General features: G+C 71.8%; 50 protein-coding genes (1 of these 50 only partly in view). 24 read left to right on the top strand and 26 right to left on the bottom strand.

What is annotated here, in order from left to right; all coding sequences use genetic code 11:
• From KBX46_RS30420 to KBX46_RS30405, 4 genes are all read left to right on the top strand, one after another.
• Window positions 1-510, top strand: partial view of a BMP family protein gene (locus KBX46_RS30420; protein ID WP_088951443.1) — the 3' end only. It extends 558 nt beyond the left edge of the window; only the last 510 of its 1,068 coding nucleotides appear in the window; its start codon lies off the left edge, out of view; its stop codon occupies window positions 508-510.
• Window positions 511-699: 189 nt separating this feature from the next.
• Window positions 700-2,307 (top strand): ABC transporter ATP-binding protein, encoded by a 1,608-nt coding sequence (locus KBX46_RS30415; RefSeq protein WP_247668450.1) that lies wholly within the window; start codon window positions 700-702, stop codon window positions 2,305-2,307.
• Window positions 2,304-3,674 (top strand): ABC transporter permease, encoded by a 1,371-nt coding sequence (locus KBX46_RS30410; RefSeq protein ID WP_088951444.1) that lies wholly within the window; start codon window positions 2,304-2,306, stop codon window positions 3,672-3,674. Before KBX46_RS30415 ends, KBX46_RS30410 begins: the two co-directional genes overlap by 4 nt.
• A gap of 3 nt (window positions 3,675-3,677) precedes the next feature.
• Entirely contained in the window at window positions 3,678-4,958 is a 1,281-nt protein-coding gene (locus KBX46_RS30405) for an ABC transporter permease (RefSeq protein WP_099850414.1), read from the top strand.
• 54 nt (window positions 4,959-5,012) lie between these two features.
• On the opposite strand, the gene KBX46_RS30400 is transcribed toward KBX46_RS30405, so the two are convergent.
• On the bottom strand, window positions 5,013-5,507 hold the full coding sequence (locus KBX46_RS30400) for a nitroreductase/quinone reductase family protein (protein WP_231927209.1): 495 nt from the start codon (window positions 5,505-5,507) through the stop codon (window positions 5,013-5,015).
• Between the two features lie 247 nt (window positions 5,508-5,754).
• On the opposite strand from KBX46_RS30400, the gene KBX46_RS30395 reads away from it, so the two are divergent.
• The 3 genes from KBX46_RS30395 (at window position 5,755) to KBX46_RS30385 (ending at window position 8,695) form a co-directional block, all read left to right on the top strand.
• Window positions 5,755-6,459 (top strand): cytidine deaminase, encoded by a 705-nt coding sequence (locus KBX46_RS30395; protein WP_210795404.1) that lies wholly within the window; start codon window positions 5,755-5,757, stop codon window positions 6,457-6,459.
• A gap of 161 nt (window positions 6,460-6,620) precedes the next feature.
• Window positions 6,621-7,904 (top strand): thymidine phosphorylase, encoded by a 1,284-nt coding sequence (locus tag KBX46_RS30390; protein ID WP_210795402.1) that lies wholly within the window; start codon window positions 6,621-6,623, stop codon window positions 7,902-7,904.
• Window positions 7,905-8,014: 110 nt separating this feature from the next.
• Window positions 8,015-8,695, top strand: coding sequence for a DUF4272 domain-containing protein (locus KBX46_RS30385; protein ID WP_088951449.1), 681 nt, complete (start codon window positions 8,015-8,017; stop codon window positions 8,693-8,695).
• 2 nt (window positions 8,696-8,697) lie between these two features.
• Here the strand turns inward: KBX46_RS30385 and KBX46_RS30380 are convergent, their stop codons facing one another.
• Window positions 8,698-9,567 carry a putative RNA methyltransferase gene (locus KBX46_RS30380; RefSeq protein WP_210795400.1) on the bottom strand — a complete coding sequence of 290 codons (870 nt, stop codon included), beginning with the start codon at window positions 9,565-9,567 and terminating at the stop codon, window positions 8,698-8,700.
• 105 nt (window positions 9,568-9,672) lie between these two features.
• Here KBX46_RS30380 and KBX46_RS30375 point away from each other — a divergent pair, with 105 nt between their 5' ends.
• On the top strand, window positions 9,673-10,746 hold the full coding sequence (locus KBX46_RS30375; RefSeq protein ID WP_088951450.1) for an adenosine deaminase: 1,074 nt from the start codon (window positions 9,673-9,675) through the stop codon (window positions 10,744-10,746).
• Between the two features lie 24 nt (window positions 10,747-10,770).
• On the opposite strand, the gene KBX46_RS32795 is transcribed toward KBX46_RS30375, so the two are convergent.
• Window positions 10,771-11,064: a hypothetical protein gene (locus KBX46_RS32795; protein ID WP_231927210.1), complete on the bottom strand. Its 294-nt coding sequence runs from the start codon at window positions 11,062-11,064 to the stop codon at window positions 10,771-10,773.
• Between the two features lie 502 nt (window positions 11,065-11,566).
• Here KBX46_RS32795 and KBX46_RS30365 point away from each other — a divergent pair.
• The 4 genes from KBX46_RS30365 to KBX46_RS30350 all read left to right on the top strand — a co-directional run bounded on the left by KBX46_RS30365 (window position 11,567) and on the right by KBX46_RS30350 (window position 16,674).
• Window positions 11,567-15,202 carry a sensor histidine kinase gene (locus KBX46_RS30365; RefSeq protein WP_210795398.1) on the top strand — a complete coding sequence of 1,212 codons (3,636 nt, stop codon included), beginning with the start codon at window positions 11,567-11,569 and terminating at the stop codon, window positions 15,200-15,202.
• A complete protein-coding gene (locus tag KBX46_RS30360; RefSeq protein ID WP_030329023.1) occupies window positions 15,199-15,603 on the top strand; it encodes a roadblock/LC7 domain-containing protein in 405 nt (134 codons plus the stop codon). The genes KBX46_RS30365 and KBX46_RS30360 overlap by 4 nt, the downstream gene beginning before the upstream one ends.
• A gap of 101 nt (window positions 15,604-15,704) precedes the next feature.
• Window positions 15,705-16,079: a DUF742 domain-containing protein gene (locus KBX46_RS30355; RefSeq protein ID WP_088952188.1), complete on the top strand. Its 375-nt coding sequence runs from the start codon at window positions 15,705-15,707 to the stop codon at window positions 16,077-16,079.
• Window position 16,080: 1 nt separating this feature from the next.
• Window positions 16,081-16,674, top strand: a complete 594-nt coding sequence (locus KBX46_RS30350; RefSeq protein ID WP_210795396.1) for an ATP/GTP-binding protein — start codon at window positions 16,081-16,083, stop codon at window positions 16,672-16,674.
• A 244-nt stretch (window positions 16,675-16,918) separates the two neighbouring features.
• Here the strand turns inward: KBX46_RS30350 and KBX46_RS30345 are convergent, their stop codons facing one another.
• Both KBX46_RS30345 and KBX46_RS30340 read right to left on the bottom strand, forming a co-directional pair.
• Window positions 16,919-19,468, bottom strand: coding sequence for a transposase (locus KBX46_RS30345; RefSeq protein ID WP_210795420.1), 2,550 nt, complete (start codon window positions 19,466-19,468; stop codon window positions 16,919-16,921).
• A gap of 39 nt (window positions 19,469-19,507) precedes the next feature.
• A complete protein-coding gene (locus KBX46_RS30340) occupies window positions 19,508-20,464 on the bottom strand; it encodes a DNA primase (protein WP_210795394.1) in 957 nt (318 codons plus the stop codon).
• Window positions 20,465-20,624: 160 nt separating this feature from the next.
• On the opposite strand from KBX46_RS30340, the gene KBX46_RS30335 reads away from it, so the two are divergent.
• Window positions 20,625-20,966, top strand: coding sequence for a PadR family transcriptional regulator (locus KBX46_RS30335; protein WP_088946152.1), 342 nt, complete (start codon window positions 20,625-20,627; stop codon window positions 20,964-20,966).
• 51 nt (window positions 20,967-21,017) lie between these two features.
• Here KBX46_RS30335 and KBX46_RS30330 read toward each other — a convergent pair whose 3' ends face one another.
• From KBX46_RS30330 to deoC, 10 genes are all read right to left on the bottom strand, one after another.
• Window positions 21,018-21,722 (bottom strand): permease prefix domain 1-containing protein, encoded by a 705-nt coding sequence (locus KBX46_RS30330; protein ID WP_210795392.1) that lies wholly within the window; start codon window positions 21,720-21,722, stop codon window positions 21,018-21,020.
• Window positions 21,723-21,791: 69 nt separating this feature from the next.
• On the bottom strand, window positions 21,792-23,582 hold the full coding sequence (cydC, locus tag KBX46_RS30325; protein ID WP_210795390.1) for a thiol reductant ABC exporter subunit CydC: 1,791 nt from the start codon (window positions 23,580-23,582) through the stop codon (window positions 21,792-21,794).
• Window positions 23,579-25,255 carry a thiol reductant ABC exporter subunit CydD gene (cydD, locus tag KBX46_RS30320; protein ID WP_210795388.1) on the bottom strand — a complete coding sequence of 559 codons (1,677 nt, stop codon included), beginning with the start codon at window positions 25,253-25,255 and terminating at the stop codon, window positions 23,579-23,581. Before cydD ends, cydC begins: the two co-directional genes overlap by 4 nt.
• On the bottom strand, window positions 25,252-26,259 hold the full coding sequence (locus KBX46_RS30315) for a cytochrome d ubiquinol oxidase subunit II (RefSeq protein WP_210795386.1): 1,008 nt from the start codon (window positions 26,257-26,259) through the stop codon (window positions 25,252-25,254). Before KBX46_RS30315 ends, cydD begins: the two co-directional genes overlap by 4 nt.
• A 26-nt stretch (window positions 26,260-26,285) precedes the next feature.
• Complete coding sequence (locus tag KBX46_RS30310; protein ID WP_141907860.1) at window positions 26,286-27,539, bottom strand: cytochrome ubiquinol oxidase subunit I; 1,254 nt, start codon at window positions 27,537-27,539, stop codon at window positions 26,286-26,288.
• A gap of 201 nt (window positions 27,540-27,740) precedes the next feature.
• On the bottom strand, window positions 27,741-28,646 hold the full coding sequence (locus KBX46_RS30305) for a M56 family metallopeptidase (RefSeq protein ID WP_099850442.1): 906 nt from the start codon (window positions 28,644-28,646) through the stop codon (window positions 27,741-27,743).
• A gap of 10 nt (window positions 28,647-28,656) precedes the next feature.
• On the bottom strand, window positions 28,657-29,127 hold the full coding sequence (locus KBX46_RS30300; RefSeq protein ID WP_210795384.1) for a BlaI/MecI/CopY family transcriptional regulator: 471 nt from the start codon (window positions 29,125-29,127) through the stop codon (window positions 28,657-28,659).
• Between the two features lie 331 nt (window positions 29,128-29,458).
• Window positions 29,459-30,283 (bottom strand): aldehyde dehydrogenase family protein, encoded by an 825-nt coding sequence (locus KBX46_RS30295; protein ID WP_210795382.1) that lies wholly within the window; start codon window positions 30,281-30,283, stop codon window positions 29,459-29,461.
• Window positions 30,276-31,706, bottom strand: a complete 1,431-nt coding sequence (locus tag KBX46_RS30290) for an aldehyde dehydrogenase family protein (protein ID WP_210795380.1) — start codon at window positions 31,704-31,706, stop codon at window positions 30,276-30,278. Before KBX46_RS30290 ends, KBX46_RS30295 begins: the two co-directional genes overlap by 8 nt.
• Window positions 31,707-31,712: 6 nt before the next feature.
• A complete protein-coding gene (gene deoC / locus KBX46_RS30285; protein ID WP_088946161.1) occupies window positions 31,713-32,672 on the bottom strand; it encodes a deoxyribose-phosphate aldolase in 960 nt (319 codons plus the stop codon).
• A gap of 123 nt (window positions 32,673-32,795) precedes the next feature.
• Between deoC and upp the strand changes: the two genes are divergently transcribed.
• On the top strand, window positions 32,796-33,428 hold the full coding sequence (gene upp, locus KBX46_RS30280) for a uracil phosphoribosyltransferase (protein WP_099850446.1): 633 nt from the start codon (window positions 32,796-32,798) through the stop codon (window positions 33,426-33,428).
• Between the two features lie 74 nt (window positions 33,429-33,502).
• Complete coding sequence (locus KBX46_RS30275; RefSeq protein ID WP_088946163.1) at window positions 33,503-34,180, top strand: GPP34 family phosphoprotein; 678 nt, start codon at window positions 33,503-33,505, stop codon at window positions 34,178-34,180.
• 208 nt (window positions 34,181-34,388) lie between these two features.
• Here the strand turns inward: KBX46_RS30275 and KBX46_RS30270 are convergent, their stop codons facing one another.
• Both KBX46_RS30270 and KBX46_RS30265 read right to left on the bottom strand, forming a co-directional pair.
• On the bottom strand, window positions 34,389-36,056 hold the full coding sequence (locus tag KBX46_RS30270) for a phospho-sugar mutase (protein WP_210795378.1): 1,668 nt from the start codon (window positions 36,054-36,056) through the stop codon (window positions 34,389-34,391).
• Window positions 36,057-36,104: 48 nt separating this feature from the next.
• Entirely contained in the window at window positions 36,105-38,174 is a 2,070-nt protein-coding gene (locus KBX46_RS30265) for a serine/threonine-protein kinase (RefSeq protein ID WP_210795376.1), read from the bottom strand.
• A gap of 206 nt (window positions 38,175-38,380) precedes the next feature.
• On the opposite strand from KBX46_RS30265, the gene KBX46_RS30260 reads away from it, so the two are divergent.
• Both KBX46_RS30260 and KBX46_RS30255 read left to right on the top strand, forming a co-directional pair.
• Window positions 38,381-39,964, top strand: a complete 1,584-nt coding sequence (locus KBX46_RS30260; protein ID WP_210795374.1) for a methylmalonyl-CoA mutase — start codon at window positions 38,381-38,383, stop codon at window positions 39,962-39,964.
• Window positions 39,965-40,404: 440 nt separating this feature from the next.
• Window positions 40,405-41,664, top strand: a complete 1,260-nt coding sequence (locus tag KBX46_RS30255; RefSeq protein WP_210795372.1) for an amidohydrolase — start codon at window positions 40,405-40,407, stop codon at window positions 41,662-41,664.
• Here KBX46_RS30255 and KBX46_RS30250 read toward each other — a convergent pair.
• Window positions 41,621-42,586: a DUF4349 domain-containing protein gene (locus KBX46_RS30250; RefSeq protein WP_374225040.1), complete on the bottom strand. Its 966-nt coding sequence runs from the start codon at window positions 42,584-42,586 to the stop codon at window positions 41,621-41,623. The genes KBX46_RS30255 and KBX46_RS30250 overlap by 44 nt on opposite strands.
• Before the next feature lie 93 nt (window positions 42,587-42,679).
• Between KBX46_RS30250 and KBX46_RS30245 the strand changes: the two genes are divergently transcribed.
• The 4 genes from KBX46_RS30245 (at window position 42,680) to KBX46_RS30230 (ending at window position 46,204) form a co-directional block, all read left to right on the top strand.
• Window positions 42,680-43,312 carry an MBL fold metallo-hydrolase gene (locus tag KBX46_RS30245; protein WP_088946168.1) on the top strand — a complete coding sequence of 211 codons (633 nt, stop codon included), beginning with the start codon at window positions 42,680-42,682 and terminating at the stop codon, window positions 43,310-43,312.
• Between the two features lie 4 nt (window positions 43,313-43,316).
• On the top strand, window positions 43,317-44,345 hold the full coding sequence (locus tag KBX46_RS30240; protein ID WP_210795368.1) for a hypothetical protein: 1,029 nt from the start codon (window positions 43,317-43,319) through the stop codon (window positions 44,343-44,345).
• 104 nt (window positions 44,346-44,449) lie between these two features.
• Window positions 44,450-45,184, top strand: a complete 735-nt coding sequence (locus KBX46_RS30235) for a hypothetical protein (RefSeq protein WP_088946170.1) — start codon at window positions 44,450-44,452, stop codon at window positions 45,182-45,184.
• Between the two features lie 108 nt (window positions 45,185-45,292).
• Window positions 45,293-46,204, top strand: a complete 912-nt coding sequence (locus tag KBX46_RS30230) for a GNAT family N-acetyltransferase (protein ID WP_308159741.1) — start codon at window positions 45,293-45,295, stop codon at window positions 46,202-46,204.
• A 75-nt stretch (window positions 46,205-46,279) separates the two neighbouring features.
• Here the strand turns inward: KBX46_RS30230 and KBX46_RS30225 are convergent, their stop codons facing one another.
• Entirely contained in the window at window positions 46,280-46,735 is a 456-nt protein-coding gene (locus KBX46_RS30225) for a gamma-glutamylcyclotransferase (protein WP_088946172.1), read from the bottom strand.
• Window positions 46,736-46,841: 106 nt separating this feature from the next.
• On the opposite strand from KBX46_RS30225, the gene KBX46_RS30220 reads away from it, so the two are divergent.
• Complete coding sequence (locus tag KBX46_RS30220; protein ID WP_210795364.1) at window positions 46,842-48,245, top strand: NAD(P)H-quinone dehydrogenase; 1,404 nt, start codon at window positions 46,842-46,844, stop codon at window positions 48,243-48,245.
• On the opposite strand, the gene KBX46_RS30215 is transcribed toward KBX46_RS30220, so the two are convergent.
• The 3 genes from KBX46_RS30215 to KBX46_RS30205 form a co-directional block, all read right to left on the bottom strand.
• Window positions 48,202-48,843 carry a DUF998 domain-containing protein gene (locus KBX46_RS30215; protein WP_088946174.1) on the bottom strand — a complete coding sequence of 214 codons (642 nt, stop codon included), beginning with the start codon at window positions 48,841-48,843 and terminating at the stop codon, window positions 48,202-48,204. The two genes, KBX46_RS30220 and KBX46_RS30215, sit on opposite strands and share 44 nt — an antisense overlap.
• Window positions 48,844-48,983: 140 nt before the next feature.
• A complete protein-coding gene (locus KBX46_RS30210; protein ID WP_141907871.1) occupies window positions 48,984-49,316 on the bottom strand; it encodes a helix-turn-helix domain-containing protein in 333 nt (110 codons plus the stop codon).
• A 121-nt stretch (window positions 49,317-49,437) separates the two neighbouring features.
• Window positions 49,438-50,061, bottom strand: coding sequence for a DedA family protein (locus KBX46_RS30205; protein WP_088946175.1), 624 nt, complete (start codon window positions 50,059-50,061; stop codon window positions 49,438-49,440).
• A gap of 523 nt (window positions 50,062-50,584) precedes the next feature.
• On the opposite strand from KBX46_RS30205, the gene thrS reads away from it, so the two are divergent.
• Window positions 50,585-51,802, top strand: a complete 1,218-nt coding sequence (gene thrS, locus KBX46_RS30200; RefSeq protein WP_210795362.1) for a threonine--tRNA ligase — start codon at window positions 50,585-50,587, stop codon at window positions 51,800-51,802.
• Window positions 51,803-51,841: 39 nt separating this feature from the next.
• Here the strand turns inward: thrS and KBX46_RS30195 are convergent, their stop codons facing one another.
• The 4 genes from KBX46_RS30195 to KBX46_RS30180 form a co-directional block, all read right to left on the bottom strand.
• Window positions 51,842-53,767 carry an ABC transporter ATP-binding protein gene (locus KBX46_RS30195; RefSeq protein WP_374225039.1) on the bottom strand — a complete coding sequence of 642 codons (1,926 nt, stop codon included), beginning with the start codon at window positions 53,765-53,767 and terminating at the stop codon, window positions 51,842-51,844.
• Between the two features lie 200 nt (window positions 53,768-53,967).
• Window positions 53,968-55,701 (bottom strand): ABC transporter ATP-binding protein, encoded by a 1,734-nt coding sequence (locus KBX46_RS30190; protein WP_088946176.1) that lies wholly within the window; start codon window positions 55,699-55,701, stop codon window positions 53,968-53,970.
• The gene (locus KBX46_RS30185) at window positions 55,695-56,177 is read right to left on the bottom strand and encodes a MarR family winged helix-turn-helix transcriptional regulator (protein ID WP_088946177.1); all 483 of its coding nucleotides are present in this window, start codon (window positions 56,175-56,177) and stop codon (window positions 55,695-55,697) included. The genes KBX46_RS30190 and KBX46_RS30185 overlap by 7 nt, the downstream gene beginning before the upstream one ends.
• A gap of 25 nt (window positions 56,178-56,202) precedes the next feature.
• Complete coding sequence (locus tag KBX46_RS30180; RefSeq protein ID WP_210795360.1) at window positions 56,203-56,649, bottom strand: DoxX family membrane protein; 447 nt, start codon at window positions 56,647-56,649, stop codon at window positions 56,203-56,205.
• A gap of 83 nt (window positions 56,650-56,732) precedes the next feature.
• On the opposite strand from KBX46_RS30180, the gene KBX46_RS30175 reads away from it, so the two are divergent.
• On the top strand, window positions 56,733-57,290 hold the full coding sequence (locus KBX46_RS30175; RefSeq protein WP_210795358.1) for a TetR/AcrR family transcriptional regulator: 558 nt from the start codon (window positions 56,733-56,735) through the stop codon (window positions 57,288-57,290).
• The last annotated feature ends 193 nt before the right edge of the window (window positions 57,291-57,483 follow it).

Genomic DNA, 57,483 nt, shown 5'->3' with positions numbered 1-57,483 from the left:
AAGACCAAGGGCAAGAACGTCCAGGCGCTGGGTTGGAACAAGGAGACCCAGAAGGGCTCCTTCACCAACGACTTCGCCAAGCAGGACGAGGGCAAGAAGGTCTCCGACGCGCTGGTCGCCCAGGGTGCGGACATCATCATGCCGGTCGCCGGTGGCGCAGGCCTCGGCACCACCGCCGCGGCCAAGGCCTCGGGTGGCAAGTACAGCACCATCTGGGTGGACGTCGACGGCTGCGAGAGCACCCCGGACTGCTCGGCCATCATCACCACGGTGGTCAAGAACATCCCGGAGGCCGTCAAGGAGGCCGTGCTCAAGGCCGCCGGTGGCGAGAAGCTGCAGGCCAACCCGGGCTTCGTGGGCACCCTGGCCAACACCGGCGTCTCGATCGCCCCGTACCACGACTTCGACAGCAAGGTTCCGGCCGAGCTGAAGGCCGAGGTCGACAAGATCAAGGCGGACATCGCCGCCGGCACCATCACCGTCACCTCGAAGGCCCAGCCGACCAAGTGACAACCGCCCGGCTCCTCCGGTGAGATCATCGGGGAGGTCGGCGGGGGACAGGTACGACCGATCGGCCGCTTCGGCCCTGCGGGTGACCGTGGGGTCGGAGCGGCCGATCGCGCACCACGTCAACCGGGCCGCTCCGGCCAGGTTGACGGCAGCTAGGCTGCACCATCGCTCGCACTCCAGGAGGTTGCGCTGAGACTCGAACTGCGCGGCATCACCAAGCGGTTCGGTGATCTGGTCGCCAACGACCACATCGACCTGACGGTGGAGCCTGGAGAGATTCATGCCCTGCTCGGCGAGAACGGCGCGGGCAAGTCGACCCTGATGAACGTGCTCTACGGGCTCTACCAGCCCGACGAGGGCGAGATCCTGGTCGACGGCAAGCCGTTGAAGCTGAAGGGCCCGTCCGACGCGATCGGTGCCGGGATCGGCATGGTGCACCAGCACTTCATGCTGGTGCCGGTCTTCACCGTCGCCGAAAACATCATGCTCGGCGCCGAACAGGTCCGGGGCGGCATCGCCGGTTTCCTGGACCGCCGACGTGCCCGGCGCGAGGTCACCGAGGTGTCCGAGCGCTACAACCTGCGGGTCGACCCGGACGCGGTGGTCGAGGACCTGCCGGTCGGCATCCAGCAGCGAGTCGAGATCGTCAAGGCGCTCACGCGCGACGTCGACCTGCTCATCCTGGACGAGCCGACCGCCGTGCTCACCCCGCAGGAGACCGAGGAACTGCTGACGGTCATGCGGTCGCTCAAGGCGGCCGGCAAGTCGATCGTCTTCATCACCCACAAACTGGGCGAGGTCAAGGCCATCGCCGACCGGATCACGGTGATCCGACGCGGCAGGACCGTGGGCACCGCCTCGCCGGACGCCAGTCGGGACGAGCTGGCCGCGATGATGGTCGGGCGCAACGTCCGACTCACCGTGGACAAGGGCCCGGCCACTCCCGGTGAGCCGGTGCTGGAGGTGACCGGGCTGGTCGTCGACGACGACCGGCAGATCCGCGCGGTGGACGGGGTTGACCTGACCGTGCGTGCGGGCGAGGTGCTCGGCGTGGCGGGCGTACAGGGCAACGGTCAGACCGAGCTGATCGAGGCGATCATGGGCCTGCGGCCGGTGCTCGCCGGCACGGTCAGCCTGGTCGGCGACCGGATCGACGGCTGGAAGCCCAAGAAGGTGCTCCGCGCGGGCGTCGGCTACGTGCCCGAGGACCGCAGCGTGGACGGCCTGGTCAAGGAGTTCAGCGTCGCGGAGAACCTGGTGCTGGACATCTACGACCGGCCGCCGTTCGCTGCCGGGCTCGCGCTCAAGCCGGACGCGATAGCGGCGTCGGCGAAGGAGCGGATCGAGCAGTTCGACGTCCGCACGTCATCGGCCGACGCGTCGGTGGGCACCCTCTCCGGCGGCAACCAGCAGAAGGTGATCGTCGCCCGGGAGCTGTCCCGGCCACTGAAGCTCTTCATCGCGGCCCAGCCGACCCGTGGCGTCGACGTCGGGTCGATCGAGTTCATCCACAGCCAGATCATCCGCGAGCGGGACATCGGCACCGCCGTCATGGTGGTCTCCAGCGAGCTCGACGAGGTGATCGGGCTGGCCGACCGGATCGCGGTCATGTACCGCGGTCGCATCATCGGCATCGTCGGCCCGGACACCCCGCGTGAGGAGATCGGCCTGCTGATGGCCGGCATCAGCCCGGACGCGGCACACGAGCGCAACACGGACGCCGTGCCCAGCGACGGGCCGGCCACCGACGGGAGCCCGGCGAGCGGCCCGGGTTCCGCGAGCGAGGACGAGGCATGACCAACCCCCCAACCCCGCAATCCGGCTCGCCGGACAAGGAGCCGGCGAGCGAGGCGCAGGCCGCGCAGAACGCGCTCGGCAACACCGAACGGGCCGAGGTGGCGACCGAGCCGGGCGGCCCGGCGTCCAAGCCGGAGCCGGAGCAGAAGCCGAGTCTGGGCCGGTTGTTCATGGACAACCTCTGGGCGGCCAACACCTTCACGGTGACCCTGCTGTCGCTGGTGCTGGCGATCGTGGTCGGCGCGGTGCTGATGATCGTTTCTGATCCGGCGGTGCTGTCCACGTACTCGTACATCACCTCCCGCCCGTCCGACGCGATCAACTCCAGCTGGACGCTGGTCAGCGAGGCGTACGCGAACCTGTTCAAGGGCTCGGTCTTCGACCCCGAGGCGTTCTCCGGCTGGGTGAACGGCACCGGTAGCTGGCAGGCCGTTCTCGCGCCGATCTCCGAGACGCTCACCTACGCCGCGCCGCTGGTCTTCACCGGTCTGTCGGTGGCGCTGGCCTTCCGCGGCGGCCTGTTCAACATCGGCGCCCAGGGTCAGGCCACCATCGGCGTGATCATGGCGGCCCTGGCCGGCTTCCTGCTGCCCCTGCCGCCCGGCCTGCACCTGCTGGTGGCGGTGCTCGCCGGCGCGCTGGGCGGAGCGATCTGGGGTTTCATCCCCGGCATCCTCAAGGCCCGCGCCGGCGCGCACGAGGTGATCAACACGATCATGCTCAACTACGTCGCCACGTACTTCCTCACCTGGTTGATCGTGCAGAACGGTGTGCAGGACCCGAACCGCACCGACGCGATCAGCAAGGCGGTGGACACCTCCGCCCAACTGCCCCGACTGCTCGGCGACAACCTGCGGGTGCACGCCGGCATCCTGCTCGCCGTGCTGGCCACCTGGGCGGTCGCCTGGCTGCTCAACCGTTCGACGCTCGGCTTCGAGCTGCGGGCGGTCGGCGCCAACCCGGACGCAGCCCGTACCGCCGGCATCAGCGTCACGCGGACGTACATCCTGATCATGGTTTTCGCCGGCATCCTGGCGGGCCTCGGTGGCTCGAACATGGTGCTGGGCTCGACCGCCAGCGCGTTGACCCCGCTGGTGGTCGCGCAGATCGGCTTCGACGGCATCCTGGTCGCGCTGCTCGGGCGGGTGAAGCCCTGGGGAGTGCTGCTGGCCGCGTTGCTGTTCGGTGCGTTGCAGGCCGGCGGCAACCGGATGCAGTCGTACTCCGGGATCTCGCTGGAGCTGGTGACCGTGCTCCAGGCGCTGATCGTCATCTTCATCGCCGCGCCGGCCCTGGTGAAGGCGATCTTCCAGCTCCGGGCCGCGCGCGCCGCCCGGTTGCAGACGAGCCTGGCGAAGGGCTGGTAACTCATGTCCACCATGGCTGTCCCCGACATCGCGGTCGCCCCGGTCGACGAGGGCTTCTGGACCCGCAGCCGCAAGGTCGGCCTCACGCTGCTGGGGCTCGGCCTGCTGGCCGCGGTGCTCTTCGGCGCGCTCGCCACCAACCAGCAGGCCCGGTTCACGCTCAGCGACGACGCGGCCGGTGCCGCACTGAAGATCAACGGCACGATCGGGGCGATCCTGTTCGGGATCATCGCGATCGCCGCCGGCGCGGCGCTGCTCGCCGGGGTGCCGAAGCGGTGGTTCATCACCGTGCTCGGCATCGGGCTGGTGGGCTTCGTGCTCTCGTTCCTCTGCTGGCAGGTCTCCGCCGCGCCCGCCGGGCAGAACTTCATGCCCCTGGTCAACATCATCCGGGGCACGTTCATCCTGGCCCTGCCGCTGATCTTCGGCGCGCTCGCCGGGGTGCTCTGCGAACGCTCCGGTGTGGTCAACGTGGCCATCGAGGGCCAGCTGCTGATGGGTGCCTTCAGCGGCGCGCTCTTCGGCAGCATCTCCGGCAGCGTCTGGGTGGGTCTGGTCGCCGCAGCCCTCGGCGGCGCGTTCATCTCGCTGCTGCTGGCCGTCTTCGCCATCCGCTACCTGGTCGACCAGGTCGTCATGGGCATCGTGCTGAACCTGCTGGCGGTCGGCGTCACCGGCTTCCTCTACGAGCGGCTGATGCAGACCGACGCGGCGAAATACAACAGCGCGCCCCGCTTCAGCAACTGGGAGATCCCGCTGCTCAAGGACATCCCGGTGCTCGGGCCGGCGCTGTTCCGCGGCAACATCTTCCTCTACCTCGGGCTGCTGCTGGTGCTCGTGATCCACATCGGGCTCTTCCGCACCCGGTGGGGTCTGCGTACCCGCTCGGTCGGTGAGCACCCCATCGCCGCCGACACGCTCGGCGTCAAGGTGCTGCGGGTCCGCTACCGCAACGTGCTGCTGGCCGGCGTCGTCGCCGGCATCGGCGGCGCGTCCTACACGCTGGCGCTCTACTCGTTCACCAAGAACATGATCGGCGGCAAGGGCTTCATCGCACTGGCCGCGCTGATCTTCGGCCGGTGGAACCCGACCGGTGCGCTGCTCGCCGCGCTCTTCTTCGGTTTCGCCGACCAGCTCGCCACCTACCTGGGCGCGATCAGCAGCTCGATCCCCAGTCAGTTCCTGGCCATGCTGCCCTACCTGGCCACCATCCTGGCGGTCGCCGGGCTGGTCGGCCGGGTCCGCGCACCGGCCGCCGACGGCAAGCCGTACATCAAGGGCTGACACCCGAGCTGTGCCCGACGGGACTCCCGTCGGGCACAGCGAGGTCCGCGCCAGTCATCTCACGGGTGCCGTCTCGACACGGAACGCGGGGTACCGTGCCGCGATTGCCGCGAACTCGGACAGGGGCGCATGCCGGTCGACGGGAAGGTGCGGCCGGGCTCCGGGGACCGTCGCCAGATACCGCTTGAGAATCGGCGCACGCTCGTCGACCGGCACCTCGACTAGGCGGCAGACCCGGGCGCGCCCGTGCCGAAGGATCACCAGGCCGTCAGCCGCACGCACGTTCCGGACCCAGTTGCAGTTCTCGCCCAGCATCGGCACCAGATACCAGTCGCCCTGCCAGTCGGCCATTCCCAGCGGGAACCGGGTGATCTGGCCGGTGCGGCGTCCCACGACCTCCAGTGTCACCCACCGCCTCGGGTGCAGGCCGGCGGCGTACACGGCCGCCCACAGCCGGGCGAACCGGCGGGCCGCCGCATTACCGCGGCCCCCCGCGTACATCCGACGAAGAGTCTGCGCGGACAACGGCCAGCTTCCCAACTTCGCCATCACAGGTCCTCTCGGTCGTACGTGTCCATCCTCGGCTTCAGGGTTGGCTGTCCCGAGCGGGAGATGCAGGGCCGAACGTCCCTTTCACCCCGAGCCGTCATCCTCGGCAACGCCTCCGACTCTGGTGACGGTTGACCACTGCTGGGGGCGCGGCCGATGAGTCGGACTCATGCCCGGCACGGCTGCGCCTGCCCGTGGACCCGGCCCTGCCCGCTTCTGACCTGGGCCGCTTGGGCAGAATGGCGGCATGACCGACATTGACTGGGCACGGTTGCGCGCTGCCGCCATCGAGGCCATGCGGCACGCGTACGCGCCGTACTCGACGTTCCCGGTCGGCGCGGCCGCGCTGGTCGACGACGGCCGCATCGTGGTCGGTTGCAACGTGGAGAACGCCGCGTACGGGGTGACGCTCTGCGCCGAGTGCGGCGTGGTCTCCAGCCTGCACGCCACCGGCGGCGGGCGACTAGTCGCGCTCTCCTGCGTCGACGCCACGGGTGAGCCGCTGATGCCGTGCGGGCGCTGTCGGCAACTGCTCTGGGAGCACGGCGGGCCGGAGTGCCTGATCGAGAGCAAAACCCGCCCGCTGCGGATGGCCGAGCTGCTGCCACACGCCTTCGGTGTGGAGGACCTGGAGGCCGTCACCGGGGAGACGCCGGTGCCGGTGGTCCCGGAGCGACTGGCCGCCTGGCGCGGGCGCGGCACCGTCTTCGTGCACCCGGACATGTCCGCCGGCCAGCAGGTCTGGACGGCGTACTGGGAGCGGTCGGCCGGCGACGACGCGGGCGCCGAGACCGGGGTGCTGGAGGAGGCGCCGAGCTGGGACGACCCGGCCGAGGCGATCACCTGGGGTCTGGCCCGGACGCCCCGGGTGGTCGTGGTGGACGCCACCGGGACGATCTTCTGGGCCGGTGAGGGTGAGCCGCCTGCGGAGATTCCGGTTCGCTGGTCTTGATTTCTGGTTGCGCTTAGGGCCGGGGCCGACCGTGCCCGGCTCCGGGCGGTCAGGCTTGATCCCTCCGCCGGGCACGGTCGGCCCCGGCCCCGCCGTCGGCACGGCCGTACGTCGGTCACGGTTGTGAGCCGGCCTTTCGATACGACTAGAGAGATCTTCTGATGAGTAGTGCTTTTGCTGCTGTTGACGTTATTCGGGTCAAGCGGGATGGCGGGGTGCTGTCGGACGCGCAGATCGACTGGGTGGTCGACGCGTACACCCGGGGGGTTGTTGCCGACGAGCAGATGTCCGCGCTGGCGATGGCGATCCTGCTCAACGGCATGACCGGGCCGGAGATCGCCCGGTGGACCGCCGCGATGATCGCCAGCGGTGAGCGGCTGGACCTCTCGGCGGTACGCCGACCGACTGTCGACAAGCACTCCACCGGCGGCGTCGGCGACAAGATCACTCTGCCGCTCACCCCGCTGGTGGCGGCGTGCGGCGCTGCCGTACCGCAGTTGAGCGGCCGAGGTCTCGGGCACACCGGCGGCACGCTGGACAAGCTGGAGTCCATCCCGGGCTGGCGGGCCACTGTGAGCAACGACGAGTTCATCACCCAGCTGGACGAGGTCGGCGCGGTCATCTGCGCGGCCGGCACCGGGCTCGCTCCCGCCGACCGCAAGCTGTACGCGCTGCGCGACGTGACCGGCACCGTGGAGGCCATCCCGCTGATCGCCAGCTCGATCATGAGCAAGAAGATCGCCGAGGGCACCGGCGCGCTGGTCCTCGACGTCAAGGTCGGCTCGGGCGCCTTCATGAAGTCCGTCGACCAGGCCCGCGAGCTGGCGCGCACCATGGTCGAGTTGGGCGGTGCGCACGGCGTCCGGACGGTCGCCCTGCTCACCGACATGTCCACACCGCTCGGACTGGCGATCGGCAACGCCGTCGAGGTGACCGAGTCGGTCGAGGTGCTGGCCGGTGGCGGCCCGGCCGACGTGGTGGAGCTGACCCTCGCCCTGGCCCGGGAGATGCTCGACGCCGCGGGCCTGCCGGACGCCGACCCGGCGGCGGCGTTGCGCGACGGCCGGGCGATGGACTCCTGGCGGGCGATGATCCGGGCGCAGGGCGGCGACCCGGACGCGCCGATGCCCGAGGCCCGCGAGGTCGAGGTCGTCCGCGCCGAGCGGGACGGACACGTCGCGGCCGTCGACGCGTACGCCATGGGGGTTGCGGCGTGGCGGCTCGGCGCAGGTCGGGCCCGCAAGGAGGACCCGGTCAGCGTGCCGGCCGGTGTGGTCCTGCACAAGCGGCCGGGTGACGCGGTGCGGGCCGGTGACGCCCTCTACGAGTTGCGCGCCGAGGACGCGACGCGGATCCCGGCGGCGTTGGCCGAGGCCGCCGACGCGGTACGGATCGCGCCGACCGCCCCCGCGACGACGCCGCTGGTCATCGAGCGCATCGGCTGATCGAGCGCGGGTCGGGGCGGCGTGGTGCCGGTCACCTGGGAGCGCTATTGTCCCTGGCCAAGGGGGGAAAACCGGCCTTGCGCCGGCGCGAGCAGACAGGAAGATCCGCCGTGACCGTTGCTGCCCCGGACCCACGTGAGGTGCGCGAGGCGAGTCTGGACGAGTTGTCCCGGCTCGGCCTGCCGTTGCCGCCGGCCCAGTTTCCCCTCGTCTGGGAGCCGGGCGACCGGATCGAGCTGCGCCCCACGGCGGAGATCGAGGCGCGGATCGCGGTGCTGCACCTCATCCTGGCCCGCTGCTTCGGGATGCCCCCGCAGGCGGCGATGAGCTGGCTGCTCGGCTCACACCTGGTCGAGATGGTCACCCCGCCGGAATGGCAGTTCGTGATGGGCGGCAAGGGTGACCACCGTTCGTTCGTGCTGCACCACGACGCGCTGTTCGCGCTGGCCTGGGTGCTCGGGCTGAGCAAGCAGCTCGACCCCACCCTGGCCGTGGACGAGCGGCTGGTCGAGCGGCTGCCGCACATCGCCGAGGGGGAGAGCTTCCCGCACTGGCGCTCCCGGATCCTCACGGCACCGCAGCACCCGGCCGACGCGGCCGCGCTGCTCGACCTGCACTACTGCCTGGACTGGGCGTACCTGGAGACCGAGCGCGACGGTCGGAGGGCACCGGGCCTGGTCGACGCGAACGCGATCGGGCAGCGGCGCTGGGCCCTGGAGTGGGCGGTGATCCTGCGCGGGCCGTACCACGACGAGCCCCCCGGCTGGGAAGAGGTCGACCTCTCCACCTGAGGTCAGCGGGGTCGGTACGCGTCCACCCGGACTGCGACGGTCACCCGGACCGGCTCGGGCAGGGCGGCCAGCCGGTCGGCGAGAGCGCCCGGGTCGGTGTGCCAGGCGCTCGGGCCCATCCCGACCAGGCTGGCGGCCTCCCGGCGGGTCAGGGCCAGCTCCGCCCGGTGCACCGCCGAACTGACCGGGGTGAAGTGCCCGCCCAGGGTGCCGGTCACCCGGTCCGCCTTGTCCGGGTCCACCCGCAGCAGGTCGAGGGCATCCACCAACTCGGCGAGATGGTCGGTGTCGGGCGTGACCACCAGCAGCGTCCCGGCCGGGTCGAGCACCCGGTGGAACTCCGCGCCGTTGCGCGGGGCGAAGACGTTCAGCAGCACGGCCGTCGAGGCGTCCGCCACGGGCAGCCGCTGCCAGGTGTCGGCGAGAGCCGCGGCGGCCCGGGGATGCGCGCGGGCCGCGCGGCGCAGCGCCGGCTTGGACACGTCCAGGGCCAGACCCACGGCGTCCGGCAACGCCGCCAGCACCGCGCCGAGGTACCGGCCGGTGCCGGCGCCGGCATCCACCACCAGGGGGTACGCCCCGACGTCGGGCTCCGGCGGTTCGAGCCGGGCCACGGCCTCCGTCGCGGCGCCGGCGAGAGCGGCCGAGATGACGTCGTAGTGCCCGGCGGCCTGGAAGTCCGCGCGGGCCGCGACCATTTCGGGGGTGTCGCCGACGTGTGGCGCCCGACCGGTGAGCAGGTTGACGTAGCCCTGGCGCGCGATGTCGAAGCTGTGCCGGCGTGGGCAGCGCAGCGCGCTCGTGTCGGTGGCCTGCCCCAGAGACTCGCCGCAGACCGGGCAGCGCAGCCGGTCGAGGATGCGGGGATCCACGTCAGGCGCACTCCATCCGCTCAGTTTAGACGTGCACCGGATCGGAGGCCGTGACACCCGGCGGCCCTGTCCCGGTCCGCCCGGGGCGCTGACTAGGGTCTGAGCATGGTCGCAACTATCCGGTATGAGGACATCGTCAAGGTTCCGAAGGCCCTGCTGCACGACCACCTCGACGGCGGGCTGCGGCCGGCGACGATCGTCGACCTGGCCGCGGAGGTGGGCCACGAGTTGCCCGCCACCGATCCCGACGCGCTCGGACGCTGGTTCGCGGCCGCGGCCGACTCCGGCTCCCTGGAGCGCTACCTCGAAACGTTCGCGCACACCGTGGCGGTCATGCAGACCGCGCCGGCGCTGCGGCGGGTCGCCCGCGAGTGTGCCCTGGACCTGGCCGCCGACGGGGTGGTCTACGCCGAGGTGCGTTTCGCCCCCGAGCAGCACCTGGAGCAGGATCTCAGCCTGGACGAGGTGGTCGAGGCGGTGCTGGCCGGGTTCGCCGAGGGCACCGCCCAGGCCGTCGAGGCGGGCCTGAGCATCCGGGTGGGCACCCTGCTCACGGCGATGCGGCACGCCGCCCGCTCCCAGGAGATCGCCGAGCTGGCCGTGCGCCACCGGGACGCCGGGGTGGTCGGCTTCGACATCGCCGGCGCCGAGGCGGGCTTCCCGCCCACCCGCCACCTGGACGCCTTCGAGTACCTGCAACGGGAGAACTTCCACTTCACCATCCACGCCGGTGAGGCGTTCGGTCTGCCGTCGATCTGGCAGGCGATCCAGTGGTGCGGAGCGGACCGGCTCGGCCACGGGGTGCGGATCGTCGACGACATCGGCCCGGACGGCACGCTGGGCCGGTTGGCCGCGTACGTCAGGGACAAGCGGATCCCCCTGGAGCTGTGCCCCTCGTCGAACGTGCAGACCGGCGCGGTGGCCTCCATCGCGGACCACCCGATCGGTCTGCTGCGCGACCTGCGCTTCCGCGCCACAGTCAACACCGACAACCGGCTGATGAGCGGCACCTCCATGTCACGGGAGATGTCGCTGCTGGTGGAGACGTTCGGCTACGGCTGGAAAGAGTTGCAGTGGTTCACCATCAACGCGATGAAGAGCGCCTTCATCCCGTTCGACGAGCGACTGCGGATCATCGACGAGGTGATCAAGCCGGCGTACGCCAAGCTGATGGCCTGACGGTCAGCCGTGCTGACCTGACCATCAACCGTGCGGGTGGCCGGCGAGCAGGCCGGCCACCCGGCGCAGCACCTCCCTGGCGCGGGCCGCCTCCGCACCCAACCCGGTCTGCCGACGCAGGATCGCGGGCTCGGCCCGGAGCAGCGCCACGCCGCGCCGGACCAGCACCCGGGGGGCCTTGCGCTGCTCGGACAGGTCCCGGGCGAGCCGGCGCAGGAAGGTCGCCCCGCGCGGACGGCGCAGCGCGTACGCCCCGGCGAGCAGCCCACGACGACGGCATTCCTCGACGATCTCGGCGGCGAAGATCCCTTCGGCCACGAAAAGTGGCGATCCGGCGACATCAAATGTCCGGGTGGCCACCCTTCGGTCTGCGCCGATCGCATAAACCGGCACATCGGCGCGGCCTTCCCGAGCAAGTCGGGCAATGATTTCCACAGCGGTGGGGGCATCCCAGGACTGCGGCGATTCCCAATCCACCTGGCCGTTTCGTCGCGGCAACGTAGGGTCATCGCCGTCTTTGTAGAAGTCGTCCAGACAGAGCACCGGTAAACCGGTTTGCTGCGCTATGTACGACTTTCCGGAGCCGGAAGGACCGGCGAGCAGGACAACGCGGTGCGGATGTTCCATTACCTTCAGTTACTCCGGCCAGACGGACTGCTATCAAATCGCATCAACATCTCATCACACCTCCGGCCGGTGACAACCTGGGCTTTCTTCTTGTCGACCGGCGTGATGGAATCTCGGGGGTCCGACCCGCCGGGTCGGTCGCTGGGCGTTGCCCGGGGCAACGCGTTGAAGCTGTAATCGCGAGGGCGGTGTTGTGAGCAAACGGCCAAAGACGGCGGGCTCCTTCCTGTCGCGGCTGCGCCGGCCGGCCAGCCGGCTCCGGGACATGCCGATCTGGTCCAAGCTCGGTCTCATCATGATCGTGCCGACCATCGCCACGGTCGTGGTGGGCACCAGTGGTCTTGTCGACCACGTGGAGACGCTCAACAATGCCAACCGAGCCGGCGACCTGGCCAACCTGTCGAGCTATTCCGGCAGCCTGGTCGACAGTCTGCAGGATGAGCGGACCGCCGCCGTGCTGCTGCTGGGGGCGGACGGGACGCAGCCGACGGCGCAGTACCAGGAGGCCTACAACCGGGTGACCTCCCGGGTGGACCGTGAGACGTCCCCCTACCGGCAGCAGCGTGCCGAGATCGAGGACCTGCCGGGCAGCCTGGAAGGTCTGCTCGACGGCATCGACCAGAACCTGCAGGACCTGTCGGGCATCCGCAGCCAGGTGTTCAACGGCAAGCTCGCGCTCACCGAGACCGTGCAGGCGTACGAGGGTCTGATCAGTGACCTGCTCGCCATCCGCGACTCGGCCACGCAGCTCGCCGGCAACAACGAGCTGAGCGACCGGATGCGCGCCGCCGCGGCGGTCGCCCGCGAGAAGGAGTTCCTCGCCGCACGCCGGGTCGTGGTGCACCGCGCGCTGGGTGTGAAGGGCGGCAAGCGCCTCACTCCGGCGCTGCGCACCGACTACATCGCCAGTGGCACCGGCCAGCAGCAGGCGCTGCAGAGCTTCAAGGCCGTCGCCACCCCGGACGACGCGAAGTTCCACGACCAGACGGTCGCGGGCGGCGACCGCCGGGAGGCACAGAACTACACCGGCTGGATCGACGGCAACACCACCGGCGACATGCGCAACGCGCCGTTCGGGCCGGACCAGTGGGAAGCCGCCATGACGGCCAACGCCAAGCTGATCCGCAACGTCGAGACCAAGCTCGACGGCGAAGTGGTCGACGAGGCCAACAGTCTCCGCTCGGACGTGCAGCGCCAGGTCTTCCTGGAGACCGGCCTGCTGCTCAGCATGCTGTTGCTGGCCATCCTCTTCGCGTACCTGGTCGCCCGCTCCATGGCCCGTTCACTTCGTGAGCTGCGGCAGGGTGCGCTCTCCGTCGCCCAGTACGGCCTACCCCAGGCGGTTGCCCGACTGCGTGACCCGCAGGTCGTCGGGCAGCTCTCCCCGGTGCAGCTGGCCAACCAGATCGCCGAGCCACTACCGGTCCGCAGCCGGGACGAGTTCGGCCAGGTGACCGAGGCGTTCAACGCCGTCCACCTGGAAGCCGTCCGTACGGCCGCCGAGCAGGCGGCACTGCGCGCCTCCGTCGCGACCATGTTCGTCAACCTGGCCCGCCGTTCACAGATCCTGGTCGACCGCCTCATCGGGCACCTCGACCGGCTGGAGCGCGGCGAGGAGGACCCGGACCGGCTGGCCGAGCTGTTCCAGCTCGACCACCTGGCCACCCGGATGCGCCGCAACGACGAGAACCTGCTGGTGCTCGCCGGTGCCGACTCCACCCGTGTGCAGCGTGAGCCGGCCGCGCTCATCGACGTGCTGCGGGCCGCGCAGTCCGAGGTCGAGCACTACACCCGGATCGAGTTCGGCGTCATCGACCGCGACATCGAGGTCGCCGCGCACGCGGTCAACGACCTGGTGCACCTCGTCGCCGAGCTGTTCGACAACGCCACCGCGTTCTCTCCGCCCGACTCGCAGGTGATGGTCGAGGCCCGTCGGGTCGGCGACCGCTCCTCGCTCTACGTCGAGGACCGCGGCATCGGCATCAGCGCCGAGCAGTTGCACGACCTCAACGAGCGGCTCGCGACGCCGCCGCAGGTGGACGTCGCCGTCTCCCGGATGATGGGCCTGGTCGTGGTCGCCCGACTGGCGTCCCGGCACGGCGTCCGGGTGGAGCTGCGCCCCGGCTCCGACCGTGGCACCGTCGCGGACGTGACCCTGCCCACCTCGGTGCTGGTGCCCCGGGCGCTCTCCGGTCGGGTGCAGCAGCCCCCGGCCCTGCCCGCAGCCGGTGGCCCTCAGCAGAACGGGCCCGCACCGGCCTTCGGCGCCCTGCCGGCGCTGGGCAACGGTCCTCGTCCGAGCGAGTCCGGCAACCAGGTCACCCTCGGCGGTCGGCCGTTCGAGCCCGCCTCGCGCAACGGTGCCGGCACCCCCGCCAACTCCGGTGGCTACCGCTCGATGCCGGCCTGGTCCGACCTGACCGGCGCTGCCGGGACGAACGGCGTCAACGGTGGTGACGGGTTCACCCCGCGGACCGCCAACGGCCAGCCGATCGACCCGCTGCCGCAGCGTCGCGCCGGGGACGACAGCCCGACCTCCGGCCAGCAGCCGTCGATTCCACGGCAGCTGCCGAGCAGCCCCGAGGCACACCCGTACTCGGCACCGCCGGTCTCCGCGCAGCCCTACTCCGGCGCGCCGGTCTCCGCCTCGCCGGCCTCCGGCCAGCCGTACTCCGGGCAGCCCTACTCGGGTGCCCCGTACGGTGGCCCGCCGGTCTCTGCGGCCCCGGCCTCCGGGCAGCCGTACGCCGGTCCGCCGGTGTCCGCGTCGCCCGTGTCGGCGTCGCCGGCGTCCGGCCAGCCGTATTCGGGTCAGCCCTACTCGGTGCCGCCCGCCTCCAGCCAGTCGTTCGCCGGGTTCGCACCCCGGTCGGCCCCGCCCGCGCAGGCGCCCAGCACCCCCGCGCCGCCGGCCTGGCCGCCGGTGCCGGGTGCCGACCGCGACGCTTCGGCGCCGCCGGTGCCCGAGCGGCTCGCCGCTGCCCTGGACATGACGACGGAGCTGCCGCGGGTGCCGCGACCCGGCGAACAGCCGGCCGCAGCAGCCCAGCCTCCGACTCGGCCCTCGGCTCCTGCTCCGGCTCCGGCCCCGCAGAATCGGCCGGCCCCGCAGAGTCGGCCGGCCCCGCAGAATCGGCCGGCACCGCAGCAACCGCAGGCGCAGAACCGCCAGCGCTACGCGGACGAGACGATGGAGCTGCCGATCTTCCGGGAGCTCGAGTCGGCTTGGTTCCGTACCCGCCGTCCGGGTTCGGAGGAAGCGGGACCCGGCGCGCAGCCGGCGACGAACGGCGACTCCGCGACCCAGCAGTTCGCTACGGTCGAGGCCACCGGTCGGGCAGTCCACAAGACACCACCCGGGACGACAGGTAACACACCGATGGCAGACACTCCGACGGCCGGAGGAGCGCCGCGGGACAACGGCTCCACAGCGAACGAGGGCGGTCGCCCGAGCGTCGCTGAGAGCCTGCCGAACCGCCGGCCCCAACCGCAGACCAACGGCTGGCAGACCGCTGCCGACGACGGCTGGCGTGCTGCCTCGGCGGCAGCCGGCGCGGTGCCGGTGAGCGAGACCACCACGACCGGCCTGCCGAAGCGCAAGCCGATGGCGCAGTTGGTGCCGGGCGCGGTGGAGAAGCCCACCACCTCGGTCCAGCGGCGCTCCCCGGAGGCGGTCCGTGGCCTGCTCTCCGCCTACCACCGGGGCGTGCAGCGAGGGCGTAGCACCTCGGACACCCCGACCAGCCCGGAGGCGACTCCGGGAGGGCAATCCTCGCAGTCTGGCTCAGGCCCGGTGGCCGGGAGCGGGCAGAAGGAGCAAGAAGGATGACAACTACGCAGGATCTTGGTTGGCTGCTGGCCAACTTCGCCGACCGGGTGCCCGGTGTCGCTCATGCGGTCGCCGTCTCGGCCGACGGCCTTCTCCTGGCGTCGTCACGGGACCTGCCGCGCGACCGGGCCGACCAGCTCGCCGCGATCTCCTCGGGTCTGGTCAGCCTGACCCAGGGGGCAGCCCGCTGCTTCGAGGGAGGCGCGGTGTTGCAGACCGTCGTGGAGATGGACAATGGCTTCCTGTTCCTGATGTCCATCTCGGATGGCTCGTCCTTCGCCGTGCTGGCCGCCCGCAGCTCTGACGTGGGCCAGGTCGGCTACGAGATGGCGCTGCTGGTCGACCGGGTGGGCGACGCACTGACTCCGCAGCCGCGTGCGGCTGCGGGCATGCTGGGCTGACGCCTCGCCGCCGATCGTGAGGTCGGCACCAACGCAACAACGACAACGACGGGCTTCACCGGTGGGAGCCGGTAACGGGTACGAAGGAGGTGAGCGGCGAGATGGCCGATCGTGACGAACCGACCGGAGCGTTGGTCCGTCCATACGCCGTGACCCGTGGCCGTACCCGTCCCCGGCTCGACATCGCGCTGGAGGCGCTCGTCGAGACGACGGTGCGCGGCCGCACCGCTGCCAGTGGCAACGGTGGTGGCCGCGAACACCAGTACATCGCCGCGCTGTGTGACGGACGCGTGCAATCGCTCGCGGAGATCGCGGCGCGGCTGCAGCTCCCGCTCGGTGTGGCCCGGGTGCTCATCGCCGACATGGCGACGGACGGCCTGGTCGCGGTCCACGAGCCGACCATCCTGGACGACTCCGACGACGCGGTGGGCACTGAACTGCTGGAGAGGGTGCTGAGTGGACTTCGCAGGCTCTGACATGTCGCACCGCCCGCCGAACCCGAGCGGCCGCGTGACGTCGGCGAAGATCGTTATCGCCGGTGGATTCGGCGTCGGTAAGACGACGCTGGTCGGCTCGGTCTCGGAGATCACGCCGCTGACCACCGAGGCCATCATGACCTCCGCTGGCGTGGGCGTCGACGATACCCGGCAGGTGCCGGGCAAGACGACGACCACGGTGGCCATGGACTTCGGCCGGATCTCGATCGACCGTGACCTGATCCTGTACCTGTTCGGTACGCCGGGTCAGACTCAATTCTGGTTCATGTGGGACGAACTGGTTCGGGGTGCGATCGGCGCGGTCGTGCTGGTGGACACTCGCCGGCTGGCCGACTGCTTCGCGGCGATCGACTTCTTCGAGCACCGACGCCTCCCGTACCTGGTGGCGATCAACTGCTTCGACGGGATGCAGTACCACGACCCGCAGGACGTTCGGGACGCCTTGGCGATCTCGAGCGACGTGCCGGTGGTGGCCTGCGACGCCCGTAACCGGGAGTCGACGAAGCACGTGCTGATCTCGCTGGTCGAGTACGTGCTCACCATGCGCCGTACGCGCGCCGTCGCCCCGGCCTGATCGGGACGCCGCACCCCGGTGGTGGCTCAGGCCGCCACCGGGAGCACCACCCTGCTCGCCGACGCCCCTACGTCGGCGCGCGCCCTACGCCGTCTCCTGAGGCCCTGGAAGCCACCGGCCCCCGCACCCTGGGCCGTTGAGCTGCCGGCTTCGAGAGGCGGCGTTGCCGCGTCCAGGTGCACGTCTCCACACGCGACAGCGCCCTCAATCAGCTGACTGAGGGCGCTGTCGCGTGTAACGAGGGTCAGGACTGGTAACCGGCGGAGCGGTACTCGTACTCCCGGTCGTCGTCGCGGTCGCCGTGGTCCCGGCTGAAGTCCCAGCCACCGGCCGCCTCGCGGCCGGGTCGACCACCCACCGCGAAACCGCCGATCTCCTGGCCGCGACGCCAACCACGGAAGTAGCCGGTGGTGTTCTCCGCGAGGCTTGCCGCATCGCGCACTATCCGCAATGGACGCTCCTCGCGCAGCGGGGAACCAGGGACCAGGTTGGCCTGAGGCACGCGCTTCGGCAGCCCGGCGTTGGTCTCGGCGCCGACCGCGGGGCGGGCGGCCTGCTCTGCGGCCTGCCAGCCGGTGTCGGCCGTGGTCGACCAGTCCAGGTCGGACTCCTCGGCCTGGCCGACGAACCAGGCCGACTTGGCCTGCGCGAAGATCAGCAGGTCGCCGTCACCCTCGTCGGCGACCGGTGGCGGACGGTGCTCGACCGGCGGCGTCCGGCGCTCCATCGGCGGCGTCCGCTGCTCCAGCGAGGGCGTGCGGGGCTCCAATGAGGGCGTGCGAGGCTCCAGCGAGGGCGTCCGATGCTCCATCGGCGGCGGCGGACGGTGCTCGGCGGCACGGTCGGGCCGAGCGGCCGGTCGGCCGCCGCGAGCGGCCAACTCCCGGTCGACCAACCGCAGCGGCGGGGTCTCCAGGTGCGCGTCCGCAGACGGGTTGAGCCCCTCGCGCAGCGCCCGGTCAGCCAGTGGCGGTGGCTCCACCAGTCGCAGCATGGGCGGCTCCTGCGGCAGGTCGTCCGCCAACCAGGGCGGGGTGACCCGACCGTCGGCCCGACCCGGGTCGGTCGGGGCCTCGATGCCGCGGCTGCCACCGTACGGGTAGGCCACCGGGTTGTTCGGCGAGCTGTCGGCCGGGTCCTCCGGGTTGTTGACCAGCGGCCAGTTGGCGCGGGAACCGGGGGGTGCGGCGGCCTCCTGGCCGGGACGGGGGATCGGCACCGGGATGCTGAGATCGGTGGCGCTGAACCCGCCCGTGGGTGGCTCGTCCACCGGGCGTTGCAGGTGGCTCGGCCGGGGCTCGCCGTTCGTCTTGGGACGGGGAGGAATGACCGTCCGCTGCCGTTCGGCCCGCGCGTTGTTGATCGCGGCGGTGGTCAGCGTCGGCCGGAACGGCTCGCCCGCCTCGGCCGGAGGCACCATGCCGCGCTGTGCCGGTGCGATCGGGGTGATCCCGGGCGGCGGGGGCGGCGGCGAGGAGACCGGTCGGTTGGTCGGACCGTCGATCCGGCTGGGCGCCGGCTCGGCGCGGCCGGGAAGCGTGGACGACGGCGGCTTGGCCATGGCGGCCGGGGCCATCGGTGCGGGCGCGACCGGCGGCGGCGTGACCGGAGCCGGGGCGACCGGGGGCGGCCCGAGTGGGCGGGGCGACGCGAGCGGCGCGTTACCGGGGATCGGCTCGGGGCGGCTGCGTCGCCCGACGGCGGGTGCGGGGTCGGCGGCCGGGGTGGGCCGGAGCGACCGCAGCCCGGCGCCGGTGCCGGCCAGCCCGGTCGGCTCACCGGCTGGCTCGCCACGGCGGGCGCCGTTGCCGGCCATCCCGGTCAGCTCGCCGACCGACTCGCCACGGCGGGCGGCGGCACGGCGGCCGGGTGCCTGGGCAGGGGCGGTCACCCGCGAGCCGAGCGCGCTGACCAGGGCCTCACAGCCTGCGTCGCAGGCCCGCACCGAAGCGACGGCCTGGCGGACCGTCTCGGCCACCGCGGAAGTGAGCGCCCGGTTGACCGCGGCGCGCCGCGGCGTTTCGGAGATGGCGACCCGCAGAGCGGTGACCGCCTCGTTGATCTCGTCGGCGTCGGCCACCCCGTCGGCGGCGAGGTGCGCGGCGATGGCGTCCGCCGCGACCGACACCTCGCGGCCCCGGGCGACGGTGCCGCCGAGCATGCCCGGCTCGGGCAGCGCGTCCAGCACCGCCAGCGAGACCGGCTCGGCCGGGTCCGGGTATGCACGCAGGGCTGCCGGGTAGAGCTCGCGCAGGACCTCGCGCAGCGCCACGGCGGCGGAGTGTCGGCCGGTGGCCAGCGCGGCGTGCGCGGCGAGCACCTGCTTGTAGCCGGCGAGATCCCGGGGTGCCGGCAGGGTGACCGCGGAGAGCGCGCCCGCCTGCAACGCGCGGGCCAGGCCGACGGCCCGTCGTTCGGCCGGAGGTGACTGCATCTCCTCCAGGGAGTCGTCGTCGGCGAACCGCTCGGCGAAGTCGTCCACCGAGTCGTCGTCGGCGATCGCCAGGGGCCGACCCGCCGCGCTCAACAGCGAGATGACCGTGTGGTCGTCGCTGTCGGCGGCGATGGCCGCACCGCTCGGCCCGCCCGACCGCTCCACGAGCAGCGCGACGAGCTGGGCGTAGCCAGCGGCCTCGTCGCTGATCTCGCAGACATGCAGCAGACGGCCTGCGTCGTCGACCACAGCGGACGTCAGCGTCGAACCGGCGGAGGCCGGTCGGTCAGCCGGATCCGCCGAGGCCAGACCGCAGTAAACGCGCACGAGCGCCACGGCGTCGTCCTCCTCCCGGGACAGGTCTTTCCTCTGCCAGCAACTGATGCTCCCCGGTACGGGTCAGTCGCGCCAGTCCACCACCGCAGAGATCTTGCCGACAATGGTGCGCCAACCCAAACTCGCGGTCTGCGCACCGATCTTCTTCAGCCGCCGCCGACCCATGAAAGCGCCGATCCCACCGTTGGCGGTGGCACGCAGCGCCTCGTCCAGGTCGTCGAGGCTGGAGCCGGCGGAGAGCATGTCGAGTACCGCAGGCAGCCGCAATGCGTACGAGAGGTCACGCGCGACCTCGCCGGCCTCGATCAGCAGGGTCGAATCCCAGGAGTCGTGCCCGCCGCGCAGGTTCTCCACGACAAGGTCGAGCTCGTAGGTGTCCTCGTCGAGGGGCGCGATATCCGCGGGCTCCACCCGTTCGGACAATTCATTCCAGCTGTCCAGTTGGGACAGATCGTTTGGCGCACCGGACCGGATGAAACTGACCAACGACTCGGGGGTCTTGAACAGCAGCAGCTTGCCCTGGTTGCTGAGGAAGACCGGCACCTCCTCGTCGTCCGCCTCGTCCGTGGCGTCCTCGTCGGCCTCGTCGTCGTCCGCGTCGGTGTCGGTGTCGGCGGCGCCGTCGCGTCGGCGGCGCTTCGACTCGTCCTCGTCCTCGGCGAACTCCTCGGCCAGGTCCTCGTCGAGGATGACGACGGTCTCGTCGTCCTCTTCCTCCTCGATCACCTGACGTCGGGCGAGGAACGGGTCGTCCAGGTCGCGCTCGGTCACGTCGGTCGGGGTCAGCGAGCTGGCCGGCCGGTATGCCCGCAGCGTGAAGCCGGTGCCGGCGGGCAGGGCGATCTCCACCGGGTCGATGCGCAGCTCGTCCCAGAGTGCACGGTCGACCGAGGCCGAGGGGCCGTCGGTCTCATCTGGCTCGACCGCGCCGGTGGTGTCGTCGAGCTCGGGCTCGTCGGCGTCGGGCCGTTGGGGCGACTGGCGGGCCACGCTGACCTCCGTGTGCTTCGGGTTGCCCACCCGCCGGGGTCTCTGACCGGCGAGTGACTCTGGGCACATACCCTAGTCGGCGGCCCTGGGTGACCGATGCCCGCACCCCGGTGGCCGGCTGGCGCACGGATTCGACCTGCTGGTGGTGGGCGCTGGCGATCTGACCGTTCGACAAGTAGCGTAGCTACGTATGAAGGCCCAGGCGTTGCACGGCCATCTCGACGCTCTGCTGCTCGCCGTTCTCGAACAGGGCGCGCTGCACGGCTACGCCATCATCGAGGCGTTGCGCGCGCGCAGCGACGGCACTCTGGATCTGCCCACCGGCACCATCTATCCGGCGTTGCGTCGGCTGGAACGCGCCGGGCACGTGGCGAGCACCTGGAGCACCGTCAACGGCAGGGAACGACGGACGTACGAGCTCACCGATTCCGGCCGGGGAGCGTTGGCCGGGGAGCGCGCGGGTTGGCGCGACTTCCAGCTGACCGTCGGCCGGTTCCTCGACCCCGGCAGCCCGCCCACCACCCCGGCCTGACCCCGGTCGAGCCGGCGACCACCGGCGGGACCGGGGCACCGGCGACGTGGCTCAGTGGGCCGTGCTGGCGAGCGACTCCGCTCGGCGGGCGGTGGCCTGCAGCCAGCCGCGCACCGCACGGGCCAGTGAGAAGTACGCGCCGCCCACCAGCACCGCACCGATGATCATCGGTGGCCAGCGCAGCGCGTCGTCCCAGAGAGTCATCGACCAGGCGAACAGGGCGCAGCCGGCGATCATGGCGAGAGCCAGCATGGCGGTCAGGCCGGCGCCCACCGCGCGTTGCACCAGGGCCAGACCCGGACGTGTCGAACGGGCGCTCGCCGCGACCACCAGCAGACCGGCCACCGCGAGCAGCAGCGAACCCATCCAGATCCAGTCGACCGAGCTGGCGAGCAGCTGGTAGCCGGCCGGTGGACGGGGGCCGCTGCTCCAGCTCGACCCCCGCCAGGTCAGATCCCCGGCGACCACCCCGACCCCGGCGATCGCGAGCATCCGCAGGGACAGCCCGCGCAGGGCACCCACCGCCAGCTCGGCCTGCCAGGAGGGAAGGACCTGCGCCGGCGAGCCGAACTCGACCACGGCCCGGCGCTGCGCCTCCGTGGACGGCACACCGCTCTCCCGGTACGCCTCCACGGCGTCCAGCAGCCCGTGCCGGGCCTCGGTGAGCAGGTCGGACTTGAGTCGCGCCGGCCCCTGCAACCGGGCGGCCAACTCCCGCAGGTGCTCGTCGACCAACACGTCCTCACGGTGCGGCATGGCACCACCCTGCCACGGGTCAGGGAGCCCTGACGTCGGGGAGAACCCTGGTCCGTCCCCGAGCCCCGGTCAGGGGGCGAGGGCCAGGTAACCCCGTTCGGCCGCAGCCTGGAGCAGCCACTGGTCCCGGTACCAGCCCGGGGCGGCGACCAGGTCGGCGTGCCGGCCGCGCTGGATCACCCGGCCGCCGTCGAGGACGACGATCTCGTCCAGCTCGGCCAGCCCGCTGAGCCGGTGGCTGATCAGCAGCACCGAGTGCCCGGCGGGGGTGGCGGCGAGAGCGGACGCGAGCACCGCGTCGGCGGCGGCCGGATCAAGACCTTCGGTGGGCTCGTCGAGCACCAGCACCGGCGGCGCGGCGAGCAGGGCCCGCGCGAGCGCCAGCCGCTGCCGCTGGCCACCGGAAAGCTGCCCGCCCTCCTCGCCGACCAGCGTGCCCCAACCCGCCGGCTGGGCGCGTACCCAGTCCAGCAGGCCCGCGGCGGCGGTGGCCGCCGTCAGTGCCTCCTCGTCGGCCCCGGCCCGCCCGAGCAGCAGGTTCTCCCGCACCGTGGCGTGAAAGACGTACGCCTCGGCCAGCAGGCCGCCGACAGCCCGCGGCAGTGCCTCCTCGGCGTACGCCGAGAGGTCGTGACCGTCGAGGGTGACCCGCCCGGACACCGGTTGGACGGTGCCGGTCAGGACGGCGGCCAGGGTGCTCTTGCCGGCGCCGCTCGGGCCGACCACCGCGATCCTCCGCCCCGGCGGCAGGTCCAGGCTGACGCCGTCGAGGGCGGGTGCCGCACCGGCCCGGTACCGCACTGTCACGTCGACGAAGCGCAGCTCGTGGGGGCCGACCAGGTCCGTCATGCCGGCCGTGGGCGGGGAATGCGGCGTGCCGGCGTCCAGCAGGTCGGCCACCCGGGCCAGACCGGGCCGCAACTGCGTCCACTGCCGGGCCGCCGTGACCAGTGCCAGCGTCACCTCGACGGCGGCCAGCGCGCCGACGGCCAGGACACCCACCAGCACTCCCGACACGTCGGCGGCCAGCGCTGCCAGCACCACCGCCGCGGCGGTCAGCCCGGCGGTCAGCACCCCGGCCGCGTCCACCGCGAACCCGGTGGCGGCCAGCCGACGTTCCAGACGGGCCAGCCGGCGGGCCCGCTGCGCGGCGGCACGCAGCGTGACGTCGGTGGCTCCGAACGCGGCCAGGTCGGCTGCGCCGTGGGTCAGGTCGATCGCGTCGGTGGCCAGTGCGCCGCGCAGGGGTGCCACCTGGGACGCGCTGCGGCGGGTGACAGCGGTGGCCAGTGCGGGCAGTGCCACTCCGGCGACCAGCAGCCCGACGGCGAGCGCACCGGCGGCAGGTGGTGAGATCAGCGCCGCCACGCAGACCGCCAGCACACCGACCAGGGCCGCCGCCGAGCCAGGGACCAGCACACGCAGCAGCAGGTCCTGGACGGCCTCGACGTCGGAGACCAGCCGGCTCAGCACGTCCCCCGACCGGTGCGCGGCGCCACGCCGGGCGGCGAGGGTGGCGAAGACCCGGGCCCGAACGTCGGTGATCATGCGGAGCACCGCGTCGTGCCCGGCGAGCCGTTCGGTGTAGCGGAACACGCCACGGCTGATCGCCAGCGCCCGGACCGCGACGATCGCCACTGTGAGCCGGTCCAGCGGAGGCTGGCCGGCGGCGCTCATCAACAGCCAGGTGGCGGTGGCCATCAGGGCGAGCCCGGCGAACTCGGTGGCGGCCGCGAGCAGCCCGGCGCCGACCAGTCGACCCAGGTACGGGCGGGCCAGTCGCAGCACGGCGCGCTCGGCGGCGGTCCGCCGGCCCGATGCCACGCCGGCGACCGCCTCCGGCCCGTGTTCCGCGCTCATCGGGTCGCCTTCCCGGTCGGTTCGGGCGTCAGCTCGGTGACCCGACCGTCCTCGACCCGCAGGATCCGGTCGGCGTCGGCGAGCAGCGCCGGTCGGTGCGCGACCAGGAGCGCTGTGCGCCCGGCGACCAGGCGGCGGGTGGCGTCGAGCACCACCGCCTCGGCCGCGGTGTCCAGGCGGGCGGTGGGTTCGTCGAGCAGCACCACCGGGGCGGACCGCAGAAACGCCCGGGCCAGCGCCACCCGCTGCCGCTGCCCGCTGGACAGCCCGTGGCCGCGTTCGCCGAGCAGGGTGTCCAGGCCGTCCGGCAGGCCGGCCACCACGTCGTCCAGAGCGGCGTCGTGCACCGCCGCGGCGAGCGCGTCGGGCGTGGTGTCCGGTGCGCCGAGCCGGATGTTGTCGGCCAGCGAGGCGGCGAAGAGATGGGCCCGCTGCGGCACCCAGGCGAGTTGTCGACGCCAGGCGTCCGGGTCGGCGGTGGCGAGGTCGGCCCCGTCCACCGTGATCCGGCCGCTGGTCGGGGTCACGAAGCCGAGCAGCAGGCCGAGCAACGTGCTCTTGCCGGCGCCGCTGGGCCCGATGATGGCGATCCGTTCGCCGGCTCGGATGGTCAGGGTCACGTCACGCAGGGCGGTGGTCCGCTCGTACGCCACGGTCACCCCCTCGAACCGGATGTCACGTCGCGCGTCCGGGACGGTGGCGCCCTCAGCGGCCCGGGGCGCGGTGGGCGCGGCCGAGATGGTCAGCGCCTCGTCCAGCGCGGCGAGCCCCTCCATGCTGGCGTGGAAGCGGCTGCCGGCGGCCCGCAGCGGCAGGTACGCCTCTGGGGTGAGCAACAGCACCAGCAGCGCTGTCTGCAGGGCCAGCCCGCCGCCGAGCAACCGGATGCCGACCGGCACCGCGACCAGTGCCACCGAGAGGGTGGCGACCAGCTCCAGCACCAGCGCGGAGAGGAACGCGATCCGCAGCGTCTTCATGGTGGCGACGCGGTGCCCGTCGGCCATCCGGCGCACCACCTCGGTCTGTGCCCGGGCCCGCCCGAACGCGCGCAGCGTGGGCAACCCGGCGACCATGTCCAGGAAGTGCCCGCCGAGCAGCGAGAGTCGCCGCCACTGCCGTTCGGTGGCGGCCTGGGCCTGCCAGCCGAGCAGCGCGCCGAAGACCGGGATCAGCGGCAGGGTCACCGCGATGATCACCGCCGAGCTCCAGTCGGCGAAGACGACCCGGGCGAGCACCGCCAGCGGCACGGTGACGCTGAGCACCAGCTGGGGCAGGTATCCGGTGAAGTAGGCGTCCAGCGCGTCCAGCCCGCGCCCGGCCAGGGTGGCGATCTGACCGGCCCGCTGCCCGGCCACCCAGCCGGGCCCGTGTCGGCCGACCGCGCCGAGCAGGTCGGCCCTCAGCGTCGCCTTGACCGTGGCGGCGACCCGCGCCGAGACCGTGCCCTGTGCCCAGACCAGCGCCGAGCGGGCAGCGACCGCGACCATGAAGGCGCCCAGCGCCGGCCGATCCAGCCGACCGTCGATCGCCGTGGCCAGCACCGCCGCGAGGGCGGTGGCCTGCGCCACGATCAACCCGGCGGCGAGCACACCGAGGAGCGCGAGCACGGCAAGATCGCGCCGGGCCGCAGGGACCCGGCGCAGCAGACGCGGGTCGAACGGACGGCGTTTCACCAGTACACCGGTGCCCTGCCGTCGGTCCGTCCTCGGAAAACCCACCAACACATCGCCTGGAAGCCTAGTAGGGCCGGAAGTAGCGGCAGCGCCACCCAGCCGAGGAGCCGCAGCGTCGGTGCGCTCGCAGCGGCGTCGGTCACTGTCAGCGAGGCGCCCGGGTCGGTCGTGGACACCAGCACATAGGGCCAGAGAGCCGCCCCGACCAGCACCACCGGCAGCGCCAGAGCCGCGCCGGTTGCGGCCAGAGCCCACCCCGGCCGCCGCCGCGCCAGCGCCGCGCGGGCCGCCAGCAGCGCCGCCGCGAGCAGCACCGGCAGGAGTACGGCCACCGCCGGCCGCTGGACGGCGTCGCGTACCCGGGAGGAGAGCAGGCCCACCACGGTGGCCAGGGCGACCGCGGTGAGCGCCACCGGCACCAGCCGGCGGGCCGTGCGGCCCACCACGGCGGCGGCGTCGGCCGACAGGCGCAGCGCGAGGAAGGTCGCTCCGTGCACCGCAACCAGCGCGACCATGGCCAGCCCGACAGTGGCTGCGAACGGGGTGGCCAGGTGCGACACCCCGGCGACGTGCCCGTCGGCCTGACGGGGCACGCCCTGGAGCAGCGCGGCGAGCACCACCCCCCAGCCCACTGCGGCGAGTGCGCTGCCGATCATCACGACGCGGTCCCAGCGCGCTCGGATCCGTTCGTCTGCGGACCGACTTCGCAGTTGCACCCCGACGGTGACCAGGATGACGCCGACCAGGGCACCGGCCACGGCCGGATAGCAGCCGGAGAGCAACTCGCCCTCCAGCACCGGGAACGCGCCGAAGAGGATGCCCACGGCGGCCACCAGCCAGACCTCGTTGCCGAGGAAGAACGGCCCGAGCGCGGTGAGCGCCTCCCTCCGCAGAGCGGGGCCGCCACCGCGGGCGAGCAGCAGCCCGACGCCGTAGTCGTAGCCGGCGAGCACCAGGTAGCCGGTGAAGAAGAGGCCGAGCAGGGCGTACCAGGCGAGGTCCACGGTGTTCTCCTCAGTTCCTCAGTGCCTCAGACGAGCGCGGGTTCGGGGTGGGTCGACTCACTCGGAGGCGCCGGTGGGCGGCCGAGTGCCGGATCGGCCGCGCCCCGCGCCGCGTGCCGGGCGAGCAGCACCCAGTTGGTGACGGCGAGGGTGCCGAGCAGCAGGCTGAACCCGATCAGCGAGGCGAGCATCACCGGTGCGCCGACCGGGGAGACGGCCTGCTCGGTGGGGAGCAGCCCGTACGCCACCCAGGGCTGGCGGCCGACCTCGCGGGCGATCCAGCCGAGGATCACCGCGACGAAAGGCAGCGGCAGGGCGAGCAGGACCAGCCAGAGCGGGAAGCGCAGCCGGATGATCCAGTCCCGGAAGAGCAGGGGGAGCAGCAACCAGACGCAGCCGAGGGTGAAGCCGATCAGGATCATGAAGCCCAGCCCGACGCTGGCCAGCACCGGCGGCGTGTAGTCGCCGGGGCCGAACCGGGTGGTCCAGTCAGCGATCAGCGCCTGCGCCTCCGGGCTCTGGCCGCCGAACTTGGTCGGCTGCACGCCGCCGACCGGGCCGAACTGGGCGAAGCCGAAGCCCTGCACCAGGCTGATCGCCAGCGCCGAGGTGACCAGGCCGATCCGCAGTGAGGTGCGGAAGAGCACGAAGTCGGGAGTACGCCGGATCAGGTGCCAGGCGCTGACCGCCGCCATCAGCATCCCGCCGACCAGCAATGCGGCCGAGACCACGTGCCCGAACGCCATGCCGAGGCTGGGGTTGGAGAGCAGCGCGCCGAAGTCGGTGAGGTGGGCGATGCCGTCGCGCACCTCGTAACCGACCGGGTGTTGCAGCCAGGAGTTGGCCACCATGATCCAGAACGCCGAGGCGTACGCGGTGATGGCCACGCCCCAGAGCAGCGCGAGATGGACACCCTTGCCGAGCCGGTGCCAGCCGAAGATCCACATCCCGAGGAACGTGGATTCGAGGAAGAACGCCACCAGCGTCTCGATGGCCAGCGGCGCGCCGAAGACGTTGCCGACGTAGCGCGACAGGCCACTCCAGTTCAGCCCGAACTGGAACTCCATCACGATGCCGGTGGCGATGCCGAGCACGTAATTGATCACGTAGAGCTGACCCCAGTAGCGGGTCAGCCGCTCCCACTTCGGGTTGCCGGTGAGCACCCAGGCGGTCTGCATCCCGACGAGCAGGGTGACCAGCCCGAGCGTGACGACCACGAAGAGGAAGTGGATCGAGGTGGTGGTGGCGAACTGCAGGCGGGCGAGGAGCAGGGTGTCCATGGCCGGCTCTCCGTAGTGTTGGCTCCCTTGTCGTAGCCACCCTACACGTAGGTTCTCTACATGTCTGTCTACTACGTGACGTCGTAGAAGAGATTACTACGGTACGTAGTAGTCATGGGTTCGGAAGATCGCGCGCTTGCGGCGGGACACGGCGGCGCGGCGCCCATGCGGGGGCGCGGCGTGTGGCGTGCTGGGGTCAGGTCAGGACAGGAAGAGGGTGATCGGGAGGGCGACCAGCGTGCTGGCCACCGCGAGGGCGGTGGCGCCGAGCACCCGGGGCGGCCGGTCGGTGACCAGGAGGCGCTGGACCCGTACGTCGAGATCCCGGTCGCCCATGCCCAGCGCGCCGGCCGGGGTGATCCGGTGACCGGCGGCGGCGAAGCGGCGCAGCGCTCCGGCCAGCGGCGCTTCCGCGTGCAGCTCACGGGCCTTGTCGTCGGCGCGCATCTCGACCAGCAGGGCGACCCGTTCGTGGGCGTCGCGGACCCAGCCGAACCACGGCAACGCCCGGCACAGCGCGGTGAACGGCAGCAGCACCAGATCGTGCCGCTCGTGGGCGTGCGCGCGCTCGTGGCTGAGCACCGCGGCCAGCTCGGCGCGGTCGAGCAGGCTCAGTGTGCCGGCGCTGACCACCACCTGCGGCTTCACCCCGGGCAGGCAGTATGCGGCGGCGCTCGGATGATCCAGCACCAGCGCGCCGGGGGCGGCCGGATCGTCCCGGGCGACCAGGGAGAGCAGGTCCCGGTGCCGGCGCTGGGCGCGTACGGTGCCGTGGATGCTGCGGACGGTCGTGGCGACCAGCACCGCGCCGATGCCGAAGCCCACCCCGACGCCGGCGAGGTGGAAGGTGTTCACCCCGATCGGCAGTGTGCCGTGGGCGAGGTCGTTGGCCAGGGCGAGCAGCGCGCTGCCGGTCGGCAGGTCGTACGCGCTCAGCCCGAGCGCCATGGGCAGGCCCATCGCCGAGAGACCCACCGCCAACCCGACGGCCTGCCAGCAGATGATCGCCACCCGGGGGCTGCGCCACGTCCAGGTGGAGCGGGCCAGCACCTGAGCCGTCAGGTAGCAGGCCAGCATGGTGGCGGCGAAGTGCACGGCGTACGCCATGGCGTGGGTCCTACCGCTCCGCTGCCTCGCCGGCGGTTCGCCGGCCCGCCGGCCCGTCCAGGCGGTCGGTCAGCTCGGTGTCGCCCGGGTCGCCGCTGGTGGAACCCGGACCGGTCAGGCCTGCCTCGCTCCCCAGGGCCGCCCGCAGCACCTCGGCCTCGGTGCCGGTCACCGAACGGGCGAACCGCACGAGTGCGGCGTCCCGGCTGCCGCCCAGGTCGAGGGCGTCGAGCATGAGCTGGGCGATGTGCGCCTCACGGCTCGCCGCCGGCCGGTAGCGCCAGGCCCGACCCTCGCGCTCCCGCTGCACCATGCCCTTGCCGGCGAGCCGGTCCAGCACGGTCATCACAGTGGTGTACGCCAACTCGCGGCCGTCGAGCGCGTCGGCCACCTCGCGCACGGTCACACCGTCCGACGTGCCGGGGACCACGTCCCACAACACGTCCATCACCGCACGCTCAAGATCGCCCAACCGAGTCACGAAGCAATCCTACCCCCGGTAGTAGACCCCCCACGCCCCCGAGCCCACCCCACCCCGACCCCGACCAGGACCGGGCGGACCGCCGGACCGCCCGAAGATCCGCACAAGAACAGGGATGTTGCTGCCTCCAAGGCGCTGGAGGCAGCAACATCCCCGAAGTTGCGCCGCCCCCGTCGACCGGCAACCCGACCCGAGGCGGAACCCGTGAGCTGGCCCACCCGACGATCCCGGCCCACGTCAGGTTTTCCGGGGGAGCCCGCCCACGCAGGGATCAAGCCTGACCGCCCGGAGTGGGCGGGCTCCCCCGGAAAACCACAAGGCCGAGGAGGACTCACACCCCCTTGGGATGCCACACAGTCTTCGTCTCCAGCAGCGCGGTCATCCGAGCCACACCCGGGTCGACGGACCAGTCGTGGTCGGCCGGGGCTGGTCGGAGCACCCGCTTGAGGTTCTCCGCCGCCCTGACCTCCAGGTCGGTGGCGAGCGCGGTGTCGGTCACCCCGGTCAGGTCGATCGCGTTGACGTCCATGTGCGCCGCCAACGCCGGCGCGGTCTCGGTGATCGCGCCGGTGAGGATGTTGACCACCCCGCCGGGCAGGTCGGAGGTGGCCAGCACCTCGGCCAGCGTCACCGCCGCCAGGGGCTCGGAGGGCGATGCCGCCACGACCACCGTGTTGCCGCTGACGATCGCCGGGGCGATCACGCTGACCAGGCCGAGCAGCGCCGGGCGCTCGGGGGCGACGACGGCGATCACGCCGGTCGGTTCGGGCGCGGAGATGTTGAAGTACGGGCCGGCGACCGGGTTGGCGCCGCCGTACACCTGGGCGAGCTTGTCGGCCCAGCCGGCGTACCAGACCCAGCGGTCGACGGCGGCGTCCACCTCGTCGCCGGGCACGCCCAGGGCGACGAACTGCTCGCGGCGGCCCTCCAGCATCTCGGCGGCCCGGTAGAGGATCTGACCCCGGTTGTACGCGGTCGCGCCGGCCCAGCCCTTCACGGCGGCGCGGGCGGCGACCACCGCGTCCCGGGCGTCCTTGCGGGAGGCCAGTGACACATTCGAGGACTGCACGAGATACGACCGTCCCGACTCGCTGCGCGGGAACTTCCCGCCGATGAAGAGCTTGTACGTCTTACGTACCGCGACCCGCTCAGACATTGAGGTAGCCCTCCAGCCCGTGCCGGCCGCCCTCGCGACCGTAACCCGACTCCTTGTAGCCACCGAACGGCGAGGTGGGGTCGAACTTGTTGAACGTGTTGGCCCAGACGACGCCGGCGCGCAGCCGGTCGGCCATCCACAGGATCCGGGAACCCTTGTCGGTCCAGATGCCGGCCGACAGGCCGTACGGCGTGTTGTTGGCTTTCTCCACGGCCTCGGCCGGGGTGCGGAACGTGAGCACCGACAGCACCGGGCCGAAGATCTCCTCGCGGGCGATCCGGTGGGCTTGGGTGACCCCGGTGAAGATGGTGGGCGCGAACCAGAAGCCACGGTCAGGCAGCTCGCACGGCGGTGACCAGCGCTCGGCGCCCTCGGCGGAGCCGGCGTCGGACAGCTCGCGGATCCGCTCCAGCTGGGCGGCCGAGTTGATCGCGCCGACGTCGGTGTTCTTGTCCAGTGGGTCGCCGACCCGGAGCTGGGCCATCCGCCGCTTCAGCGACTCCAGCACGCGGTCGGCCACGTTCTCCTGCACCAGGAGTCGGGAGCCGGCGCAGCAGACGTGCCCCTGGTTGAAGAAGATGCCGTTGACGATGCCCTCGACGGCCTGGTCGATGGGCGCGTCGTCGAAGACGATGTTGGCGGCCTTGCCGCCCAGCTCCAGGGTGAGCTTCTTGCTGGTGCCGGCGACGGATCGGGCGATGGCCCTGCCGACCTCGGTGGAGCCGGTGAAGGCGACCTTGTCGACGCCTCCGTGCTCGACCAGTGCGCGGCCGGTGTCGCCGGCGCCGGTGACGATGTTGACCACACCGGCCGGCAGGTCGGCCTGCTGGCAGATCTCGGCGAAGAGCAGCGCGGTGAGCGGGGTGGTCTCGGCGGGCTTCAGCACCACCGTGTTGCCCGCGGCGAGCGCCGGTGCGATCTTCCAGGCCAGCATGAGCAGCGGGAAGTTCCACGGGATGACCTGCGCGGCCACGCCGATCGGCCGCGGGTTGGCACCGAAACCGGCGTGCGGAAGCTTGTCGGCCCAGCCGGCGTAGTAGAAGAAGTGCGCGGCGACCAGCGGCAGGTCGACGTCCCGGGACTCCCGGATCGGCTTGCCGTTGTCCAGGGATTCCAGGACGGCCAGCTCGCGGGAGCGCTCCTGGATGAGTCGGGCGATCCGGTACAGGTACTTCGCCCGGTCCCGGCCCGGCATCGGACCCCAGACCTTGTCGTACGCCTTGCGGGCGGCACGCACCGCGCGTTCCACGTCCTGAGCGCCGGCCTCGGCGATCTCGGCCAGCACCTCCTCGGAGGCCGGGTTGATCGACTTGAAGCTGCCACCGTCGGTCGGATCGACGAACGCGCCGTCGATGAACAGCCCGTACGAGGGTTTGAGGTCCACCACCGAGCGGGACTCGGGGGCGGGGGCGTATTCGAACATCGGCTATCAGTCCAGGGTGAAGTAGTCGGGACCGGAGTAGGTGCCGGTCGTCAGCTTGGTGCGCTGCATCAGCAGGTCGTTGAGCAGGCTGGACGCGCCGAAGCGGAACCAGTCCGGGTCGAGCCAGTCCGGGCCGACGGTCTCGTTGACCATCACCAGGTACTTGATCGCGTCCTTGGTGGTCTTGATGCCACCGGCGGGCTTCACGCCCACCTGCCGCCCGGTGGCCGCCCGGAAGTCACGGACAGCTTCCAGCATCACCAGGGTCACCGGCAGTGTCGCCGCGACCGGGACCTTGCCGGTGGAGGTCTTGATGAAGTCGCCGCCGGCCAGCATGGCCAGCCAGGAGGCCCGCCGCACGTTGTCGTAGGTGGCCAGCTCGCCGGTCTCCAGGATCACCTTGAGGTGGGCGTCCCCGGAGGCCTCCTTGGTGGCCACGATCTCGTCGTAGACCTCCTTGTAGCGCCCGGCCAGGAACGCACCCCGGTTGATCACCATGTCGATCTCGTCGGCGCCGGCCGCGACGGCGGCCCGGGTGTCGGCCAGCTTGATCTCCAACGGTGCCTGGCCGGACGGGAACGCGGTCGCCACGCTGGCCAGGTGCACGCCACTTCCGCGCAGCACCTCGGCCACGTGCGGGACCATCGCCGGGTAGACGCAGACCGCGCCGACGTGCGGGCAGGACGGGTCGGCCGGGTCCGGGCGCAGCGCCTTCGCGGCGAGCGCGCGCACCTTGCCCGGGGTGTCCGCCCCCTCCAGGGTGGTCAGGTCGACCATCCGGATCGCCAGGTCGATCGCCTGGGCCTTGGCGGTGGTCTTGATGGATCGGGTGCCGAGCTGTGCCGCCCGCTGCTCCGCGCCGACCTGGTCCACGCCGGGAAGCCCGTGCAGGAAGGTCCGCAGAGCGGTCTCGGATCGTCCCAGCTCGGAGAGCTCCGACCGGGCCGACGTCGTTGTCGCCGTCATGCCGAGAAGTCTACGCACCGGACGGCTGAGTGATCTTGGTCACGGCGGGCTCGACGTGAGCGGCGTCGCTGGTCCGACCGCACCGTCACCACTGCGCCGAACGGACCGGTAGGTTGAGCGATCGTGGACGTACACGTCATTGACCACCCGCTGGCCCAGTCTCGGCTGACCGCCATGCGGGACGCGCGCACCGATTCCTCGACGTTTCGGGCGGCGCTGCACGAACTGACCACCATGCTGGTGTACGAGGCGGCGCGCTCCTTCCCCGTCGAGCGGTACCAGGTGCAGACGCCGGTCACCGGCACCGAGGGCACCCGGCTGGCCAACCCGCCGCTGCTGGTGCCGGTGCTGCGGGCCGGCCTCGGCATGGCGGACGCCGCACTCGGCCTGCTGCCCGAGTCCTCGATGGGCTTCGTGGGCCTGGCCCGCGACGAGGAGACCTACGAGCCGCGCGCGTACATGGAGTCGCTGCCCCGCGACCTGTCCGGGCTGCCGGTGCTGGTGCTCGACCCGATGCTCGCGACCGGTGGCTCGCTGGAGCATTCCTGCCGGTTGCTCGCCGACCGTGGCTGCACCGACATCACAGTGCTCTGCGTCCTCGCCGCCCCGGTCGGCATCGAACGGCTGGAACGCTCCGGCCTGCCGTTGCGCCTGGTCACGGCCTCGATCGACCAGGGGCTCAACGACAGCATGTTCATCGTCCCCGGGCTCGGGGACGCCGGCGACCGCCAGTTCGGCGGCATGCCCCGGTTCTGAGTTCGACACCCGGTGGGTGCCGGGTCTGGCGGGTCCGTGCGCGGTGGTGCGCGGACCCGCTACCGTCTCGGGCCATGACTGGTGTTGCGCTCGCCGAGGAGTTGCTGCTCCTCGCCTACGACGACACGACCGGCAAGGCGACCATGCCGCGGATCAGCCTGGACCTCGGCATGGCCGCCGCGGTGCTGGTCGAGCTGGCCATCGCCGGCCGGATCGCGTACGCCGAAGGGTCGTTGACCGTGGCCGACCCGACGCCGACCGGCGAGCCGGTCGCCGACGAGGTGCTGAGCCGGATCGCGGCCGACACCCCGCACACCCCGGCCTCCTGGGTGCAGCGCCTGCGGCACGGCCTGCGGGACCGGATCCTCGGTGACCTGTGCAGCCAGGGTGTGGTCCGCGACGTCGACGAGACCGAGCTGGGCTTCATCCACGTGCACCGTTACCCGGTGGTCGACGCCTCCGTCGAGGCGGAGACCCGCCAGCGCCTGGCCGAGGCCCTGACCGGCGCGGCGGCCCCGGACGAGCGGACCGCCGCGCTGGCCACTCTGGTCGTGGTGCTGCGGATGGAGTCGGCGCTCGGGGTGGACGGTGAGACCGCCGCCGACGCGCGCCGCAGGCTGGAGGCGATCGCCACCGGCGCCGGCTTCTCCGGCGAGGTGAGCACCGACGACTCGGTGGTCCGCCCGTCGGTCGGCCTGGTCGTCGCGGCCCTGGGCCGCGCCGTCGACCAGGCCCTCGGCCCTCGCCGCTGACCCCCGCCGCTGACCCCCGCCGCTGACTCTCGGCCCTCGCCGCTGACTCTCCGGCCCCGCTCGACGGGCCCTTTGCTCTGCACCCACCCAGGCACCACGGTGCCGGGCCCCCGGCAGGAGTCGGGCGCGGAGGACCGCTGTTCATTCAATGGCGCTTCCGCGGGTGCAGAGCAAAGGGTGGACCTGTCATGGGTGGGCGCTGCGGGGTTCAGATGCCAAGGGCCGCGCTGACCTCAGCGCGGAGCGCGGCGACGGCCGACGCCGCCCTGCTGCGGGCCGTCTGGACGTCACCGTCCACGACCGGTTCCACCACCTCGAGGTACGCCTTGAGCTTCGGCTCGGTCCCGGAGGGCCGGATCACCACCCGGGCGGCCGCGGTACGCAGGATCACCACGTCCGACTCGGGGAGCAGGTCCCGGACGCTGTCCACCGGCTGACCGAGCAGGGTCGTCGGGGTGTCCGCCCGGATCCTGGCCATCGCATCGGTGATCACCCGCAGGTCGTCCACCCGGGCGGAGAGCTGGTCGGTGTGGTGCACGCCGAACTCGGCGGCCAACTCGTCGAGCCGGTCGGTCAGCGTCCGACCCTGTGTCTTCAGGCCGGCGGCCAGCTCGGCCACGGTCAGCGCCGCCGTGATGCCGTCCTTGTCCCGCACGTGCGCCGGTGCGACGCAGTAGCCGAGCGCCTCCTCGTAGCCGAAGACCAGGGGCGTGCTCCCGCCGCCGGCCCGCACGATCCACTTGAAGCCGGTCAGCGTCTCGTCGTAGGGCAGGCCGCGGGCCGCGCACATCGCGCGCAGCAGTGACGAGGACACGATGGTGGTCGCGTAGAGCCCGGTCACCCCGCGCCGCATCAGGTGGTCGGCGAGCAGCACCCCCACCTCGTCGCCGCGCAGCATCCGCCAGCCGTCGTGCCCGTCACGGACGACCACCGCGCAACGGTCGGCGTCCGGGTCGTTGGCGATGGCGAGGTCCGCGCCGGTGGAGTCGGCCAGGGCGATCAGCCGGTCCACCGCCCCCGGCTCCTCCGGGTTGGGGAACGACACGGTCGGAAACGCCGGGTCCGGCTCGGCCTGGTCGGGGACCACGCCGGGCACCGGGAAACCGGCGCGGGCGAAGGCGGCGGTGAGCACCGCCGCGCCCACCCCGTGCAGAGGGGTGTACGCCACCGTCAGGTCCCGTGGCCCGTCCGGGTCGATCACGGCGGTGGCCTGTTCGACGTACGAGGCGGTCAGGTCGTCGCCGAGCACCTGCCCGGGTGGGCCCAGTGGCACCTCAGTCAGCGGGCCGACCGATCGGATGGCCGCCTCGATGCCGGCGTCGGCGGGCGGCACGATCTGCGCGCCCCAGCCCAGTTCACCGCCCAGCTCCGCGCCGAGGTAGACCTTGTAGCCGTTGTCCTGGGGTGGGTTGTGGCTGGCCGTGACCATCACACCGGCGACTCCGCCGAGGTGGCGCACCGCGTACGCCAGCACCGGGGTGGGCAGCGGGCGGGGCAGCAGCAGCGCCGGTCGACCCGCCCCGGTGGCCACCTGGGCGGTGCGCTCGGCGAACTCCCGGGAGCCGTGCCGAGCGTCGTACCCGATCACCAGGGGGCCGGTGCCACCCTGGGCCGCGAGCCAGCCGACCAGGCCGGCAGCGGCCTGGGTGACCACGGCGAGGTTCATTCCGTTCGGGCCGGCCCGCAGTGGGCCGCGCAGGCCCGCGGTGCCGAAGGTCAGCGGGCCGGCGAACCGGTCGGCCAGCTCCGGCGCGCTCGCCGGCAACCGGTCGAGCACCGCCGTCAGCTCGTCCCGGCTGGCCGGGTCGGGGTCGTCGGCCAGCCAGCGCCGGGCTTGCTCGCGAATGTCGTCGATGTCAGTCGTGTCCGCCGCCATGCCCCTTGATAGCACGGCGGCGGATCACCGCTGTCGGTTCCCTCCGGCTCAGCCGTCCCCGGTGAGCTGGAACGTCCGCACCATCTCGTCGAAGATCGGCTTGCTCTCCGCGAACTTGGTGTCCGTCGAGGTCAGGTAGAACGAGTACGCCTTGCCGCCCTCGGCCACCCCACGCCAGACGCCGTGCCGCATGGCGTCGCCCTCGCCGCAGGTGTATTCGAACTCGGCGGCCGGCTTGCTGGCCAGCTCGGTCTCGGTGGCGCTGACCTGCTGGTATGGCTTGACGCAGGAGGTGCTCCTGGTCTTGAGGCCGTTCTCCGCCGTCTCCGCCCAGCGGTTGGAGTCGCTGGACCACTTCTCGGTGATGATGCGCACCTTGCGGCCGCTGTCCTCCGGGTCGATGTAGTCGGTGTAGGAACCGCCGGTGGCCTTCTTCCAGCCCTTCGGCACCATGAGCTGGATGCCGCGGGCGGTGTGTTCCTGCATCTCGACGCTCGGCGCCGCTGCGGCGGACGGGGTGGGCTGCGCCTGGGGAGTGCTCGGCGGGGCGTCGTCGTCGCCGCCGGAGAGCGCCACCACGGTGAGCAGCAGCACGACGGCCAACCCGCCGGCCGCGGCGAGCTGCACCTTGCGTGGCCAGCCCTTGACGGTGCTGACGAGCTGGCCACCGGTGGCGCGGACCTTGCCCAGAGCGCCGCCGCCGTCACCGCCGGAAGCGGCGGGCGACGTGGCCCAGGGTTGGCCGGTGCCCGGCACCGACCACTGGTTGCCGCCGTAGGTGCCGCCGATGCGCTGGGTGGCCTCCGGTGCGCCGCCGTAGCCGACCTGCTGGGTGGCACCGGCCGGGGTGCCGTAGGTGACCCGCTGGGTGGCGTCCGGGTGCGCGCCGGCGTCCACGCGCTGGGTGGCGTCCGCGTTGCGGCCGTAGGCGCGCCCAGCGGACTGTCGGCCGGGCGGGGGCATCGCGCCGGTGGGTGTGTGCAGCGGGCCGGCCAACGCGTCGGCGCTGGTCTCGTCGAGCCCGGTGGCGCCGGCAGTGCCGGTCGGCTCCGGGCGTTCGCCCCGGCTCAGCGCCGCCAGCCGGTCGGTCAGGGACTCACCGGGGGCCAGCATGGCGGGCCCGCCGATCTGGCTGTCCGGCTTCGGCTCCGGCTGGGGCGGCGGCAGGACGGGCACCGGGCGCTGCTGCACCGGCACCACGTTGTACGGGTCGGTGACCGAGTGCACGGCGGTCGCGGTGCTGCCCAACGGGCCGGCGAGCAGCTCGCGCAGCATGGCCCGGGCGGTGTGCACGTCCAACCGGCGCGCCGGGTCCTTTTCCAGCAGACCCATCAGCACCCGGGTCAGCGGGCCGCTGCGCTGTGGCGGGGCGGGCGGGTCCTCGACCACGGCGTGCATGGTCTCGATCGGGTCGCCCTTGTCGAACGGGGGGCGTCCCTCGACTGCTGTGTAGAGCGTCACACCCAGCGAGAAGAGATCGCTCGGTGGCCCGAACTCCTGGCCCATGGCGCGCTCGGGCGAGATGAAGTGCGGTGAGCCGAGCACCATGCCGGGGGTGGTGAGCTGCACGTCGGTGGGCATCCGGGCGACCCCGAAGTCGGTCAGCACGCAGCGCCCGTCGGTGCAGATCAGCACGTTGGCGGGCTTCACGTCCCGGTGCAGCACGCCGATCGCGTGTGCGACCTCCAACGCGCCGAGCAGCGCGATGCCGATCTTGGCGACGGCCCGGGGTGCCACCGGACCGTCCTCGATCACCATGTCGGCGAGGCTGCGGGCGTCCAGCAGCTCCATCACGATCCACGGCCGGCCGGCCTCGGTGACCACGTCGTACACCTGCACCACGGCGGGGTGCTGGATGGCGGCGGCGGCGCGGGCCTCGCGCAGGGTGCGTTCGTACATGGCGTCGCGGTCGCTGGGGGCCAGACCCGGAGGAAGGACGACCTCCTTCACCGCCACGTCACGGCGCAGCAGGGTGTCTGTGGCACGCCACACCGTGCCCATGCCGCCGTTGCCCACCGAGGACCGCAGCGAGTACCGGCCACCAATGGTGGTGCCGGGCGCCGCTCGTCCGTTGGCGGGACTAACTGGTCCGCCGCTCCACGTCGGGATCTGAGTCACAGAAAAGCCACCGGGGGAAATCGAGGGGGGCTGGGACACAACCCCCCTATCTTGCTGGTTCCGACGCCCGATGCGAAAGCCGACGCGGCGGACGTTTATCGAAGTCGACAGAACGTGCCCTGTCGTTCACCTGGTGTCGACCGGTCGGGACGCACTGTGCGGTATCCCTCACGCGAGGGTGTGGCCAGGCGTCCTACCATCCGGGGATGAGTGAACGGCGGTCAAGCGAGTCCGGTTTCCCGATCAACGGCGTCTACACCGAGGCCGACCTTCCGGAGGACCTGGACTCCCGGCTGGGCAGCCCCGGCGAGTTCCCGTACACCCGGGGGGTCTACCCCACGATGTACACCTCCCGTCCGTGGACCATGCGCCAGTATGCCGGCTTCGGCACCGCCACCGAGTCCAACGCGCGCTACCACCAGCTGTTGCGGGCCGGCACGATGGGCCTCTCGGTCGCCTTCGACCTGCCGACCCAGATGGGTTACGACTCCGACGAGCCGATCGCGCACGGCGAGGTCGGCAAGGTGGGCGTCGCCATCGACTCCATCGAGGACATGCGGCTGCTCTTCGCCGACATTCCGCTGGACAAGGTCTCCACCTCGATGACCATCAACGCGCCCGGCTCGGTGCTGCTGCTGCTCTACCAGCTCGTCGCCGAGGAGAACGGGGTGCCCGGCACGGCGCTCAACGGCACGATCCAGAACGACATCCTCAAGGAGTACATCGCCCGGGGGACGTACATCTTCCCGCCGAAGCCGTCGCTGCGCCTGGTGGCCGACACGTTCGCGTACTGCCGCAAGGAGGTGCCGAAGTGGAACACCATCTCCATCTCCGGCTACCACATGGCGGAGGCCGGCGCGACGCCCGCGCAGGAGATCGCGTTCACCCTGGCCAACGGCGTGGAGTACGTGCGGGCGGCGCTGGCCGCCGGGCTCGCCGTGGACGACTTCGCGCCCCGGCTGTCGTTCTTCTTCGTGGCCCGCACCACACTGCTGGAGGAGGTGGCGAAGTTCCGCGCCGCCCGGCGGATCTGGGCCCGGCTGATGCGCGACGACTTCGGCGCCAAGGATCCGAAGTCGATGATGCTGCGCTTCCACACCCAGACCGCCGGCGTGCAGCTCACCGCGCAGCAGCCGGAGGTGAACCTGGTCCGGGTGGCGGTACAGGGGTTGGGCGCGGTGCTCGGCGGCACCCAGTCGCTGCACACCAACAGCTTCGACGAGGCGATCGCTCTGCCCACCGAGAAGGCGGCCCGGCTCGCGCTGCGGACCCAGCAGGTGCTGGCGTACGAGACGGACCTGACCGCCACCGTCGACCCGTTCGCCGGCTCGTACGTGGTGGAGGCGATGACCGCCGAGATCGAGGCCGCCGCCGTCGAGTTGATGGAGCGGGTGGCCGACCACGGCTCGGCGGTGGACGCGATCGAGGCCGGGTTCCAGAAGCGGGAGATCGAGCAGTCCGCGTACCGGATCGCCCAGGAGATCGACTCGGGCGAGCGGGTGGTCGTCGGGCTCAACCGGTTCACCGTGGACGAGGAGGAGCCGTACGAGCCGCTGCGGGTCGACCCGACGATCGAGGCGGCCCAGGCTGACCGGCTGGCGCGGCTGCGCTCCGAGCGGGACGCCGACGAGGTGACCCGGACCCTCGCGGATCTGCGGACCGCCGCCGAGGGCACCGACAACGTGCTCTACCCGATGAAGGCGGCGCTGCGGGCCCGGGCGACAGTGGGCGAGGTCTGCGGGACGTTGCGCGAGGTGTGGGGGTTGTACCGGCCCACCGATCGCTTCTGACCGTCGCTGGCCGCGACGGCGTGTGTCCGTCCGGTTCAGCGGGTACCCCTTCGGCCACGGACGCACACAGTGTGCGCCCGTGGTCGACGCGTGCGTGTGAGCGTCCTTATCCGGTCGTCGCGGAGCGTGGTCGGCTAATTGTCGGAGTGTCAGTTCACCACCCCGACTAATGCGACAATTTGCAACAGGGTCCCGGAGTGGCACTCCGGAATCGCGACCGCCACGGTTGGTTACGCGTTGTAGGAGGTGAGGGGCGCATGACGGCATTCGAGCACGATCTACCTGCTGTCCCGCACATCTCCGAGCGCCCTCAGCAGGGCATACGTGACGCTACGCGGTCTGATCATCACCGTAACGAGGTTGCGCAGCGTCACCGCCGGAGGTCTAGGCTGTCTGCTGTCCCCGATGATCCATCCATCTCTAGTGATCGAGAATTCGACGTGACGAGTGCGTTGACGCTGCCCACTGGTGGCCAGCTGGCGTCGTCCTGGCCGGAGACGCCACCCGGGTCCCAGCCCCTTCCCCGCGACCTGGACCACCTCCTCGCCCTCCGGGTACCGGGGCTCATCGCCACGCGCCGTTACCTCCACTCGCACCCCGAGCTCTCCGGCACGGAGTTCGAGACGGCGGCCCTGATCGCCCGGGAGCTCTCGCTGGCCGGGCTGCACCCTCGGCTGCTGCCCAAGGGCAACGGCGTGATCTGCGACATCGACGGCCGCCCCGACGGCCCGGTCGTCGCGCTGCGCGCCGACATCGACGCCCTGCCGCTGGACGACATCAAGGACGTGCCGTACCGCTCCACCGTGGAGGGCGTCTGCCACGCCTGCGGCCACGACGTGCACACCACGATCATGCTCGGCGTCGGCATGCTGCTGGCCCAGCTCGCCGACCTCGGCGAGCTGGACGGCCGGGTCCGGCTGATCTTCCAGCCGGCCGAGGAGATCCTGCCCTGCGGCTCGCTGGAGGTCATCGAGGCGGGCGGCCTGGACGACGTGGTGCAGATCTTCGCGCTGCACTGCGACCCGAACCTGCCGGTGGGTCAGGTCGGCCTGCGGGTCGGCCCGATCACGGCGGCTGCCGACAACGTCACGGTCCGGCTCTCCGGGCCGGGCGGTCACACCGCCCGTCCGCACCTGACCGTCGACCTGGTCGACGCGCTCGGCCGGTTGATCACCGAAGTGCCCGCCCTGGTCAGCCGCCGGGTGCCGGCCAACAGTGGCCTGCTGCTGGTCTTCGGCCACGCCTCGGCCGGCACCCGTTACAACGTCATCCCCTCCGAGGCGAGCGCCTCCGGCACCCTGCGGGTGATGGACCGCGACACCTGGGAGCAGGCTCCCAAGATCGTCGCTCAGGTCGTCCGGGACGTGATCGCCCCGACCGGCGCCACGGTCGATCTGGAATACCTTCGCGGCCGGCCGCCGGTGAGCAACGACTCGCGGGCCATCCAGGTGCTCACCGCCGCCACCGGCGCCGCGCTCGGCCCGCAAGGGATCGCCGAGACACCGCAGAGCATGGGCGGCGAGGACTTCTCCTGGTATCTGGAGTACGTCCCCGGCGCCCTCGCCCGTCTCGGCGTGGGCCGCTCCGGCCCCAACGTCGACCTGCACCGGGCAAGCTTCGACGTGGACGAGCGGGCCATCCCGGCCGGCGTACGCGTCATGGTGCAGACCGCGCTGCGGGCACTGGCGGCGGCGCGCTGACCGGACCGACCAGAGCCGGGATCTTCCGTCGCCGGCGCAACACCACCAGCAAGACCCCCAGGGGTACGCCGAGCGCCACCAGCCACGGCAGCAGCGCGCCCAGCACGGTGAGCAGGACGGTCAACGAGGCGACGAACGCCTTCCAACCGCCCTTGAGCCCGACCAGGAAGCCGGTCTCGGCCTTCTCATCGGCGGCCTTGGCGGCCGGCCCGGCCAGCGACACGGTGATCGTGGACAGGGCGGTCAGGTCGGCCAGGCGTCGCTTCTTGGCCTCCAGCGACGCCAGGTCGGCCTCCCGGCGACCCAGCTCGTTCTCCAACGACACCAGGTCGGTGATCGAGGTGGCGCGGGTCAGCAACCGGCGGGCGCTGTCCACCCGGGCCCGCTGACTGGTGATCCGGGCGTCCAGGTCGACGGTCTCCTCGGTGACGTCCTGGGTGTTGATCTCCCGGTTCTGCTGCCGACCCAGCTTCGCGATCTCCTCCACCACGCCGGCGAACTTCGGCGCCGGCACTCGCAACTGCAACTCCGCCACCGCGTCGGCGTCGGCGCTGCGCCGCTGGTCGCCCCCGATGAAGCCACCGGCCCGAGTGGCTATGGCGGTGGTCTCGCGGGCCGCCGCGTCCACATCGTCCACCTGCACACGCATCGTTCCGGTGTAGATGATCGCCCGTTGGTCGACCCGCAGGTCCGCGGCCCCGGCCCCGGCCGCCCCCGCCGCGTCCGCAGCGGCGGCGTCCCTGTTCGCCTCGCCGGCCTTTGCTGGCGCCTCGGCCGCCGACCTCGCGGAATCCTTCGACCCGCTGTCGTCGCCGGCGCCGCATCCCGTTAGCACCAGCGTCGCCGCCAGCGCCGTCGCCGCCAGCAGTGTGCTGTGGCGTCGTACCACCTTTCCGTCCATCCCCGCTCCCATCGTCGTTATCCGGTGTGGCGATAGCTCGGACGCTGCGCACGCGTCGGCTGGTTCCGGCAGACTGCGCTGAGGACGTCACGATTCGATAATCGAGGAGTCACGATGCGGCTCACCAAGTACGCCCACTCCTGCCTCCGCGTGGAGCACGACGGGGGAGTGCTCGTCATCGACCCCGGCATGTTCGGCGATCCAGCGGTGGCTCTGGACGGTGCGGACGCGGTGCTGATCACCCACGAGCACCCCGACCACCTCGACCTCGCGGCGGTGCGCCTGCAGCTCGACCGGCAACCGTTCCCGATCCACGGTCCCGCCTCGCTCGCTGAGGCCCTGGGCGACGCGGCCGAGGCACTGCACCCGGTCACCGCCGGTCAGTCGTTCACCGCCGCCGGGGTCGCCGTCCGCGCGTACGGAGGGCGGCACGCGGTGATCCACCCGGACATCCCGGTGGTGGACAACCTCGGTTACCTGATCAACGACGCGGTCTACCACCCGGGCGACTCACTGGTGGTGCCCGACGAGACACCCGTCGACACGCTCTTCGCGCCGATCCACGCCCCCTGGTCGAAGTTCTCCGAGGTGCTCGACTTCATTCGGGCTGTCGCGCCGCGGCGCGCGTACGCCCTGCACGACGCCCTGCTCAACGAGAACGGGCTGGGTGTGCTCAACCGGCAGTACACGGCGATGTCCGGCACCGAGTACCAGCGACTGGAGCCCGGTAGCCGGGTGGACGTCTGACCCGATGCCCGGCCCCTCGACGGAGTTGGTGCAGCAGCTCTACCGCACCCCACCGGACCGGTTCGTGGCCGCCCGGGACGCCGCCGTGGCCGACGCCCGCCGAGCCGGCGACCCGAGCACCGCGCGACAGTTGGCCCGGCTCCGTCGCCCGACGGTGGCCGCCTGGCTGGTGAACCTGCTCGCAATCAGGCGCCCCGAGCTGGTCGCCGACCTGGTCGAGCTCGCCGACGAGCTGCGCACCGCCCAGCGGGAGCTGCGTGGCCCCCGGCTGCGGGAGTTGTCCGCGCAGCGTCGGGCGGTGGTCGGTGCCCTGGTCGCCGAGGTCCGCAAGCTCGCCGCGGCGGAGCCGGACGCGCCACCGGCGGGTCGACTGCCGCTGGCCGAGGTGGAGGCGACCCTCAACGCGGCGTTCTCCGACGCCGAGGTCGCCGAGCAGGTCCGGGCCGGCCGCCTGCTCCGGGCGGCCAGCTACGCGGGTTTCGGCGAGGTGCCCCGCCCACAACTGCGGCTGGTCACCGGCGACGACGAGGAGCCGGAGGAGGAGGAGCGCCCGGCCCGCCGACCCGGTGCCCAGCGGGCGCGCCCCGAGCCGGCGACCCGCACGGACCGGGCAGCACCGGGCACGGACCGGGCCGCCTCCCGCAAGGACCGGGCAGCGGGGCGCGCCGAGCAGGCCGAGCGGGCTGCGCAGCGGGCGGCCCGCGCCGAGCGGGCCCGGCAGCGCCGTGCCCTGGAACGGGAGCTGGCCCTGGCCCAGGCCTACCAGAAGCGCGTCGAGGCCGAGCTGACCGAGGCGACCGGGCAGGAGCGGGACGGCGTTGCCGTACTCGACGGGATCGAGGCCGAGCTGGCCGAACTGGAGCGGCGGCGGGCGGTCGCCGAGCAGGATCTCAGCCGCGCCAAACTGGCTCGGCGGGCCGCGGAACGAGCGGTCACCGTGGCTCGGCGGCGCGCGGGTGAGGTGGAGGGGGCCATAGAGGCGCTGGCGGCCGAAGAGGGGGATGCGGACGGGGGCGCTGGCGCGGCAGACTGACCATCGATGGACGACTACGGGTGTGCGGACCGTCCACGGCGGGTAACCCCGGATCGGGGATTCGTCGTGGGCGACGGGTCGGGCTGGTCGACTGTGGTGCGCGAATGACACCGGAGCAGGCCGCCGCGGCCAGCAAACCAGTCGTGCTCGACCTCGGCGACGCGTTCAGCCGGGACCCGGTCACGTTGCGCCGGGCCCGGTTGCTCGGCATCTCCGGCTGGGCCTTCTACATCGGTGGTCGGGCCGGTGCCCTCGGCGATGTGCGGGCCGAGACGGCCGCCGCCGCTCTCGGCTTCATCGCCCCGGACGCGGTCGCCGACGGTTGGGACGCCGCAGGCCGGGTCGTGCCCCCGTTCGAGGTGGCCGCCGCGAGCCTCGCCGAGTGCTGTCGGTGGGGGGCGCAGCAGCTCGGCGCTCTGCCCGGCACCGAACGCCTGGCGACACTCGTCGAGCGGGCGGTGGTCGCCGCGGACGCCAGCGGGATGCCGCTCTTCGCCGCGTGGCGGGCCATGCCCCTGCCGGACCTCTCCCCGGGCGCCCGCACCGCAGCCGGGCTGCGGCTGCTCCGCGAACACTTCACCGGCGCCTACCTGTTGGCGGTGCGCGCCGCCGGGATGACCCCGCTGGAGGCCGTGCTGTCCGGGCCGGAAGGGGAGGCCGGGGCGGTGGCCTGCGGCTGGTCGCCTCCGTACCCGCCGATCGGGCCGTTGGTGCGTCGACGACTCTGGGCGGAGGCCGTGACCAACAGACTGGCCGCTCCGGCGTTCACGGCCCTCGGCCCCGCCGACGGCAACGAGTTGGTCGAGTTGCTGCACCGCACCCGGGCCCACCTCGCCTGAGCCTCCCGCCGGCGAAAAATGGGCGGCGCCCGACGAGGTCGGCTGCCAGGATGTTCTGCCGTGACTCTTCCCGCTGGTTGGACAACGCGCAGGCCCACCCTCGACGACGTGCCCGCGATCCTGGCGGTGGTGCACGCCGCCGACACCTTCGCCATTGGCCATCCCGACTTCGACGCCGAGGACGTCGCCGCGTCACTGACCGCCCCCTACTTCGACCCGTCCCGGGATTCCTGGCTGGCGGTCGACCCGGAGGGCGATGTGGTCGGCTGGGCGACGGTGGACAACCCCACCGGGGTCGGCCGGGAGTTCGTGGAGATCTACGTCGACCCGGTACGCGCCGCGACCGTCCGGGCGCCGCTGCTGGCCCGACAACTGGACCGGGTCGCCGAGCGCGCCGCCGACCGGGGGCTGCCGTCGCTCACCGTCCGTTGCGCGGTCTTCGCGCCGGAACGTGACTGGGAACGGAGCCTGCGCGACGTCGGGTTCACCCTGGTCAAGAGGTACGTCCGGATGAGCGGGCCGCTGACCGACCTGCCCGAGCAGCCCGCCGGGCCGTCCGGTGTGACGGTGCGGCAGGTACGCCCCGACGACGAGTCCGACCTGCGGGAGTTCCACCGCATCACCGAGACCGCCTTCGCCGACACCGCCGATCACGAGCCGGTGTCGTACGAGCGGTGGCGGGCCCGGATCGGTGACCTGAACGCCTGGGACGAGTGGTTCGTCGCCGAGGTGGACGGGGTGCCGGTCGGCGCGTTGCAGTCCTCGGACCAGGCGCTCGACCAGCAGCAGGGCTGGGTGAAGAGTCTGTCGGTGCTGTCCGCGTACCGTCGCAGGGGTGTGGGTGCGGCGCTGCTGCGCCGCGCCTTCGCCCGCTACGCCGAGAAGGGGCGGCAGTCCGTCGGACTGGGTGTGGACCTCACCAACCCGACCGCCCCGTTGTCGTTGTACGAGTCGGTGGGCCTGCGGGGAACCCTGTGGATCGGCATGTACGAGCTTTCCGTTCCGGCCGCCGGTGTGTGATTGACGACCCCGGTCGGGCCCGACCGACGATCCGGTCGACGGCGGTAGCAGACTGGGAGCGTGCGATACGCGCTGCTACGCCGATGCGGTGCCGGTGGGGCGGGACCGCAGCTCGGTGACGTAGTCGTCCGGGGCGCCCGCCTTCTCGGCGGCGTTCGCGATCTCGGACAGATACCACGAGGTCGGAAGGCCGCCCTCGTACCCGTTGAAGACGTAGATCCACGCGGTCACGTCCCCGTCGAGGGTGGAGACCCGGACGTGCAGCTTGCGGTACGTGCCGGCGGTCACCCCCTCGAGCTCGTCGAGCTGACCCGCGTCGTAGGGGTGGATGTCGTAGAGCGCCACGAAGACCCGATCACCGGGAGACTCGACCAGGGTGCTCACCGCGCCCTCCCAGCCGATCACGTCAGCCCCGGCGAAGGTCAGCCGCCAGCCTTCCAGCCAGCCGGTGCCCACCATCGGCGAATGCGGACAGTAGGCGCGCATCCGGGCGGGATCGAGATTTGAGCCGTAGGCGGCGTGATGACGCACGGCGATGACGATAGCCCGGCGGACGGGTGGGGGAGAATACGACAGTGCGTGTCGAATGCGCTCAGGAGAAGAAAGTCACTGTGAGCATGGACGAAGGGCGAACGCTGTGAGCCGGATCGTGATCATCGGTGGGGGGCCGGCCGGGTACGAGGCGGCTCTGGTCGCCGCCCAGCTGGACGCCGATGTCACAGTGGTGGAGGCCGACGGTGCCGGTGGAGCATGTGTGCTCTCCGACTGTGTGCCGTCGAAGACCTTCATCGCCAGCTCGCAAGTGGTGACCGGTTACCGGGACACCGAGGAGTTCGGGGTGCACTCGGACGGCCTGGAGGCGGTCACCGTCGACGCCCGGGCGGTGCACGAGCGGGTCAAGCGGCTGGCGTTGGCGCAGTCCGCCGACATCCACGCCAAGCTGCTCAAGGCGGGCGTCACCTTCGTGGCCGGCACCGCGCGGCTCGGCGAGGATTCCCTCGGGCATACCCACCGGGTCGTCGTCACCCCCGCCGACGGGGGCGAGGAATACTCCATCGCCGCATCGACAGTGCTGGTGGCCACCGGCTCGACACCCCGCCAGTTGCCCACCGCCGTACCGGACGGTGAGCGCATCCTGACCTGGCGCCAGGTGTACGACCTGCCGGAGCTGCCCGAGCACCTGATCGTGGTCGGCTCCGGTGTGACCGGCGCGGAGTTCGCCAGCGCGTACCTGGCGATGGGGGTCCAGGTCACCCTGGTCTCCAGCCGGGACCGGGTGATGCCGCACGAGGACGCCGACGCCGCGTCCGCCATCGAGCGGGTGTTCCGCAACCGGGGCATGGAGATCCTCAACAACTCCCGGGCCGACGCGGTCCGGCGTACCGCCGACGGTGTCGAGGTGGAGCTCTCCGACGGCCGCAAGGTGACCGGTTCGCACGCGCTGATCACGGTCGGGTCGATCCCGAACACGGCCAACCTGGGCCTCGCCGAGTACGGGGTGGAGCTGGGCCGGGGCGGCTACGTGACAGTCGACCGGGCCTCCCGGACCAACGTGCCCGGCATCTACGCCGCCGGCGACTGCACGGGCGTGCTGCTGCTGGCCAGTGTCGCCGCCATGCAGGGCCGGATCGCCATGTGGCACGCGCTCGGCGAAGCGGTTCGCCCGCTGCGGCTGCGTACCGTCGCGGCGAACGTCTTCACCGACCCGGAGCTGGCGACCGTGGGTGTTTCGCAGGACGAGGTGGACGCGGGCAAGGTGCCGGCCCGGCAGGTGATGCTGCCGCTGTCCGGCAACGCCCGGGCCAAGATGGACGACCTCTCGGACGGCTTCGTGAAGCTGTTCTGCCGGCCGGCGAGCGGTCAGGTGATCGGCGGTGTGGTGGTCGCCCCGAAGGCCAGCGAGCTGATCCTGCCCATCACCATGGCGGTGGAGAACAACCTGACGGTCAACGAGCTGGCCCAGACCATCACCATCTACCCGAGCCTCTCCGGCTCGATCACCGAAGCAGCACGCCAGCTGATGCTCCACGAGCTGGAGTGACCCGCCGGGTCTGGGTTACCGCCACCGTGGCCAGGACGGCTACCTCGGTGAGGATGAGGAGGCGTTCGGCCAGGCCGATGAGCATTCGGTCGCCGGGGTAGGCGGACCAGATCATCGCCGCCGCCAGGGCGAGGCTGAGCAGGACGAGGGTTCGTAGCGTCCGGGCGGCGGGGGTCAGGGCCGGGCGGCGGGCGAGCAGCCAACCGCTGACCGGGAGTGCCAGGAAGGCGACGACCGAGGCGTACCGGTGCAGGTAGGCGGCGGTGGTCATGGCGGTGCCCGGCTCGTTGGTCGGCACCACGGCGGCCAGCAGCAGTCCACCCACCCATGCGCCGAGCAGCAGCTCGGCCGTTCGAGCCGAGCGCGATCGGGGTGGGTCGGCGCGGCGCAGCCCGTACAGCAGCGCCACAGTGGCGAGCGCGAGCACCACCATGGCGACGTCGATGACGCCGCCTCGGTCGGAGACCGCGAAGTCGCTGATGGTCAATGCCCACGGGTTGAGGTCGTCGTTGACTTCGAGGTGGCCGATCACGGTGAGCAGCGCCGCCAGGGCGATCCCGCCCAGGGCCAGCAGGCCGGTACTCCGGGTAACAGGCATGCCTCAGCCTGTCGCCGCGGGCACCCCAGCCGAATCCGGGACAGCCACCGAAATCGTCCCCCGGGACCACCCCTAGAGGCAACGGCGTCATTGGTCCCGTGCGGCGGCAAGCTCCGAGCCCTGAGATGACCTACACCAGGTCAAGCGACGTTCAGGTGGATGTTCCCGATGCGGGCGACGATGTCTAGGTGACCGCCCAGGCCGGTGACGTAGGCGCGGAGGGTTTCCAGGCTGGTGTGCTCGCCATTCTCGATCTGGCTGATCCTCGCCTGGGACAACCCCGCCGCTTCAGCTAGTTGGGTCTGCGTCATCCCCAGCTGCTTGCGGATCTCTGCCAGCTGCGCGCCGCTGACCGATGCCAGCATCTGCTCACGCTGCTGAGCCCGCCGGGCAGCCCGGTCCGGATGTTCCCAGGACGGATCGAGCTCCCGGGCCTTCGCCTTGACGTCCCGCCAGTCAGCTCCACCGGTCATCTTTGCGTTTCCTTCAGGCTGGAGAGGTGCTCCTGGAAGCGGTCATCCGCCAACGGCACCGCCGTCTTGTACCACATGCAGTCGATATAAGCACAGCTTATACCCGTTGGTCTGGCGACACTCAGTCGATGGGGACCTTGACGACTGCGGCGGCGGCGCGGGCGTGGCGGGCGCTGACCAGCGTCATCGCCCATCCGGCTGCGGCGAACCCGCCTGCGGCGGCGGTGGCGATGATGGCCAACCGCCAGGCCGACTCGGTGAGAGCGGTGCCGCCCAGGTGCCCGACCATCGCGCCGTAGGTGGCCCAACCCAGCGCGGCGACCGCCTCGTAGAGCACGAACAGACGGTACGGGTAGCGGCTGCGCCCGGCCGAGAAGCAGGCCGCCATCCGGCCGCCGGGCACGAACCGGCAGAGCAGGATGACCAGCGGCCCGGGTTGTCGCAGCCCCTGGGTGACCCGACTGGCCACTCGGCGGGCGCGGCTCAGCTCGGCGTGCCGGGGTGGCCGCCGGTCCGGTGCGCTGCGCCCGAGCAGGTAGCAGGCCAGGTCGCCGGCGAACACGCCGAGCGCGCCGACGGCGATGGTGACCGGCAGGCTGAGCCCGCCGTAGACGGTGAGGGCGCCACTGGTGATCATGACGATCTGGGTGGGGATCACCGGCACGAAGGCGTCCGCGATCAGCAGAGCGAGCAGCACCAGGTACGCCCACGTCGGCGATGCGACGTCAGTCAGTAGTTCGGGCACGCCTGCCACCTCGCCGGATGCGGCCGATTGGGTGTCTTGAGCCTGACGGCGTGTCCGCCGTCACCGTGGACGGCCCTGGCCCGTCGTGACCGTCGACACGGCCAGGCCACCCAGGTACAACGAGGCGAACCGGCCTCGGGTGACGGGTTCGGTGGCCGTCCCAACCGTCCCGGAGCGGTCGGCGGATCGGCGTTCGTCGGCGTACCGTTGTCGGCGCGGCCACGCCCGTCGGGTCCCCCGTTCCTGACGTTTCGGGCCGCCAGGGCCGCCGGCGGGTCCCGCGCCGGCGGCCCACCCCCTGCCCGCTCTCCCACTGTCGTAATTCAGGTGCGTCCTGGACCGCCTGAGACGTAGCATCGCGGCATGCGCAGTGCGGTAGTGGTGACCACGACGCCGGGTGTCCCCGGCGCGCCGCTCTGACGTAACCAACGTCGACCAGGCCCCGGGGCGATCCGCCCCGGATGGCCGCGCGGCGTTCGGTGTCCAGGTCGCCTCCGGGTCGTACCCGATCCAGGAGCCCGACATGATCGACCACCGCAGGCTCGGCCGTGAGCTGGACCTCTTCGTCTCCGATCCGCTGGCCGGCGCCGGCCTGCCGATCTGGCTGCCGGCCGGCGCCGCCGCCCGGCACGCCGTCGAGGAGTACGTCCGGGAGTTGGAGCGTCGCTCCGGCCACCAGCACGTCTACTCGCCGCCGCTGGGCAAACGCGAACTCTTCGAGCTCTCCGGGCACCTCGGCTACTTCGCCGACGACATGTTCCCGCCGATGCGGCTCAGCGCCGACGACGAGTTCGTGCTCCGACCGGCGCTCTGCCCGCACCACGCGCTGGTGTTCCGGGCTCGGGGCCGCTCCTACCGGGAGTTGCCGCTGCGGATCGCGGAGCTGGGCGGGATGTACCGCTCGGAGCGCTCCGGGGTGCTCGGTGGGCTGTCCCGGGTACGTGCCATCTCGCTCAACGACGCGCACACCTTCTGCGCGCCCGAACAGGTGGGCGCGGAGGTCGCGGAGATCCTCGGGCTGATCCGTGCCGCGCACGCCGCGCTCGGCGTCCGACCGGCCGGCTTCCGGCTGTCGTTGCGGGGGCCGGGCGAGAAGTACGTCGGCGACGACGCGCAGTGGGCCCGTGCGGAGGACCTGCTCCGCGCCGCGCTGGCCGGGATGGCGTACGTCGAGGCGCCCGGGGAGGCCGCCTTCTACGGACCGAAAATCGACATTCAGATCGTGGACGCGGCCGGCCGGGAGTCGACCATCTCCACCATCCAACTCGACTTCGACAAACCCGAGCGCTTCGACCTGTCGTACACCGGTGCCGACGGCAGCCGGCATCGGCCGGTCATGCTGCACCGCAGCCTGGTCGGCAGCATGGAGCGGCTGTTCGCGTACCTCATCGAGGTGCACGAGGGCGCCTTCCCGGCCTGGTACGCGCCCGTCCAGCTGGTGTTGCTGCCGGTCGACGACGGTCAGGCGGACGCGGCGGCGGACCTGGCCCGGCGGGCTGCCGACGCCGGCCTGCGGGTCGAGGTCGACGCCGCCGGCTCGCTGGGTTCGCGGATCCGGGACGCGGCCCGCCGCCGCGTCCCGTACCTCGGGGTGTTGGGTGCCCGGGAGGCCGCCGATGGTCGTCTCGCGCTGCGCCTGCGCGGCGGCCGTGCCCTGGACCCGATGCCCGCCGAAGCCGCGCTCGCCCTGATCGGCGGGCAGGTCGCCGCTCGCGCGACCGACCTGCTGCCGTCGGACTGACCCGCCCACCGATCGTCTCGCGCGCACGGCCGCCCGACCTCAGACCGACGCCGGTTGGGCGGCCGGTTCCTCGTCGACCACCGCACCGGTGAACTGGGAGCGGTAGAGCCGGTGGTACGCGCCATGGGCGGCGAGCAACTGCTCGTGGGTGCCCTGTTCGACGATCCGGCCGTTCTCCATCATCAGGATCAGGTCGGCGTCCCGGATGGTGGAGAGCCGGTGCGCGATGACGAAGCTGGTCCGGTCCGAACGCAGCGCGGCCATCGCCCGCTGGAGCAGCACCTCGGTGCGGGTGTCCACCGAGCTGGTGGCCTCGTCGAGGATCAGCAGGGACGGTTCGGCGAGGAACGCGCGGGCGATGGTGATGAGCTGCTTCTCGCCGGCGCTGACGTTGCTGCCCTCCTCGTCGATGACCGTGTCGTAGCCGTCGGGCAGGCTGCGCACGAACCGGTCCACGAAGGTGGCCCGGGCCGCCGCGAGGATCTGCTCCTCGGTGGCGTCCGGCCGCCCGTAGGCGATGTTGTCCCGGATGGTGCCGCCGAAGAGCCAGGTGTCCTGGAGCACCATGCCGATCCGGCCGCGCAGGTCGTCGCGGCGCATCGTCGTGATGTCCACACCGTCGAGCGTGATCCGGCCGGCGTCCAGCTCGTAGAAGCGCATGACCAGGTTGACCAGCGTGGTCTTGCCGGCGCCGGTCGGGCCGACGATGGCCACCGTGTGCCCCGGCTCGGCGACCAGCGACAGGTCGTCGATCAGCGGCTTGTCCGCCTCGTAGCGGAACGAGACGTGCTCGAACTCGACCCGACCGTGCGGGTCGGCGACCCGGGCGGGTTCGACCGGGTCGGGCGTCTGCTCGTCGGCGTCGAGCACCGCGAACACCCGCTCGGCCGAGGCCACCCCGGACTGGAGCAGGTTGGCCATCGACGCGAGCTGGGTGAGCGGCTGGGTGAACTGGCGGGAGTACTGGATGAACGCCTGCACGTCGCCGAGGCTCATCGTCCCGGAGGCGACCCGCAGCCCGCCGACCACGGCGATCGCCACGTAGCTCAGGTTTCCGATGAACATCATCGACGGCATGATGATCCCGGAGACGAACTGCGCCCCGAAGCTGGCGCGGAACAACTCGTCGTTCTTCGCGTGGAACGCGGCCTCCACCTCACGCTGCCGGCCGAAGACCTTCACCAGCTCGTGACCGGTGTACGCCTCCTCGATCTGACCGTTCAGCTCACCGGTGTGCGTCCACTGGGCGATGAACTGCTTCTGCGAGCGCTTGGCGATGCGCTGGGTGACCAGTACCGACAGGGGCACCGCGACCAGGGCCACCAGGGCCAGCAGCGGCGAGATCCAGAACATCACGGCCAGCACGCCGACCACGGTCAGCAGCGAGGTGAGCAGCTGGCTGAGGGTCTGTTGGAGGCTGGTGGAGATGTTGTCGATGTCGTTGGTGACCCGGCTCAGCAGCTCGCCGCGCGGCTGCCGGTCGAAGTAGGGCAGCGGCAGCCGGTTGAGCTTCTCCTCCACCTCGGCGCGCAGCCGCAGGACGGTGCGCTGGACCACCCCGTTGAGCAGCCAGCCCTGCCACCAGGAGAGCAGGCTCGCGGCCAGGTACAGCCCGAGGGCCAGCAGCAGCACCCGCTTCAGGGCGTTGAAGTCGATGCCCGCCCCGGGCACCACGTCCATCCGGGCCAGCATGTCGGCGAAGCTGTCGTTGCCGCTGGCCCGGGCCGCGGCAACGGCCTGGTCGGCGGTGGTGCCGGCGGGCAGTTGCCGGCCGATCACGCCCGTGAAGATCAGGTCGGTGGCGTGGCCGAGGATCTTCGGCCCGGCGACGCTGAACCCGACGCTCACCACCGCGAGCGTGATGATCGCGGCCAGGTGCAGCCGGTGTGAGCGCAGGCGGCCGAGCAACCGGCGGGCCGAGGGCCCGAAGTTCATCGACTTCTCGGCGGGCATCCCGGCGCTCATCCATCCCGGGCCACCGCGCTGACCGCCGGGTGGCAGCCGCTTCGGCGTCGCCGCGCCACCGCCGGTCTCCGGCGCGGTTTCCCCGCCGGGTTGCTGCGCGGGTCCCCCGCCGGATTGCTGCGCGGTCTCATCCGGTGTCCGTCCGTCGCCGGCCGGCTTCTGACTGGGTACGGCCGGGGTGCGCGTGTTGTCGGGCTCGCTCATGCCGCCACCTCCGCCGTCTGCTGGGAGGCCACGATCTCGGCGTACGTCGGGCAGGTCTCCAACAACTCGGTGTGTCGTCCCACTCCGACGACCCCTCCGTCCTCAAGAACGATGATCTGGTCGGCGTCGATGATCGTGGAGACCCGTTGGGCGACGATCACGACTGCGGACTGCGCGGTGACCGGCCGCAGTGCCGCTCTCAGCCGCGCGTCGGTGCCCAGGTCGAGCGCGGAGAACGAGTCGTCGAAGAGGTAGATCTCCGGTTGCCGGACCAGCGCCCGCGCGATGGCCAGGCGCTGCCGCTGTCCACCGGAGACGGTGGTGCCGCCCTGGGCGATCGGTGCTTCCAGACCGCCCGGCATCTGGGCCACGAAGTCCCGGGCCTGGGCGATCTCCAACGCCGTCCAGAGTTCCTCGTCGGTGGCGTCGGGGTTGCCGTACCGCAGGTTGCTGGCGACCGTCCCGGTGAACAGGTACGGCCGCTGCGGCACCAGGCCGATACGTCGCCACAGCTCGTCCGGTGCCAACTCCCGCACGTCCACCCCGTCGACCAGCACCGCGCCCCCGGTGACGTCGACCAGACGGGGAATCAACGACAGCAGCGTCGTCTTGCCGGCGCCGGTGCTGCCGATGATCGCCGTGGTGGTGCCCGGGGTGGCCCGGAAGGAGATGTCCCGAAGCACCGGGTCGACCGCGCCCGGATATTGGAAGCGCACCCCGCGCATCTCCAACTCGGCCCGGGTGGGCAGGTCGGTGACCGGCTCGGCGGCGGGGACCACCGAGGAGTCGGTGTCCAGCACCTCGGTGATCCGCTCGGCGCAGACCGCGGCCCGGGGCACCATCATCAGCATGAAGGTGGCCATCATCACGGCCATCAGGATCTGCATGAGGTATTGCAGGAACGCGGTGAGCGCGCCGACCTGGATGGCGCCGGAGTCCACGCGCTGTGCGCCGAACCAGAGCACCGCCACGCTGGAGACGTTCAGCACCAGCATGACCACCGGGAAGATCAACGCCATCAGCCGGCCGGTCCGCAGCGCGGTGGCGGTCAGGTCGGCGTTGGCGACGCCGAAGCGGTCCGTCTCGTACGGCTCGCGGACGAACGCGCGGACCACCCGGATGCCGGTGATCTGCTCGCGCAGCACCCGGTTGACCGTGTCGATCCGGGTCTGCATGAGCCGGAAGCCCGGCACCATCCGGCGGATGATCGCACCGAGCGTGATGGCCAGCACCGGCACGCTGACCAGCATCAGCCAGGACAGCCCGATGTCCTCGCGCAGCGCCATGAACACGCCGCCGACACTCATGATCGGCGCCGCGACGAGCATCGTGCAGCTCATCAGCACGAGCATCTGTACCTGTTGCACGTCGTTGGTGTTGCGGGTGATCAGCGACGGCGCACCGAACCGGGCCACCTCGCGGGCGGAGAAGCGGTTGACGTGCCCGAACAGCCTGGCGCGTACGTCCCGGCCGAAGCCCATCGCGACCCGCGCGCCGAGGTAGACCGCGGCGATCGAGCAGACGATCTGGATGAGGCTGACCAGCAGCATCCACCCGCCGGTGCGCACGATGTAGTCGGTGTCGCCGCGCGCCACGCCCTGGTCGATGATGTCGGCGTTGAGGCTGGGCAGGTAGAGCGAGGCCATGGTGCCCACGAACTGGAGCAGCACCACCGCCAGCAACGGTCGTTGGTAGGTGCGCAGTTGGCTGCGCAACAGTCGGATCAGCACGCCGGATCCTTCGGTTCGGTAGGGCGTCCGGTCATCCGCGGGTCGTCCCCGCTGCCGATGACCTCCAACAGGAACTCGCGGATCACCTGGGCCTTCACCGGGTCGGCGTCGACCGAGGTGAGCGGGCGTCCGGAGTGCATCAGTGCGCTGAGCGCGGACACTCGCTCCCGCCCGGCGGGGGTGAGGGCGAGTCGGACGCTGCGTCGGTCGCTGTCGTCGCGTTGCCGCTCGACGAGCCCTTCCCGGGCCAGCGTGTCCACGATGCCGGTGAGGGTCGCCGGGCGCACGAAGCCTTTCTCGGCGACCTCCCGGTGGGGCAGCTCGCCGTGTCGGGCGAGTGTCATCAGGGTGACCATGCCGGCCTGGGTGAGGCCGTGCTCCTCGGCGAGGTAGCGGTTCCACCGCTGCCCGACCAGGTGCCCGGCCACCACCAGCAGTCGGCCGAGCGGCACGTCCTGGAGGGTCACGAGTTCCACGACGGGTAGATTAGCTCCCTGATAGTCAGGGCCCAAACGAAATTGCCGCAGCAGTGGTGACGAACACGATCTGCAGGACCGTGCGCTGTGCGAGCGGGGTGACGGGACGCCCGGCGAGGGTGAGCCTCCGGCGGGCGGCCGAGACGTTGGCCGGGAACATCGCCAGCATGAGCAGGGCGAGCCCGGCCGCCGCCACCCGGGCGGTCGCCGGGATCAGCAGGCCGACCGCGCCGACCAGCTCCAGCACGCCGGTGAGCGTGACCAGCAGATCCGGGCGGGGCAGCCGCGGCGGGACCATCGCGATCAGGTCCGCTCGGCGCTGACCGACGAAGTGCGCGACGGCGGTCAGCGCGAACATCACGGCCAGCCCGACCCGTAGTGCGGGATGCCAACCGTCCAGTGCGGAGATGCCGGCCAGGCCGGCGAGTCGGGCCAGCGCGGTGCCGACGACCAGAGCGATCAGGGGTGCCATCGAAAACCTCCTCGGCGAAACTTGTCAGTGACAAGATTGCGCGCCGGGGAAGCATCTTGTCAATGACAAGATAGGATTGGGGCATGACCGAGACGCGTGCGTACCATCACGGCGACCTGCGCCGCGCCCTGCTCGCCGCAGCCCTGGAGGCCATCGAGGAGGTCGGGCCCGCCGCGCTGAGTCTGCGCGACCTCGCCCGTCGGGCCGGTGTCTCGCACGCCGCGCCCGCGCACCACTTCGGCGACAAGGCGGGCCTGCTCACCGCGCTTGCCGCCCAGGGCTTCGATCTGCTGGCACAGAAGCTCATCGACGCGGACGACGTGCTGGAGGCCGGCGTCGCGTACGTCGATTTCGCCGTCACGCACCGCGCGTACTTCGAGGTGATGTTCCGGCCCGAGTTCTACCGGGCCGACGACGCCGAGCTGATCGCGGCCCGGGAGCGCTCCGGCGCCGCGCTCCGTTCCGGGGTGGCCACCCTGCCCACCGGTGGCGCCCCCGGTGACACCGACCGGGACGCGCTCGCCGCCTGGTCGATCGCCCACGGCTTCGCCACCCTCTGGCTGGCCGGCGCGCTGCCCGAGCGGGTGGGCGACAACCCCCGCAAGGCAGCCCGCGAAGTCCTACGCCGCCTGGCCACCTGAGAGCGCGGTGCCCCCGCCGGCCTCGGCCTTTCTCGGTCGATCATGAAGTTATTGCCATGACACGCCGCTTGGGGTCAAGGGGTGAGTGCAATCGTCAGGTGGCGATGAGGTGGTCCAGGCGCTCGGCTGGGGTTGCCCAGCCGAGTGTCTGGCGGGGGCGGGTGTTCATCTCGTGGGCGACTTCGTCGAGGCC

The organism is Micromonospora sp. C81 (assembly GCF_018070425.1).
Classification (GTDB): domain Bacteria; phylum Actinomycetota; class Actinomycetes; order Mycobacteriales; family Micromonosporaceae; genus Micromonospora; species Micromonospora zamorensis.
The sequence above is the reverse complement of the archived record's forward strand: the minus strand, read 5'-3'. Positions and strand labels throughout refer to the sequence as shown.

Bases quoted from the DNA above. Each gene is read 5' to 3' on its own strand.
- KBX46_RS30410 (WP_088951444.1), top strand. From the start codon at position 2,304: ATGACCAACCCCCCAACCCCGCAATCCGGCTCGCCGGACAAGGAGCCG.
- KBX46_RS30405 (WP_099850414.1), top strand. From the start codon at position 3,678: ATGTCCACCATGGCTGTCCCCGACATCGCGGTCGCCCCGGTCGACGAG.
- KBX46_RS30400 (WP_231927209.1), bottom strand. From the start codon at position 5,507: ATGGCGAAGTTGGGAAGCTGGCCGTTGTCCGCGCAGACTCTTCGTCGG.
- KBX46_RS30395 (WP_210795404.1), top strand. From the start codon at position 5,755: ATGACCGACATTGACTGGGCACGGTTGCGCGCTGCCGCCATCGAGGCC.
- KBX46_RS30390 (WP_210795402.1), top strand. From the start codon at position 6,621: ATGAGTAGTGCTTTTGCTGCTGTTGACGTTATTCGGGTCAAGCGGGAT.
- KBX46_RS30375 (WP_088951450.1), top strand. From the start codon at position 9,673: ATGGTCGCAACTATCCGGTATGAGGACATCGTCAAGGTTCCGAAGGCC.
- KBX46_RS30360 (WP_030329023.1), top strand. From the start codon at position 15,199: ATGACAACTACGCAGGATCTTGGTTGGCTGCTGGCCAACTTCGCCGAC.
- KBX46_RS30355 (WP_088952188.1), top strand. From the start codon at position 15,705: ATGGCCGATCGTGACGAACCGACCGGAGCGTTGGTCCGTCCATACGCC.
- KBX46_RS30350 (WP_210795396.1), top strand. From the start codon at position 16,081: ATGTCGCACCGCCCGCCGAACCCGAGCGGCCGCGTGACGTCGGCGAAG.
- KBX46_RS30335 (WP_088946152.1), top strand. From the start codon at position 20,625: ATGAAGGCCCAGGCGTTGCACGGCCATCTCGACGCTCTGCTGCTCGCC.
- KBX46_RS30330 (WP_210795392.1), bottom strand. From the start codon at position 21,722: ATGCCGCACCGTGAGGACGTGTTGGTCGACGAGCACCTGCGGGAGTTG.
- cydC (WP_210795390.1), bottom strand. From the start codon at position 23,582: ATGAGCGCGGAACACGGGCCGGAGGCGGTCGCCGGCGTGGCATCGGGC.
- KBX46_RS30310 (WP_141907860.1), bottom strand. From the start codon at position 27,539: ATGGACACCCTGCTCCTCGCCCGCCTGCAGTTCGCCACCACCACCTCG.
- KBX46_RS30305 (WP_099850442.1), bottom strand. From the start codon at position 28,646: ATGGCGTACGCCGTGCACTTCGCCGCCACCATGCTGGCCTGCTACCTG.
- KBX46_RS30295 (WP_210795382.1), bottom strand. From the start codon at position 30,283: ATGTCTGAGCGGGTCGCGGTACGTAAGACGTACAAGCTCTTCATCGGC.
- KBX46_RS30290 (WP_210795380.1), bottom strand. From the start codon at position 31,706: ATGTTCGAATACGCCCCCGCCCCCGAGTCCCGCTCGGTGGTGGACCTC.
- deoC (WP_088946161.1), bottom strand. From the start codon at position 32,672: ATGACGGCGACAACGACGTCGGCCCGGTCGGAGCTCTCCGAGCTGGGA.
- KBX46_RS30275 (WP_088946163.1), top strand. From the start codon at position 33,503: ATGACTGGTGTTGCGCTCGCCGAGGAGTTGCTGCTCCTCGCCTACGAC.
- KBX46_RS30270 (WP_210795378.1), bottom strand. From the start codon at position 36,056: ATGGCGGCGGACACGACTGACATCGACGACATTCGCGAGCAAGCCCGG.
- KBX46_RS30260 (WP_210795374.1), top strand. From the start codon at position 38,381: ATGAGTGAACGGCGGTCAAGCGAGTCCGGTTTCCCGATCAACGGCGTC.
- KBX46_RS30245 (WP_088946168.1), top strand. From the start codon at position 42,680: ATGCGGCTCACCAAGTACGCCCACTCCTGCCTCCGCGTGGAGCACGAC.
- KBX46_RS30240 (WP_210795368.1), top strand. From the start codon at position 43,317: ATGCCCGGCCCCTCGACGGAGTTGGTGCAGCAGCTCTACCGCACCCCA.
- KBX46_RS30235 (WP_088946170.1), top strand. From the start codon at position 44,450: ATGACACCGGAGCAGGCCGCCGCGGCCAGCAAACCAGTCGTGCTCGAC.
- KBX46_RS30215 (WP_088946174.1), bottom strand. From the start codon at position 48,843: ATGCCTGTTACCCGGAGTACCGGCCTGCTGGCCCTGGGCGGGATCGCC.
- KBX46_RS30210 (WP_141907871.1), bottom strand. From the start codon at position 49,316: ATGACCGGTGGAGCTGACTGGCGGGACGTCAAGGCGAAGGCCCGGGAG.
- thrS (WP_210795362.1), top strand. From the start codon at position 50,585: ATGATCGACCACCGCAGGCTCGGCCGTGAGCTGGACCTCTTCGTCTCC.
- KBX46_RS30195 (WP_374225039.1), bottom strand. From the start codon at position 53,767: ATGAGCGCCGGGATGCCCGCCGAGAAGTCGATGAACTTCGGGCCCTCG.
- KBX46_RS30180 (WP_210795360.1), bottom strand. From the start codon at position 56,649: ATGGCACCCCTGATCGCTCTGGTCGTCGGCACCGCGCTGGCCCGACTC.
- KBX46_RS30175 (WP_210795358.1), top strand. From the start codon at position 56,733: ATGACCGAGACGCGTGCGTACCATCACGGCGACCTGCGCCGCGCCCTG.